Annotated in this window: 49 protein-coding genes (1 of these 49 running past the window's edge); 12 read left to right on the plus strand and 37 right to left on the minus strand. The window is 45.3% G+C overall.

Going from position 1 to position 57,671, the window contains the following annotated elements; all coding sequences use genetic code 11:
* Positions 1 to 319 precede the first annotated feature (319 nt).
* Complete coding sequence (rluC, locus tag TW84_RS08390) at positions 320 to 1,264, minus strand: 23S rRNA pseudouridine(955/2504/2580) synthase RluC (protein ID WP_045975215.1); 945 nt, start codon at positions 1,262 to 1,264, stop codon at positions 320 to 322.
* Positions 1,265 to 1,822: 558 nt separating this feature from the next.
* Here rluC and rne point away from each other — a divergent pair.
* Complete coding sequence (rne, locus tag TW84_RS08395) at positions 1,823 to 4,738, plus strand: ribonuclease E (protein WP_045975216.1); 2,916 nt, start codon at positions 1,823 to 1,825, stop codon at positions 4,736 to 4,738.
* A 298-nt stretch (positions 4,739 to 5,036) separates the two neighbouring features.
* Positions 5,037 to 6,596 carry a SulP family inorganic anion transporter gene (locus TW84_RS08400; RefSeq protein WP_045975217.1) on the plus strand — a complete coding sequence of 520 codons (1,560 nt, stop codon included), beginning with the start codon at positions 5,037 to 5,039 and terminating at the stop codon, positions 6,594 to 6,596.
* A 67-nt stretch (positions 6,597 to 6,663) separates the two neighbouring features.
* Here TW84_RS08400 and rnd read toward each other — a convergent pair whose 3' ends face one another.
* From rnd to TW84_RS08440, 8 genes are all read right to left on the minus strand, one after another.
* Entirely contained in the window at positions 6,664 to 7,779 is a 1,116-nt protein-coding gene (gene rnd, locus TW84_RS08405) for a ribonuclease D (RefSeq protein WP_045975218.1), read from the minus strand.
* Between the two features lie 99 nt (positions 7,780 to 7,878).
* A complete protein-coding gene (gene fadD / locus TW84_RS08410) occupies positions 7,879 to 9,567 on the minus strand; it encodes a long-chain-fatty-acid--CoA ligase FadD (RefSeq protein ID WP_045975219.1) in 1,689 nt (562 codons plus the stop codon).
* A gap of 110 nt (positions 9,568 to 9,677) precedes the next feature.
* A complete protein-coding gene (locus TW84_RS08415; RefSeq protein WP_045975220.1) occupies positions 9,678 to 10,535 on the minus strand; it encodes an alpha/beta fold hydrolase in 858 nt (285 codons plus the stop codon).
* Positions 10,532 to 11,089 (minus strand): Slp family lipoprotein, encoded by a 558-nt coding sequence (locus TW84_RS08420; protein WP_045975221.1) that lies wholly within the window; start codon positions 11,087 to 11,089, stop codon positions 10,532 to 10,534. Before TW84_RS08420 ends, TW84_RS08415 begins: the two co-directional genes overlap by 4 nt.
* 19 nt (positions 11,090 to 11,108) lie before the next feature.
* On the minus strand, positions 11,109 to 11,411 hold the full coding sequence (locus TW84_RS08425) for a hypothetical protein (RefSeq protein ID WP_045975222.1): 303 nt from the start codon (positions 11,409 to 11,411) through the stop codon (positions 11,109 to 11,111).
* A gap of 20 nt (positions 11,412 to 11,431) precedes the next feature.
* A complete protein-coding gene (gene tsaB / locus TW84_RS08430) occupies positions 11,432 to 12,133 on the minus strand; it encodes a tRNA (adenosine(37)-N6)-threonylcarbamoyltransferase complex dimerization subunit type 1 TsaB (RefSeq protein WP_045975223.1) in 702 nt (233 codons plus the stop codon).
* Between the two features lie 12 nt (positions 12,134 to 12,145).
* Positions 12,146 to 14,071 carry a DNA repair helicase YoaA gene (locus tag TW84_RS08435; RefSeq protein ID WP_045975224.1) on the minus strand — a complete coding sequence of 642 codons (1,926 nt, stop codon included), beginning with the start codon at positions 14,069 to 14,071 and terminating at the stop codon, positions 12,146 to 12,148.
* A gap of 122 nt (positions 14,072 to 14,193) precedes the next feature.
* Positions 14,194 to 14,394 (minus strand): hypothetical protein, encoded by a 201-nt coding sequence (locus tag TW84_RS08440; protein ID WP_045975225.1) that lies wholly within the window; start codon positions 14,392 to 14,394, stop codon positions 14,194 to 14,196.
* A 195-nt stretch (positions 14,395 to 14,589) separates the two neighbouring features.
* Here TW84_RS08440 and purU point away from each other — a divergent pair, with 195 nt between their 5' ends.
* Positions 14,590 to 15,423, plus strand: coding sequence for a formyltetrahydrofolate deformylase (gene purU / locus TW84_RS08445; protein WP_045975226.1), 834 nt, complete (start codon positions 14,590 to 14,592; stop codon positions 15,421 to 15,423).
* A gap of 60 nt (positions 15,424 to 15,483) precedes the next feature.
* On the opposite strand, the gene TW84_RS08450 is transcribed toward purU, so the two are convergent.
* On the minus strand, positions 15,484 to 17,487 hold the full coding sequence (locus TW84_RS08450) for an NADPH-dependent 2,4-dienoyl-CoA reductase (RefSeq protein ID WP_045975227.1): 2,004 nt from the start codon (positions 17,485 to 17,487) through the stop codon (positions 15,484 to 15,486).
* A gap of 206 nt (positions 17,488 to 17,693) precedes the next feature.
* Here TW84_RS08450 and sppA point away from each other — a divergent pair, with 206 nt between their 5' ends.
* The 3 genes from sppA (at position 17,694) to TW84_RS08465 (ending at position 21,674) form a co-directional block, all read left to right on the plus strand.
* Entirely contained in the window at positions 17,694 to 19,544 is a 1,851-nt protein-coding gene (gene sppA / locus TW84_RS08455) for a signal peptide peptidase SppA (protein ID WP_045975228.1), read from the plus strand.
* A 134-nt stretch (positions 19,545 to 19,678) separates the two neighbouring features.
* Entirely contained in the window at positions 19,679 to 20,695 is a 1,017-nt protein-coding gene (gene ansA / locus TW84_RS08460) for an asparaginase (RefSeq protein ID WP_045975229.1), read from the plus strand.
* Positions 20,696 to 20,843: 148 nt separating this feature from the next.
* Positions 20,844 to 21,674: a CPBP family intramembrane glutamic endopeptidase gene (locus TW84_RS08465; protein ID WP_045975316.1), complete on the plus strand. Its 831-nt coding sequence runs from the start codon at positions 20,844 to 20,846 to the stop codon at positions 21,672 to 21,674.
* Between the two features lie 57 nt (positions 21,675 to 21,731).
* Here TW84_RS08465 and serS read toward each other — a convergent pair whose 3' ends face one another.
* From serS to TW84_RS08485, 4 genes are all read right to left on the minus strand, one after another.
* On the minus strand, positions 21,732 to 23,039 hold the full coding sequence (gene serS / locus TW84_RS08470; protein ID WP_045975230.1) for a serine--tRNA ligase: 1,308 nt from the start codon (positions 23,037 to 23,039) through the stop codon (positions 21,732 to 21,734).
* Positions 23,040 to 23,135: 96 nt separating this feature from the next.
* Positions 23,136 to 24,482: a replication-associated recombination protein A gene (locus tag TW84_RS08475; protein ID WP_045975231.1), complete on the minus strand. Its 1,347-nt coding sequence runs from the start codon at positions 24,480 to 24,482 to the stop codon at positions 23,136 to 23,138.
* Positions 24,483 to 24,484: 2 nt separating this feature from the next.
* Positions 24,485 to 25,081 carry an outer membrane lipoprotein periplasmic chaperone LolA gene (lolA, locus tag TW84_RS08480; RefSeq protein ID WP_045975232.1) on the minus strand — a complete coding sequence of 199 codons (597 nt, stop codon included), beginning with the start codon at positions 25,079 to 25,081 and terminating at the stop codon, positions 24,485 to 24,487.
* Between the two features lie 82 nt (positions 25,082 to 25,163).
* Complete coding sequence (locus tag TW84_RS08485; protein ID WP_045975233.1) at positions 25,164 to 25,778, minus strand: SEC-C metal-binding domain-containing protein; 615 nt, start codon at positions 25,776 to 25,778, stop codon at positions 25,164 to 25,166.
* A gap of 259 nt (positions 25,779 to 26,037) precedes the next feature.
* On the opposite strand from TW84_RS08485, the gene TW84_RS25310 reads away from it, so the two are divergent.
* Together TW84_RS25310 and dusC are read left to right on the plus strand one after the other, a co-directional pair.
* On the plus strand, positions 26,038 to 26,262 hold the full coding sequence (locus tag TW84_RS25310; protein ID WP_045975234.1) for a prepilin-type N-terminal cleavage/methylation domain-containing protein: 225 nt from the start codon (positions 26,038 to 26,040) through the stop codon (positions 26,260 to 26,262).
* Between the two features lie 30 nt (positions 26,263 to 26,292).
* Positions 26,293 to 27,246: a tRNA dihydrouridine(16) synthase DusC gene (gene dusC, locus TW84_RS08495; RefSeq protein ID WP_045975235.1), complete on the plus strand. Its 954-nt coding sequence runs from the start codon at positions 26,293 to 26,295 to the stop codon at positions 27,244 to 27,246.
* Positions 27,247 to 27,569: 323 nt separating this feature from the next.
* Here the strand turns inward: dusC and TW84_RS08500 are convergent, their stop codons facing one another.
* The 5 genes from TW84_RS08500 to cysB all read right to left on the minus strand — a co-directional run bounded on the left by TW84_RS08500 (position 27,570) and on the right by cysB (position 32,734).
* Positions 27,570 to 28,364, minus strand: coding sequence for an ABC transporter ATP-binding protein (locus tag TW84_RS08500; protein ID WP_045975236.1), 795 nt, complete (start codon positions 28,362 to 28,364; stop codon positions 27,570 to 27,572).
* Positions 28,361 to 29,305 (minus strand): ABC transporter permease, encoded by a 945-nt coding sequence (locus TW84_RS08505; RefSeq protein WP_045975237.1) that lies wholly within the window; start codon positions 29,303 to 29,305, stop codon positions 28,361 to 28,363. The genes TW84_RS08500 and TW84_RS08505 overlap by 4 nt, the downstream gene beginning before the upstream one ends.
* A 68-nt stretch (positions 29,306 to 29,373) precedes the next feature.
* A complete protein-coding gene (locus TW84_RS08510; RefSeq protein WP_045975238.1) occupies positions 29,374 to 30,339 on the minus strand; it encodes an ABC transporter substrate-binding protein in 966 nt (321 codons plus the stop codon).
* 151 nt (positions 30,340 to 30,490) lie between these two features.
* Positions 30,491 to 31,705, minus strand: a complete 1,215-nt coding sequence (locus TW84_RS08515; RefSeq protein WP_045975239.1) for a methyltransferase — start codon at positions 31,703 to 31,705, stop codon at positions 30,491 to 30,493.
* 54 nt (positions 31,706 to 31,759) lie between these two features.
* A complete protein-coding gene (gene cysB / locus TW84_RS08520) occupies positions 31,760 to 32,734 on the minus strand; it encodes an HTH-type transcriptional regulator CysB (RefSeq protein WP_045975240.1) in 975 nt (324 codons plus the stop codon).
* 296 nt (positions 32,735 to 33,030) lie between these two features.
* On the opposite strand from cysB, the gene TW84_RS08525 reads away from it, so the two are divergent.
* Both TW84_RS08525 and miaE read left to right on the plus strand, forming a co-directional pair.
* Entirely contained in the window at positions 33,031 to 33,795 is a 765-nt protein-coding gene (locus TW84_RS08525) for a hypothetical protein (RefSeq protein WP_045975241.1), read from the plus strand.
* Between the two features lie 68 nt (positions 33,796 to 33,863).
* Positions 33,864 to 34,634 carry a tRNA isopentenyl-2-thiomethyl-A-37 hydroxylase MiaE gene (gene miaE, locus TW84_RS08530; protein ID WP_045975242.1) on the plus strand — a complete coding sequence of 257 codons (771 nt, stop codon included), beginning with the start codon at positions 33,864 to 33,866 and terminating at the stop codon, positions 34,632 to 34,634.
* 253 nt (positions 34,635 to 34,887) lie between these two features.
* Here miaE and pyrF read toward each other — a convergent pair whose 3' ends face one another.
* From pyrF to tig, 13 genes are all read right to left on the minus strand, one after another.
* Positions 34,888 to 35,586, minus strand: coding sequence for an orotidine-5'-phosphate decarboxylase (gene pyrF / locus TW84_RS08535; RefSeq protein ID WP_045975243.1), 699 nt, complete (start codon positions 35,584 to 35,586; stop codon positions 34,888 to 34,890).
* 87 nt (positions 35,587 to 35,673) lie between these two features.
* Positions 35,674 to 36,843, minus strand: a complete 1,170-nt coding sequence (gene lapB / locus TW84_RS08540; RefSeq protein ID WP_045975244.1) for a lipopolysaccharide assembly protein LapB — start codon at positions 36,841 to 36,843, stop codon at positions 35,674 to 35,676.
* 25 nt (positions 36,844 to 36,868) lie between these two features.
* A complete protein-coding gene (locus TW84_RS08545; RefSeq protein ID WP_045975245.1) occupies positions 36,869 to 37,150 on the minus strand; it encodes a lipopolysaccharide assembly protein LapA domain-containing protein in 282 nt (93 codons plus the stop codon).
* A gap of 137 nt (positions 37,151 to 37,287) precedes the next feature.
* Positions 37,288 to 37,569 (minus strand): integration host factor subunit beta, encoded by a 282-nt coding sequence (gene ihfB, locus TW84_RS08550; protein ID WP_045975246.1) that lies wholly within the window; start codon positions 37,567 to 37,569, stop codon positions 37,288 to 37,290.
* Positions 37,570 to 37,781: 212 nt separating this feature from the next.
* Positions 37,782 to 39,452, minus strand: a complete 1,671-nt coding sequence (gene rpsA / locus TW84_RS08555; RefSeq protein WP_045975247.1) for a 30S ribosomal protein S1 — start codon at positions 39,450 to 39,452, stop codon at positions 37,782 to 37,784.
* A 103-nt stretch (positions 39,453 to 39,555) separates the two neighbouring features.
* A complete protein-coding gene (gene cmk, locus TW84_RS08560; protein WP_045975248.1) occupies positions 39,556 to 40,236 on the minus strand; it encodes a (d)CMP kinase in 681 nt (226 codons plus the stop codon).
* A 141-nt stretch (positions 40,237 to 40,377) separates the two neighbouring features.
* The gene (locus TW84_RS08565) at positions 40,378 to 40,677 is read right to left on the minus strand and encodes a ComEA family DNA-binding protein (protein ID WP_045975249.1); all 300 of its coding nucleotides are present in this window, start codon (positions 40,675 to 40,677) and stop codon (positions 40,378 to 40,380) included.
* A 139-nt stretch (positions 40,678 to 40,816) separates the two neighbouring features.
* Entirely contained in the window at positions 40,817 to 42,676 is a 1,860-nt protein-coding gene (gene ppiD, locus TW84_RS08570; protein ID WP_045975250.1) for a peptidylprolyl isomerase, read from the minus strand.
* A 173-nt stretch (positions 42,677 to 42,849) separates the two neighbouring features.
* Entirely contained in the window at positions 42,850 to 43,122 is a 273-nt protein-coding gene (locus TW84_RS08575; protein ID WP_045975251.1) for an HU family DNA-binding protein, read from the minus strand.
* Positions 43,123 to 43,314: 192 nt separating this feature from the next.
* The gene (gene lon, locus TW84_RS08580) at positions 43,315 to 45,666 is read right to left on the minus strand and encodes an endopeptidase La (RefSeq protein WP_045975252.1); all 2,352 of its coding nucleotides are present in this window, start codon (positions 45,664 to 45,666) and stop codon (positions 43,315 to 43,317) included.
* Between the two features lie 129 nt (positions 45,667 to 45,795).
* Complete coding sequence (clpX, locus tag TW84_RS08585; RefSeq protein ID WP_045975253.1) at positions 45,796 to 47,079, minus strand: ATP-dependent protease ATP-binding subunit ClpX; 1,284 nt, start codon at positions 47,077 to 47,079, stop codon at positions 45,796 to 45,798.
* Between the two features lie 73 nt (positions 47,080 to 47,152).
* The gene (gene clpP / locus TW84_RS08590; protein ID WP_045975254.1) at positions 47,153 to 47,779 is read right to left on the minus strand and encodes an ATP-dependent Clp endopeptidase proteolytic subunit ClpP; all 627 of its coding nucleotides are present in this window, start codon (positions 47,777 to 47,779) and stop codon (positions 47,153 to 47,155) included.
* Positions 47,780 to 47,884: 105 nt separating this feature from the next.
* A complete protein-coding gene (tig, locus tag TW84_RS08595) occupies positions 47,885 to 49,189 on the minus strand; it encodes a trigger factor (RefSeq protein ID WP_045975255.1) in 1,305 nt (434 codons plus the stop codon).
* A 508-nt stretch (positions 49,190 to 49,697) separates the two neighbouring features.
* Between tig and TW84_RS08600 the strand changes: the two genes are divergently transcribed.
* Both TW84_RS08600 and TW84_RS08605 read left to right on the plus strand, forming a co-directional pair.
* On the plus strand, positions 49,698 to 51,482 hold the full coding sequence (locus TW84_RS08600; RefSeq protein ID WP_045975256.1) for a sensor histidine kinase: 1,785 nt from the start codon (positions 49,698 to 49,700) through the stop codon (positions 51,480 to 51,482).
* 22 nt (positions 51,483 to 51,504) lie between these two features.
* Positions 51,505 to 52,848, plus strand: coding sequence for a sigma-54-dependent transcriptional regulator (locus tag TW84_RS08605; RefSeq protein WP_045975257.1), 1,344 nt, complete (start codon positions 51,505 to 51,507; stop codon positions 52,846 to 52,848).
* Positions 52,849 to 52,891: 43 nt separating this feature from the next.
* On the opposite strand, the gene TW84_RS08610 is transcribed toward TW84_RS08605, so the two are convergent.
* The 5 genes from TW84_RS08610 to TW84_RS08630 all read right to left on the minus strand — a co-directional run.
* Positions 52,892 to 53,125 (minus strand): DUF2789 domain-containing protein, encoded by a 234-nt coding sequence (locus TW84_RS08610; protein ID WP_006959358.1) that lies wholly within the window; start codon positions 53,123 to 53,125, stop codon positions 52,892 to 52,894.
* Positions 53,126 to 53,266: 141 nt separating this feature from the next.
* Positions 53,267 to 54,628 carry a TRAP transporter large permease gene (locus TW84_RS08615; protein ID WP_006959359.1) on the minus strand — a complete coding sequence of 454 codons (1,362 nt, stop codon included), beginning with the start codon at positions 54,626 to 54,628 and terminating at the stop codon, positions 53,267 to 53,269.
* 3 nt (positions 54,629 to 54,631) lie between these two features.
* Complete coding sequence (locus tag TW84_RS08620) at positions 54,632 to 55,303, minus strand: TRAP transporter small permease (RefSeq protein WP_045975258.1); 672 nt, start codon at positions 55,301 to 55,303, stop codon at positions 54,632 to 54,634.
* A 110-nt stretch (positions 55,304 to 55,413) separates the two neighbouring features.
* Complete coding sequence (locus TW84_RS08625) at positions 55,414 to 56,409, minus strand: TRAP transporter substrate-binding protein (RefSeq protein WP_021457148.1); 996 nt, start codon at positions 56,407 to 56,409, stop codon at positions 55,414 to 55,416.
* A gap of 493 nt (positions 56,410 to 56,902) precedes the next feature.
* A protein-coding gene (locus TW84_RS08630; protein ID WP_045975259.1) for an ABC transporter ATP-binding protein crosses the window boundary here: on the minus strand, positions 56,903 to 57,671 show its 3' portion. 347 nt of this gene lie beyond the right edge of the window; the window shows 769 of its 1,116 coding nt (coding positions 348–1,116); its start codon lies beyond the right edge, outside the window — the gene reads right to left on this strand; the stop codon is at positions 56,903 to 56,905.

Below are 57,671 nucleotides of genomic sequence, written 5' to 3' on the forward strand. Positions count from 1 at the left end.
GGATGCGGGATGCGGGAAAATTATGCAGGGTTGGTACATTGTAGCAACCCTTGTCATTTCAATAGATTAAACAGTCAGCCTCGAGAGAGAGGTACGAACGAGTTGGGGATCTCTTAATGCGAGTCGAATGTAATCAGAGATTCCCTACTCGCTCCTTCGTCGCTCTATGGAATGACCAAAAAGAAGCTTTTTCTTTCTATCAGGGCGAAGCCCGATCCAGTTATCCCGCAACGAAGTGTTCCATAGGGCAACGCCCGTTCCATTAGTGAAGCGATCCATAGGACGAAGTCCGTTCCCACTTCTCAGGCAAAGCCTGCCTTTAAAGCTTACGTAAACCCGCTAGCGCCTTCTCCAACTTTACTTCCATTGGCGCACTCACTTCCATCAACTCGTCATTGGATGGGTGTTTGAATTTAATATTAGCGGCATGAAGAAACAGTCGGTCTAACCCAACTTTTCCTGTGTAAGCATCAAAGCGTCGATCACCATAACGGTCGTCCCAAGCAATAGGATGGCCAGTATACTGAGTATGGACACGGATTTGATGTGTACGTCCTGTTATTGGACTGGCCTGAATCAAAGTAGCCTCAGCGAACTTTTCAATAATCTTAAAACGTGTCTCAGAAGGCTTACCCTGAGAGTTGACACGGACGATGCTGTTCACTTCATTTTTCAATAGTGGTGCGTTTACAACCTTACAACTACTCTTCCACTGCCCCATCACTAACGCGAAATAGTATTTCTGCACGGTTTTCTCACGAAACTGAGCTTGTAGATGACGCAGCGCTGAGCGCTTTTTCGCAACCAAAAGGATTCCTGAAGTATCACGATCAATACGATGTACTAGTTCAAGAAAACGAGCTTGCGGCCTCAGTGCTCGTAAAGCTTCAATCGCACCAAATTTAAGCCCGCTTCCTCCGTGAACTGCCGTGCCCGAAGGTTTATTGAGGATAAGCATATGTTCATCTTCATGGATGATCATATGTTCTAGCTCAGCGACTTTAATCAATTTGGTACTCGGTGCGACTTCGTCTTGCTTCTCTTCAATCGTGACTGGAGGAATTCTGACCAAATCCCCCGCCTTCAATTTATATTCAGCTTTAATTCGTTTTTTGTTTACGCGTACTTCTCCCTTGCGCAAGATCCGATAAACCATGCTTTTAGGGATAGTTTTAAGTTGGTTACGTAAGAAGTTATCGATACGCTGACCAGCCATATCTTCGTCGATATCGACAAATTGGACTTTAGTTCTAATTTCGCTCATTTCGATATTCTACCATTCTAGTTCACATTTTCTAGGTGACGATTTGGTAAATCTCTTTCTAAGAATGAGTTTCTGTTACGCTACGAATAAAAATTCACCAACATATTTACAATTCTCAAAAACCATCAAACAAATCTTTTAAATACAGCGCTTTACAAAAATAAAAAATGGGTTTTTTAGCGTTTTATAATAAAGCAGATTGCTGACTTTAATGGGTACTGCTATAGTTCACACCTGCAATGGATGATTAGGTTGCATTTTAAACAAACCTATTCATTTTTGAGCAAGACATTGAGTAGCCGCTAATTTAACAAAATGCAGCACATGGCGTAAGACATTTTCGGAGTTAGTACAACTTGTTGCCCTACTCAAAAATCTTTCATGTTGAGTATTATCCGCCATCATTGCGGCTTACAAGCCAAAATTGTTTGTAAGACTGACGTGCCCAAAGAGCATCCCTCCAGCCGGGAGGCTGCACAAATTTAAGCCATGGGATCAGGCACCGTGAAAGATACATTAAGGCAGCAAGACAACATAGAATGACAACGAGATTTATCAATGAAAAGAATGCTAATCAACGCAACTCAAAAAGAAGAGTTGCGTGTTGCTTTGGTTGATGGTCAGCGCTTATATGATTTAGATATCGAAAGCCCAGGCCACGAATCGAAAAAAGCAAACATCTACAAAGGACGTATTACTCGCATCGAACCAAGTCTGGAAGCAGCTTTTGTCGATTACGGTGCAGAGCGACACGGTTTCCTTCCTCTAAAAGAAATTGCCCGCGAATACTTTCCTGAAGGTTACACTTACCAAGGTCGCCCAAGCATTAAAGAGGTGCTGACTGAAGGTCAAGAAGTAATTGTTCAAGTAGAGAAAGAAGAACGTGGCAGCAAAGGGGCAGCCCTCACGACTTTTGTTTCTCTTGCAGGTAGTTACCTTGTTCTGATGCCAAATAACCCTCGTGCAGGTGGCATTTCTCGCCGAATCGAAGGGGATGAGCGTACGCAACTGAAAGCGGCATTGAGCACTCTAGAACTGCCACAAGGTATGGGGCTTATTGTCCGTACGGCGGGTGTAGGAAAGAGCGCCGAAGAACTTGAATGGGACTTGAATGTTCTCCTCAACCATTGGGGCGCTATCAAACAAGCTTCTGAGGCGAACCCAGCTCCTTTCCTTATCCATCAAGAAAGTAACGTTATCGTTCGTGCTATTCGCGATTACTTACGTCGTGATATCGGTGAAATTCTGATTGATAGCAATACTATCTTTGAACGCGCTCTAGAACACATCCGCCTTGTTCGTCCTGACTTTGTTAACCGAGTCAAGAAACACGACGGTGAGGTGCCCCTATTTAGTCATTACCAAATTGAAAGTCAGATTGAATCGGCTTTCCAACGTGAAGTGCGTCTACCCTCTGGTGGTTCAATTGTCATCGATCCAACAGAAGCTCTGACCTCTATCGATATCAACTCTGCCCGTGCAACGAAAGGCGGCGATATCGAAGAGACGGCATTGAACACCAACCTTGAAGCGGCCGATGAAATTGCTCGCCAACTTCGTCTTCGTGATCTAGGTGGCCTTGTCGTTATCGACTTTATTGATATGACGCCGGTACGCCATCAACGCGAGGTTGAGAATCGTCTGCGTGACGCTGTTCGTCTTGATCGTGCTCGTGTTCAAATCGGTCGTATCTCGCGCTTTGGCCTGTTAGAAATGTCGCGTCAGCGTTTGAGTCCTTCTCTAGCTGAAGCAAGTCACCACATTTGCCCTCGCTGTAGCGGTACTGGTGTCGTTCGCGATAATGAATCTCTTGCCCTCTCTGTTCTTCGTTTGATAGAAGAAGAAGCACTGAAAGACAATACTGCGCAAGTTCTGGCTGTGGTTCCTGTCCCGATTGCATCTTACCTTCTGAATGAAAAACGTCGTTCAATCAACCATATTGAACGTACTCAAGAAGCTAAGATCACTGTGGTTCCTAACTCAGATATGGAAACGCCACATTTTGAAGTGATTCGAGTACGTGAAGGTGAAGAGTTCGATCTGCTTTCTTACCTAGTTCCTAAAAAGCTCGATGCGATGAAGGAAGCAGAAGGTAAAGAGCCAGTAGAGCAAGAAGTCAAAGCGAAGAAGATTGAAGAGCCTGCCCTAAAAGGCTTCGCATCACCTACCCAGTCTGCACCTGCTCCAGCGAAACCTGTCGCTAAAAAAGCGCCTGAGAAGAAAGCGAAAGCTGACACTGAAACGGCTCAACCTGGACTCGTAAACCGCATCTTTAAAGCACTAGGCAGCTTCCTATTTGGTTCAGCTAAAGAAGAAGAGAAGCAAGAAGAACAGAAGCCTAAAGAGCGTAAAGAGGGTAACCGCAACAATCGTAACCGCCGTAACCGTAACGACAACCGTCGTCGTGGCAATCGCGATAATCGAAACGACAACCGTGACGATAAGCGCGATAACAGACGTGATAACAAGCGTGACGAAGCTGCGAATGAAGCGAAGCCTAATGAACGTAAACAGCAAAACCGTAAACCTAAGCAAGATCGCCGTAACAAACGCGATGATGCGAAGCCAAACAAAGTTGCTGAAGAAGGTCTGAAACTAGCGGCTGACGCTCAACAGACTGACAAACCTGAAGCGCGCAAAGAGCGAGCGGAAGAGAAAGCCGCTAAAGTGAAAGAACGTCGTCAACGCCGCAAGCTATCTAAGCAAGTACGAGTCAAAGACCAAGCTGCAAAAGCGAAAGCGGATGAAGATGCGAAGCAAGTTACTACAGAAGCAAAAGCTGAAGCGGTAGAAGAGCATACAGTAGCTACGGATGTGGAAGAGGCTGAACAACCAAAACAACGCCGTAATCGCCGCTCTCCACGTCATCTGCGTGCGAGCGGTCAGCGCCGTCGTCGTGGTCGCGATCGTCGTCCTAACCCATTCCGCTTACGCAAAGGTGGCGTTGCTTCACCTGAAATGGCAATGGGTAAAGTCATGCCGAGCTACGGTATCTCTAAACCAGAGCCGAAGCACAAAGCGAAAGCTGAACAGGCTGCGGCTCCAGAAGTGACTACTTCAGCACTTGGTGGATTTGCTTGTCCTGAAATGGCCATGGGTAAAGTGATTGTTCGTCGACCAGCATCAGTGGTTGAGCCTGTAGTTGAGCAAACCGTACCTGTAGAAGCAACTCAGTTAGCGGAAACGCCTGTTACTGAACAAGTCCAAGCATCGACAGAAACTGCGCAAGAGAAGACTGTTCGAGAAGCGGTTACAGCAACTGAAGTGACTGTAAGCTCTGACATCGTTGTGCCGAAGGCATTTAAAGGTCATGCCTCTGCCCCTATGGCAAAAGCCCCAGGCACCACAGAGATGAAAGATATTACTGTGATTGCTGCGCCTTTCCGAGAAGATCGATACCTGTCAAAAGGAGCAGGTAGCCAAGTCGCTAGCAATAAAGCCAGCGCTGCAATGGCAAAACCTCAAAACTTTTAGCCAGGTTTGATGAAAATAAAAACAGCCCCATGACGGGGCTGTTTTTTTGTGTGTATTCAGTGAAGAGCATGACGACTCTCACTATTTGTCACAAATATTAGCCAATACCTGCTTCATTGTTGAACTTAATCACACTTTTAGGTAGCATTCGCCGACTCGATCTGAATCATTTGTTTGGTTTTCAGTGCTCTTTTACATCGCATTTTGCTTACATGAAAACTAAGCTAGAACCTATACGACAAACTTTCGTTCTCTGATATTCAGAATTACCGTAAACATTTAGCATAACTGAGCAAGCATGTTTGAATTTCCTCAATTTTCAAAACACTCTGTAAAAAATGACGTGTTATCTGGCCTGACCGTTGCTTTAGCCTTGGTTCCTGAAGCCGTTGCTTTTGCGTTCGTTGCAGGTGTTGACCCTATGGTTGGTCTATACGCTGCATTCATTGTTGGCCTTATCACCTCCATCTTTGGCGGGCGTCCAGGTATGATCTCGGGCGCAACAGGTGCAATGGCTGTCGTAATGGTCTCTCTCGTAGCATCACACGGCGTCCAGTATCTTTTTGCCGCCATATTACTGGCCGGTATCTTTCAGGTAACCGCTGGCCTATTTAAGTTAGGTAAATTCATCCGCATCGTGCCACATCCTGTTATGATCGGCTTCGTCAACGGTTTAGCGATTGTTATTTTCCTAGCTCAGCTTGGTCAGTTCAAAGCGCCGGACATTAACGGTATGCTAACTTGGCTACCTCAAGATCAGATGATATTGATGCTGGGTTTAGTCGCACTAACGATGGCGATTATTCACTTCTTACCAAAGTTCACTACCGCAGTTCCTTCTTCCTTAGTAGCGATCGTTACTGTAACCGCTTTGGTTGTAGGCTTAGATCTAGAAACACGTACCGTTGTTGATTTCCTACGCACTATGTCTGGTGATGATGCTGCGACGCTGGCAGGTTCACTACCAACGTTTTCTATCCCAGCAGTCCCGCTAACGCTAGAAACGCTACAAATTATCCTTCCGTACGCTCTCATTCTTGCCGCAATTGGTCTGATTGAGTCTCTGCTTACACTGACAGTTTTAGATGAAATGACGAACACTCGTGGTCAGTCAAACCGTGAATGTATTGGTCAGGGAATGGCAAACATGACATGTTCCGTGTTTGGCGCTATGGGTGGCTGTGCGATGATTGGTCAGTCGATGATCAACGTTAACTCAGGGGGCCGCGGTCGTTTGTCGGGTATTGTAGCAGCCTCTGCACTGCTGATATTTATCCTTTTCGCTTCTTCACTTATCGAAATGATCCCACTAGCGGCACTCGTCGGTGTAATGTTCATGGTGGTGATCGGTACTTTCGAGTGGGCAACATTCAAACTGGCTCGTCGCGTACCAAAGCAAGACTTCTTTGTAATCGTACTAGTAACGGTCGTAACAGTAATGACCGACCTTGCTATTGCCGTCTTTGTTGGTGTTATTGCTTCTGCTCTGATGTTTGCTTGGCAACACGCTAAACACATCTATGCCGATACAAGTATCAACGCAGAAGGTTCTAAAGAGTACAAAATTCACGGCCCTGTATTCTTCGGTTCAGTAGCCAACTTCCTTGAAATTTTCGATGCGCATGAAGATCCAAGTGATGTTATCGTCGATTTCGCAGATTCACGTGTAACCGACCACTCAGCTATCGAAGCTATCGAAACACTGGCCGAGCGTTACTCTGCTCAGGGCAAGACACTTCATTTACGCCACCTAAGCCCAGATTGTCGTAAGCTCCTCGATAAGGCAGGCAGCTTGGTAGAGATTAACGTAAAAGAAGATCCAAGCTACAAAGTCGCCACTGATGTACTTGCGGGTTAATTTGCTTGTGGGTTAAATAAATAAAAAGGGCTTCCATTGGGAAGCCCTTTTTATTTATCATTAATTATTATAGTAATTTGTTGAGTTTGTCACCCATCAGATCCAAACGCCAACTCTGCATCACATCAGGTAAAGTGGATGGATCACGATCTTTCTTCCACACCCAGCTCATCAACTGATTTAATTGTTTCTTGGATGCTAAAAACTCTGTCGCAAGCCCAGACGCCTGAGAGGCTTTTTTCACTTCATCTTTAAGGGTTTTAAATTTCTGCTTGTAGCCTGGCATATCCATCAAACGCTCAATTTTAGCCGGATACTCATCAACAGGCGTCATTTTGGCTGATTTAACAATAGAGATAATACGTGCGCTGTGGCGTTGCACAGAACGAATATCGAGACCTTCCTGTTCCATTCTTTGTTTGTTCTGTAAGCCTAAGCGCGCAACAAGCAGCAGATCATTCTCTTTAAAGATAAAGTTCAGTGCTAGGTCACGGCGAATTGCTTCTTTGAAACGCCAGGTGGCAAGTGGTTTTAATATCGCTAACTCACTCGGTTTTAGCTGCCAAGCACCCTTAATATCCAAATAAGCTTTTTCAGGATCAAGTGATTTGATGCGTTTGGTTGCAAGCAAGTCACTTTCTTGCTGAGCGGCTTCCCACCAGCCAGCTTGAATAATATCTTCAAGTAGTTTTTCATATAAAGGAAATAGGTAGTGGACGTCTGCTGCGGCGTAGTCGAGTTGTTTGTCGGTTAATGGTCTTGCAAGCCAGTCTGTACGCGACTCACTTTTATCCAGTTCTACACCAAGATAAGATTCGACCAAAGAAGCGAAACCCGTTGACAGGCCATGACCTAAAAATGCCGCCATCAATTGAGTGTCTACCATAGGATACGGTAGGCAATCAAAGCTGTTGTTAAACACTTCTAAGTCTTCACCACACGCGTGTAAAACCTTTAACACGGATGTGTCCTTGAGAAGGTGGACAAACGCGGTCATGTCATCAATGACTGTTGGATCAATCAAAGAAAGTGTTTCACCATCAAATAACTGAATAAGACCAAGCTGGGGGTGGTAGGTTCGTGTTCGGACAAACTCAGTGTCAAGCATAACAACATCTGTGCCTCTAGCTTGTTCACACACTTTTTCTAGCTGATCTGGACGGGTAATGATTTGATAATTCACAAAGTTCTCACTGTGACTGATGGGGTCTACAAATAAAAATGCCGACTAGTATTGGTCGGCATTTTAACATTAAACACTTGGCTGTGCTTATTTTTAACTTTAGCTAGCCTTGGCTAACTTTGCATCATTCTCTTCGCGCAGGACACGGCGCAATATTTTACCGACATTAGTTTTAGGTAATTCATCTTTAAATTCAACTAGCTTAGGAACTTTATAGCCCGTCAAGTGCTGACGACAATGGGCTATGAGCTCATCTTTCGTCAAGCTTGGATCACGTTTAACTACATAGATCTTGACCAGTTCACCTGAGACTTCATGAGGTTGGCCAATGGCTGCAACTTCCATTACTTTGCCATGCAGTGCCACCACATCTTCAATCTCATTTGGATATACATTGAAGCCTGACACCAAAATCATGTCCTTCTTACGGTCCACAATGTGAATCAGACCCTGATCATCGAACTTAACGATATCCCCTGTAGACAACCACCCTTCACTATTGATGACTTCTTTGCTGGCTTCGGGCCTTTGCCAGTAACCTTGCATGACCTGAGGGCCACGAACCTGCAGTTCACCGACTTCGGTATTTGGCAACGGCTTCCCTTCGTCATCAACAATACGAACTTCAGTGGAGGGGACAGGCAAACCAATTGCTCCTGTATACTCGATGAGGTCGTAGGGGTTAACTGTCACCAAAGGAGAACATTCGGTGAGACCATAACCTTCTAATAGGTGTACGCCAGTTGTCTTCTTCCACTGCTCAGCAACTGCACGTTGAACGGCCATTCCGCCACCTACCGCCAACTTTAGATTGCTAAAGTCCAGCTCATGGAAATCTTCATTGTTGACCAAGGCATTGAACAGCGTGTTGACACCGGTAATTGCAGTGAACGGACACTTTTGTAGTTCTTTGACAAAACCTGGGATATCTCTCGGGTTAGTAATTAGCAGGTTGCGTCCACCCAGTTCAAGGAACAATAGGCAGTTCACCGTCAAAGCAAATACGTGGTAAAGAGGCAGCGCGGTCACAACCACTTCTCTACCTTCTTTTAGTACCGGCCCGTACATTCCTTTGGCCTGCAAAATGTTTGCTATCATATTGCTATGAGTTAGGATGGCACCTTTCGCAACCCCTGTCGTACCACCTGTGTACTGAAGGAAAGCTATGTCATCGCCAGACATGAAAGGTTTCACGTATTGTAAACGTCGACCTTTATGCAAAGCCTTACGCATTGAAATCGCCCCGGGCAGATCATACTTCGGCACCATACCTTTCACGTACTTAACCACAAAGTCGACCAAGGTGCCCTTTGCGCGCGGAAGCATTTGACCCAAACTGGTCAATACGACATGCTTAACCGGAGTATTGTCTACGATTTGCTCTAATGTGTTAGCAAAGTTAGATACGATCACAATGGCTTTCGCACCAGAATCATTTAGCTGATGTTCAAGTTCGCGCGGTGTGTACAGAGGGTTGACATTGACAGCAATCAATCCTGCGCGCAAAACACCGAACAATGCCACTGGGTATTGAAGAAGATTTGGCATCATCAAAGCGACACGATCGCCCTTTTTCAGCTTAAGTTCGTTTTGCAGGTAAGCGGCAAAAGCACGGCTGCGCTCTTCAAGCTTACGAAATGTCATTACCGAGCCCATATTCATAAAGGCAGGTTGGTCAGCATATTTCTGTACTGACTGTTCAAACATTTCCACCAATGACGGATATTGATCTGGGTTGATATGCTCAGGCACATCACTTGGATAACGTGATAACCAAGGTTTATCCACGGTAATACTCCTCGAATTAAGCTGACTGTTGTCGACGAAACGCCGTGATTTTATTGACGTCCATTACAACACAGGCAAAGAACTTGAGCACGAAAGACTCAAACACTTGTTTAAATTTTGTTAACTAAGCCAAAAATTAGGTCAGATACTCTAGAAGGGACTTGCAGATGACAGTGATGTCCTCCCTCAACCGTAAAAATTTCGGTCGAATTGGGACTATCATTCGGTGTCTTCTGCAAATGGGGAAAACCTTGTTCGCCTAGCACCACAATCTGCGGACAGGAGATCTGCCGCCTGATTGATTGCGCATGCTCAAATGACATTCGATACAAAGACTGGCTTTGCAATTTCTCATCATGACGCCATACCCAGCCATCGTTGGTCTTTACCAACCCTCTCTTGACTATGGGTCTGATAAGTTCACAAGCAATTTGATTCACCTTTGCTCTAACATCAATAGCAATGGTATCTGATTCAAATGCCCTAGTTGGCTTACTGCGTATCCTTTGACGACTCAAAACGCCTTCTCTCAACCGAGAAACCGTTTCGCTCTCTTCTTCCGCCAATGGCCCACGCCCTTCTATCTGAACCAATCCATTGATCTGCTCAGGAAAGGCGGCACTATAGCAACTTGCAATCAAAGCACCAAGAGAATGTCCTACCAGCACGAGTCTGTTTGTCGATAAGTTAGCCAGAAACTGATAAACATCGTCAATGTAGTCATGAAATGAGTAGAAATTACTACCGGACTTGTGACTAGAATGGCCATGACCGGGCAAATCAATCGCGCACAAATGCAGTTCTGGCGCGGATTGATGCAGCTCTTGCATCAAAGATTCAAAGCTAGCAGCGTTGTCCAACCAGCCATGAAGAAAAACAATAGAGCAATCCGCTGCCTGGCTGTATCCGTATTCAATAGCGGCTATGAAGCCATCTGCTAAGGGGTAACGAGTGTCTCTTCGGGTCATTTAACTTCTTGAACCACCTTGCCATGTTTAGTTCCGCGGGTGAGGTCACGACAATATAAACTGCGGCAAGGATACATCGAGGGCCCGAAGTCATTGTGAACAATCACGCGCTCTTCTATCCGCCACAGATGGTAACTCTTGATATCCATAGCAGGGAAGTCATAGCGATAGTCACCCACTTTGGCGATTTCAGTACCACGGCTATCACCGAGTAAAGTAATCAATCGCCCTTTTGAGAGTGTTACCGGATCCGCAAAGCCATTGATATATCCAACGAATCGACCTTGCGGTTCTTGGTCAATATCAGGCTTGCCATTCGAGCCGATTGGTAAATTCACGATCTCCACTCGTGTCTTATCTTTCAGATTAGTCACGCTAGCAATAACCCCCCCCAAACGTAACTCCTGCGCTTGTGATGCTGAAGCTTGCCAGCGAGAGTAGTCCGTTTGTAGAGCTGGATTATCTGACGCAAGATTTTCTGGAAGCGTACTACAGGCTGTAAGTGTAGCCAAAACACTAACCATAGAAAGGAGTTTAAAAACACGTGGTATCATAAGAGCTTAACCAAAAGAATTAGATATAAATATCGACACCTAACAGCTGCGATAGTTCATCACGCTTAGACTGATTCATCACATTCATATACTCTTCCATCGCTTTACGACCCTGTCCTTCAGGCAAATCGTATTGCACTTGAGCTTTATGGATGTCTGACTCGTTTACCTGACGGATAGAATGAGCCACCGCATTGGCGACTTTCGAAGGTCGGCCAACGGATGACTGACCCTGAGATTTTTTTACCTCATTCTTTTTTCCAGTTTTATTGGCCTTATTCGGCCCCGGAACCGAAGGAGGTAATCCATTAATCGAAACCATACTATCCGTCTAATTTCACCTTATTCTCTGCCTGGCAATTTCTTCCATGCAACGGTATCACGCAGATACACAGGACTCGCATCCTCTACCGTCAAAGTGTTACCCTTTTCCCACTCGAGTTTAGCCAATGCCACGATATCTTCCGCATCGGGGAAAAGAACTTCTCCTGCAGAGACTTCAAATTTCAGCTCCGCTAGCGCTTCATGATACGCTTCCCAACCCGTTCCTGCAGTCAGCCAACGTTGCTCGTCACTTTGGCTATTTTCAGACAAAACCGCCGGAGGAATAACACATTCGGCATCAGTAGCAATCCAAATGCCATCTTCTTGACGCACAAAACGACCCCAGTAGACTTCGCTCATTCGCGCGTCAATCGCACACGCCACGTGGCTCACACCATGTTTACGGTAACTACCTTGAGCCATGGCTTGCAATGTTGAAACACCAATCATAGGCAGATCAGCACCAAATGCTAAACCTTGTGCAATACCAATGCCAATGCGGACACCTGTAAAACTGCCCGGTCCACGACCAAACGCGAGCGCGTCAAGTTCAGCCAGAGTGATCCCCGCTTCTTTCAGCACTTCGTCTACCATCGGGAGGATCTTTTTAGTGTGGTCTCGTGGTGCTACTTCACTACGAACATAGATCTGGTCATTAACTAGCAACGCAACAGAGCAGTTCTCTGTTGCCGTGTCTAAGGCAAGAATTTTTGCACTCATTGAATTCTCTGATTATTCGGTTGTTTGTGAAATTTTTTTAAGGAAATCCTGCACTAGCCCCAAGTCCCGTGTTCTGGGAATTGGAGGTAAGCTGGCAAGAAATACGCCGCCATATTCGCGTGTCACTAAACGATTGTCACAAATGATCAACGCACCTTTGTCTTTTTTATCTCGGATTAAGCGACCAACCCCTTGCTTAAGGGTAATCACGGCATCCGGTATCTGGACCTGTGAAAATGGGTCCCCACCTTTAAGCTGGCAATCTTCTATCCGCGCTTTAAGTAGCGGGTCGTCGGGTGCTGTGAAAGGTAATTTATCGATAATAACACAGCTCAGTGTGTCACCTCTAACATCAATACCTTCCCAAAATGCACCTGTCGCCACCAGCAAAGCATTACCCAGTTCCATAAACTCTGCCAGTGTTTTTTGTTTACTGGTTTCACCTTGCATTAGCACTGGAATGCTCAAACGCTCACGGAACCTCTCACCGAGTTCCCGCATCATGCTATGCGAGGTACAAAGGAAAAAACAGCGCCCCTGATTCTGCTCAATCAAAGGGCCGAGCATGCGAACAAGCTTATCCGCCATACCCGGACTATTCGGCTCAGGAAGGTAACGCGGCACACATAACCTTGCCTGACTCTGATAGTCAAATGGACTTGGCAAAGACATTTCCGTCTGAGGTTTTAGACCCAACCGAGAAGTAAAATGACCGAAATCCCCTTTTACACCTAAAGTAGCGGAAGTAAATACCCACGCCCCTTGCTTTAACTCGATCTGTTCCTGAAACTTGTCTGATACCGAAAGCGGGGTGATATGAAGGCTAAAATGACGCGGAGTCGTATCGTACCAGTAAGAGTACCCCGTAATGGAAACCTCACAAACTCGTTCCAGTCTCGCTTGAATTGTGCAGGCTCGTTCATACGCCGTATCCAACAGTTGGCTCCGACCTAATGCTAATTTGAGTACTTCGAGACAAAAATCCAGCGACTCACGTAATCTTTCTAGTTCTCTGGCAATTGAGGGAGATTGAATCGCTTCACGCCAGTTACCTCGGAAACCTGGTTCACCGAGGGCAATTCTTAAGTCCATCGCAGTTTGCAGCAATTTCTCGCTGATCTTCTGCAATTGGCGCATGTCTTTTGCTTCGGTGCGATAACCTATTTCAATATCCTTACAAAGCTCCTGAATCTGACGGCTAGAGAGAGACTGACCAAAGTACTGACTGGCAATATCAGGTAACTGGTGAGCTTCGTCGAAGATAAACACTTCCGCTTCTGGTATCAGCTCCCCAAACCCCGTTTCTTTTATCGCTAAATCGGCCAAAAATAGATGATGATTGACGACCACAACGTCCGCATCCATGGCTTTTTTGCGAGCCTTAAGAACAAAACAGTCTTGATAACTTGGACACTCTTTACCTAAGCAATTGTCGTTGGTTGAAGTAATCGTTGGGATAACTGGGCTGTCTTCTGCGATTTCGTCACAATCGCCTAAATCCCCAGTTTTGGTCTCACTCGCCCATGAGCGGACTTTGATCAGCTGGCTGAGCAGCGCTGGATCCGCATGATGCCCATGACTTTCAACCATTTGTCGACTAAGACGGTCAAGACACAAGTAGTTTGCTCGCCCCTTAAGTAACGCCACTTGACCGTAAAAGCCCAGTGCGTCCGTCATCAAGGGTAAATCACGATGAAACAACTGTTCTTGGAGGTTTTTCGAACCGGTACTAATGATAGTTTTTTTACCACTCAGTAGTGCAGGAACCAGATAAGCGAAGGTTTTCCCTGTGCCGGTTCCGGCTTCAATAACGACTTGCTGGTCACTTTTAATTGCTTTAACTACAGATTCAGCCATATCAAGCTGAGCCTGTCGGGGTTGGAACCCAGGAATCGCTTTACCTAGAGCACCATCTGCTGAGAACGTTTTCGAGATCATCAAGTAGTGTAATTTGAATCGGATTAGGTTACGAACGAGGGATTATGGCAGGTTTAGAGACTGGGCGCGAATGCAAATCGGATCCGCGCCAGTAGGCTACGTTATTGATGTGCAAGTTTGTGTTAGCGACGGTTGAGATAACGTGATAACCACGCTGGGCCAGAAAACTCGTTGTGACTGTCCATCATGACACGAGCGGCTTCACTAGGCGACGCTTTGCTTTCCCACATTTCATTAAGCAGCTCTTCATTCATCTCGTGGTCACCGAGAAGCGCACTGACTCTCTCGGAATACAACTTACGTGCGAGTAGATCTTTATCCATACGAACCACCTGTCTTGCTAAAAGCTGACAATTTTTGAACAAATTCGCCGAGCTAATCGGTTAACTCGGATTAATTGTTGAAACCTTTTTAATATTAGTTTAATTGTAGCTTCCATATTGTGGAGCGCTTCACCGTTCGACGCTCGGCAAAAATTTCAGAATGCGAAAAAAATAAATCACGGAAGTTTTAACCCAATGGAAAAGAAAACACTGCTCACTCATTGTACCGATGCACCAGGCCTGATTTCTAAAATCACCAATATTTGTTACAAGCACCAACTCAACATCATTCATAATAATGAATTTGTCGATAATACCAGCGGCCATTTCTTCATGCGGACCGAACTGGAGGGTTATTTCAATGATCAAACCTTCCTTGCCGACCTAGACCAAGCTCTACCGCAAGGTGCTAAAAGAAAGTTGATTGGCCCAAACCGTAAGCGCGTTGTTATTCTCGTCACCAAAGAAGCACACTGTATTGGTGATATTCTGATGAAAAATTTCGATGGCAGCCTAGACGTTGATATTGCTGCAGTAGTGGGTAACTACGATACGCTTAAAAGTCTGACAGAGAAGTTTGATATTCCATATCATTGCGTCTCTCACGAGGGGCTAAATCGGGAAGAACATGAGCAAAAAATGCTCGACGTCATCGATCAGTACAATGCGGACTATTTGGTCTTGGCTAAGTACATGCGCGTACTAACGCCATCATTTGTCGAAAAATACCACCATAAGATCATTAACATCCATCATAGTTTTCTACCCGCTTTCATTGGTGCAAAGCCTTATCAACAAGCTTACGAGCGCGGCGTTAAAATCATTGGTGCAACCGCACACTTCGTCACCAATGACCTAGACGAAGGACCAATCATCAAGCAAGACGTGATTCCGGTCGACCATAACTTCAGCGCAAAGGATATGGCTCAGGCGGGAAGAGATGTTGAAAAGAATGTTCTGAGTAAAGCACTCAATAAAGTGATAAATGACCACGTATTTGTCTACGGCAACAAGACGGTCATTCTTTAGTCTTCCATCCCAAATGCAAAAAGACCTCTCATCGGAGGTCTTTTTTAATGTTTGGATTTGTTAGAGCTTCGTAGCCAATTCGACACCTTGCCTGATAGCACGTACAGCATCCAACTCGCCGGCATGATCGGCACCGCCTATGATATGTATCTTGTCACCAAATTGCTGCCATTGATCCTCAAACGGTCTCACCGATTCCTGACCAGCACAGATAATGACTTTATCCACTTCAAGCAACTCGGATTTACCCTCATGGCTAATGTGCAAGCCAGTATCATCAATCTTGTCGTAGCTAACGCCTCCCACTAGATTGACTCCTCGTTTCTCTAGCGTACGCTTATGAATCCAACCAGTCGTTTTACCAGGACCTTTGCCCACTTTGCCCTGGCGGCGCTGTAGAACCCAAACGTCTTTTTCGCTCAGAGATTCGGGATAGGGGTACAAACCACCCGGATGAGAGATCTCTTTATCAATCCCCCATTCGTGCAACCAGTCGTCTAAGTTATGACCTGTAGGCTCTGTCAACATGGTGGCAATATCAACACCGATCCCGCCAGCGCCCACAATGGCGACCTTCTGACCGACGTAAGTTTTCTCTTTAATCAACGTCTGGTAATCAATCACCTTCTCTGGATTATCGATACCATCAATCTTGACTTTACGCGGCTCTACGCCAGATGCCATGACCACTTCGTCATACTCGGCCAATAGATCGAAATTTGCGTCCGTTTCAAGATGCAACTTCACGCCTGTCTCATCAATCTGGTTCGCAAAGTAACGGATGGTTTCGCGGAATTCCTCTTTTCCAGGTATTTGCATGGCTAAACGGAATTGACCACCGATCCTATCGTTACGTTCGAACAGGTCGACATGGTGGCCTCGCTTAGACAGAGTCGTCGCACATGAAAGTCCGGCAGGACCAGCACCAACCACTGCAATATTCTTAGGCTTGTCGGTCGGGGTGATCACAAGCTCATCTTCACGACAAGCAAGTGGGTTTACCAGACAACTAGCTCGTTTACCTTTAAAGACATTGTCTAGACACGCTTGGTTGCAACCGATACAAGTATTGATCAAATGTGACTGTTTATTTTCGGCCTTAACGACAAAATGCGGGTCGGCAAGGAAAGGCCTTGCCATAGATACCATGTCAGCGTGACCACCGGAGAGAATACGCTCTGCTTCTTCCGGCGTATTGATACGGTTACAGGTGACAATCGGCACGTTGACATGTGGGCGCACTTTTTCCGTTACCCAAGTAAAGGCTCCTCGTGGCACTTGAGTTGCGATAGTCGGAACCCTTGCTTCATGCCAACCTATACCAGTGTTGATGATGGTCACGCCTGCTTTTTCGAGCTCTTTTGCCAGAGTAATCACTTCGTCAAACGTGCTGCCTTCCTCAACCAAGTCCAACATAGAAAGCCGGAAAATGATGATAAACTCCTCACCCACTTCCTTACGAATGGCACGCACAACCTCTAGCGGCATACGCATGCGATTTTCGTAGCAACCACCCCACTCATCGTAGCGCATATTAGTGCGTTTACAGATGAACTGATTGATCAGATAGCCTTCTGAGCCCATCACTTCAACGCCATCATAGCCCGCAGACTGCGCCAACTTGGCGCTATTGGCAAACGCCCCGATAGTTTTGTGAATCTGACGAGGGCTCATTTCGCTTGGAGAAAATCGCGCAATCGGTGCTTTGATGGAAGAAGCACTTTGCGAAAACGGGTGCATCGCGTAACGCCCGGCATGGAGAAGCTGCAAAGCAATTTTGCCACCATGTTCGTGAACGGCTTCCGTCACGACTTTGTGCGCGCGGGCATGCTTAGGCTTACTGAATTCAGCACTAAACGGGTGTAAACGACCACGTAAGTTAGGCGAGAAACCACCGGTCACAATCAGACCGACACCACCTTTTGCACGCTCTGCATAAAAGGCAGCCAATTTCCCTAGACCTTCTTTATGCTCCTCTAGACCAGTATGCATCGAGCCCATCAAGACTCGGTTTCTAATCTGAGTAAATCCTAGATCCAACGGCTTTAATAAGTTTGGGTACATGGCAGACATCACTTTATTATTTTACTCTGGTCTGACCACAATACGGCGAGTTGTAATAAAAATCAAACAAGCGTTTACATTTTTGTAACACCGATCAATCTTGCAGTTGTTTGGGTATACTAGTTTGAGTAGGATATAACTTATCTGTATTTAGACAGTCTTAGAATATCAAGACCTATACCTGTGCTAAGCGCAGCGGAGCCCTAATGAAAAATTTATTTAAGTTGATCGGTATGATTTTTAAAGGCATATGGAAACTCATTACCTTTATTCGTCTTGCCCTGGTTAATCTTATCTTTCTTGCCACGATTGGCATTATTTACTTCATTTACACAAACGCAGAGTCCGCCATCCCGTCCGTCCCTAAACAGTCTGCGTTAGTGCTCAATCTTTCTGGACCAATCGTTGAGCAATCAAGATATGTGAACCCTGTGGACTCCTTTACTGGCTCGCTATTTGGTCAGGATATGCCAAGAGAAAACGTCTTGTTTGATATTGTTGAGTCAATACGCCATGCCAAAGATGACCCTAAGATCACCGGTATAGTGCTTGCTCTGCGTGACATGCCAGAAACTAATTTAACTAAGTTGCGCTACATAGCTAAAGCACTTAATGAGTTTAAGGCTTCCGGCAAGCCTATTTACGCCGCGGGTGAATTTTACAACCAAAGTCAGTACTACCTAGCCAGTTACGCCGACAAAATTTACCTAGCTCCAGATGGCGCAGTGTTGATTAAAGGCTACAGCGCCTACTCAATGTACTACAAAACACTGTTAGAAAAGATTGATGTCAACACGCATGTTTTCCGTGTTGGTACCTATAAATCAGCCATTGAGCCTTTCGTACGCGATGATATGTCAGACGCAGCTAAAGAGTCTGCGTCACGCTGGCTGGGTCAATTGTGGGGGGCCTATGTCGATGACGTAGCCACTAATCGTCAGGTATCCGCCAAAACGCTGAACCCAAGCATGGAAGAGTTTTTAGCCTTGTTAAAAGAGCAAGATGGCGATTTGGCGGCCTTATCTCTTGAACTAGGTTTAGTGGATGAGCTGGCGACACGACAACAAGTACGTGCCGATTTGAGCGAGATATTTGGTAGCAATGGCGAAGACAGTTACAACTACGTCGATTACTACGAATACCAAACCACAATGAAGCCAACGTTCAATTTGTCGCAGGACGATATCGCGATTGTCGTCGCTAGTGGTACCATCCTGGATGGCTCTCAACCAAGAGGTACAACTGGCGGTGATACTGTCGCTGCACTTCTACGACAAGCACGTAACGATGAAAAAATTAAAGCGGTTGTTTTGCGGGTAGACAGCCCGGGCGGTAGCGCGTTTGCATCCGAAGTGATTCGCAATGAAATCGAAGCACTGAAAGAAGCAGGCAAACCAGTGGTGGCCTCGATGTCGAGCTTAGCCGCTTCAGGAGGCTACTGGATTTCGATGGGAGCAGATCGTATTGTTGCACAACCAACGACGTTAACTGGCTCAATTGGTATCTTTAGTGTTATTACGACATTCGAAAAAGGCTTAAATAGACTCGGTGTATACACTGATGGAGTGGGAACTTCCCCGTTTTCAGGAGTCGGTATCACCACCGGCTTATCTGAAGGTGCCGCAGATGCTTTCCAAATGGGTATTGAGCACGGCTATCATCGTTTTATCGGCTTAGTCAGTGAAAGCAGAAACATCCCATTGAAAGATATGGATAGTATCGCTCAGGGTCGCGTTTGGACGGGCCAAGATGCCGCGAAGTTCGGTCTGGTTGATAAAATGGGTGACTTTGATGACGCTGTTAAGCTGGCAGCGGAGCTGGCAAAAGTCGAAGAATACAACCTGTATTGGGTAGAAGAACCATTGTCGCCTGCAGAGCAGTTTATCCAAGACTTCATGAATCAAGTCAAAGTCAATCTTGGTGTCGATGCCAGCGCATGGTTGCCTACCGCCCTGCAACCTTTAGCAGCACAAGTTGTTCAGGATGCCAGCTTACTGGACAGTTTCAATGATCCGAAAGGCCATTACGCATTCTGTCTAAACTGTCAGGTTCAGTAACGACTGATTCATCAACTTGATTGAGCCTATCTGAGTATCTGGGGTATTCCTGTGCGGGGTACCCCTTTTTATTGCTACTGATTGATATATAATCCCACGCTCTGTTCCCCCTACAATTAACTGGTTTCTAAGCAATGGCAAGAAAACACATTTATATCGCTTACACTGGCGGAACCATCGGCATGAAAAAGTCAGATGATCACGGTTACGTTCCAGTGGCTGGATTCATGGAAAAACAACTGGCTAGCATGCCAGAGTTCCAGCGCCCAGAAATGCCAGAATTTACGATTCACGAATATGATCCGCTGATCGATTCATCCGACATGACACCGAAGGACTGGCAGCAAATCGCGGATGATATTCGCGAGAATTACGATAAATACGATGGTTTCGTTATTCTACATGGCACAGACACAATGGCGTATACTGCCTCGGCATTGTCTTTCATGCTGGAAAACCTCGGCAAACCTGTGATTGTGACGGGCTCACAAATCCCACTTGCGGAGCTGCGCTCAGATGGCCAGGCCAACCTGCTTAACGCTCTGCACATTGCGGCCAATTACCCAATCAATGAAGTCACTCTGTTCTTCAACAACAAATTGATGCGTGGTAACCGCAGTACGAAATCACACGCAGACGGTTTCAATGCCTTTACTTCCCCGAACTTACCACCGCTACTAGAAGCGGGTATCAATATCCAGATCAGCAACGATATTGTGGTGGGTGAAAAACCAGAAGGCGAATTTAAGGTTCATGACATTACACCTCAGCCAATTGGCGTGATCACCATGTACCCGGGTATCTCACATGAGGTGATTCGTAATACACTGCTCCAGCCAGTCAACGCAATGATCCTACTAACCTTTGGCGTGGGCAATGCTCCGCAAAATCCGGAACTGCTCGCACATCTTAAAGATGCTTCCGAGCGTGGCGTCATTGTCGTCAATCTCACTCAATGCTTAGCGGGTAAAGTCAACATGGGTGGTTATGCCACGGGCTGCGCATTGGCAGAAGCTGGCGTCATCAGCGGTTACGACATGACTCCTGAAGCTGCACTGGCCAAACTACACTATCTTTTGAGTCAAAACCTGACTTACGAGCAAGTGAAAGTTCAAATGCAGAAAGTACTGCGCGGTGAAATGTCGATATAACAAACATCTTTTCCAAAAATAATGATAAAAAAGCCGACAAGATGTCGGCTTTTCTCTTTATTTCAGAGCTCTGATGAGACTTGTTCAGCTTGTTCTGGCTTATGATTCAGTTCATCATACGCTTTTCAATAGCAATCAATTCCACCTTATGTACATTGATCATTCTATATGGGTTTGGCTCCTATTCTGCGCTTCCATTCTGGCCGCATTTCTTAAAGCGCCGAAGTCCTCATTGAGTTTGCTTGCCGCAACTCTTCTCGGTGGCTTGATAGCTGGTGTATTATCGCCTCTAGGCTTGATTCTCGTCGTGACCTTTCTAGCAGTGACTTACTACCTCAAAAACAAGTCTTCGCTACCATCAGTGATACTCTCAACAGTTGTCATCATTGGGAGCCTCGCACTCTTTCTACATTTGGTGCCGGGTTTTAGCAATCCGCTAGTCCTTCAAAACGTGCAAGCTGGCGCTCTAAGTGCAGATTTCAGCATGTATTTGAACCTAGACAAACCTCTGGCCTTCTTCGCCCTTCTTTTGGCTTTCCCCACATTGTTAGGAGAAAAGCGCAAGGTAAACTGTCGATCCGTACTATTGATATCAATCTCCTTGTTCGCGTTACTGCCTATTGCATCACTGCTTGGAGCAATCAAACCTGAGCTCTCTATCCCCAGCTGGTGGTGGTTGTTCGCCTTTAACAATCTATTATTCACCTGTGTCGCTGAAGAGGCCCTGTTCCGTGGTTTTATCCAACAAAAGTTAACCAACAAGTATGGTGCCTATATCGGCGTTGTAGCTGCGAGTCTGTTATTTGGATTCGCACACTTTGCAGGTGGCCCACTATTCATTGTTTTCGCGTCACTAGCTGGGCTTGGCTACGGCTTAATCTTCCATACGACTGGAAGATTATGGGCTGCAGTTTTGGTGCATTTTCTATTTAACTTCAGTCACTTGCTCTTTTATACCTACCCAATTCTTCGTGGATAATAAACAGATACAAAAAAGCCAGCTCACTTGAGCTGGCTTTTTGGTGTTTATTTTAGGTTAACCAATGTGCGTTGCGCCGCCCATGTACTTTTGCAGTACAGCAGGGATTGCGATACGGCCATCTGCTTCTTGATTGTTTTCAAGAATCGCAACCATAGTACGACCCACAGCCAACCCTGAACCGTTTAGCGTGTGCACTAGCTCTGGCTTCTTCTCGCCCTTACGACGGAAGCGAGCTTGCATACGACGAGCTTGGAAATCCCACATGTTTGAACATGAAGAAATCTCACGGTACGTCTCTTGCGCAGGGACCCAGACTTCAAGGTCATAAGTCTTACGCGCACCGAAGCCCATATCACCTGTACATAGAATCACTTTACGGTAAGGAAGCTCAAGTAGTTGTAGCACCTTCTCAGCATGACCTGTTAGCTCTTCAAGTGCTGCCATTGACTCTTCTGGCTTAGTGATTTGTACTAGCTCAACTTTGTCGAACTGGTGCATACGAATCAGGCCACGAGTATCACGACCGTAAGAACCTGCTTCAGAACGGAAACACGGTGTGTGCGCCGTCATCTTCAATGGCAGATCGGCTTCATCAGAAATAGTGTCACGCACCATGTTGGTTACCGGTACTTCTGCCGTTGGGATAAGGGAGAGTTTACGTGGCTCTTCATCATTCACTTTTTCAGTCAACGGTTCAGTGTGGAATAGATCTTCACCAAATTTAGGTAACTGACCAGTACCAAACAAACTGTCAGAATTCACTAGATAAGGCATGTACATTTCTGTATAGCCATGCTCATCTGTGTGAAGATCCAGCATAAACTGCGCAATCGCACGGTGCAAACGCGCAAATTGACCTTTCATCACGATAAAGCGAGCACCGGTGATCTTTGTTGCGCTAGCGAAATCTAGGCCATCGCCCATTTCACCTAAATCAACGTGATCTTTTACTTCAAAATCGTAAGATTTAGGCTCACCCCAACGAGAGATTTCAACATTCTCGTTTTCATCTTTGCCATCTGGCACTTCATCGTCTGGCAAGTTTGGTACAGACAAGGTGATGTCTTCCAATTTGTTCTGGATTTCCACCAGCTCAGCTTTTTTCGCTTCCAGATCGCTACCTAAGGTACCAATCTGTTTTTTAATCTCTTCAGCACCTTCTTTATCTCCAGCCGCCATTTTCTGACCAATTTGCTTGGAGATGGAGTTACGCGTGGATTGTAAATTTTCAACTTCTACTTGAATGGACTTACGTTGTTCTTCAAGTGTACGGATTGTCTCTACGTCTAGCTTAAAGCCACGACGCGCCAGTTTAGCAGCTGTTTCATCCAGCTCTGTACGAAGTAATTTAGAATCCAGCATTGTTAATCCTATGCTTTTTTGGTTGTGAAAGTGCGTCCAAACTTCATGCTCAAACGCTTTTATAATTAACCGAACAAATGTATCCAAAAAAGACGCTTATTCATAGCGCTTTTGTGGGCTTTTTGCATCTAAACTAGCCAAGTAATCTAACTTTTCGCCAATTTTCGCCTCTAAGCCTCGGTTTGTAGGAGAATAGTAACGAGTCTCTGCCATTTCTGGTGGTAGGTATTCCTCTCCAGCCGCATAAGCACCGGGTTCGTCATGGGCGTAACGATATTCCGCTCCATAACCGAGATCTTTCATTAAACTTGTTGGTGCATTGCGAAGATGAGGCGGTACTTCGTACTCAGGTTGATTGTGGGCATCACGCAAGGCTTGTTTCCAAGCGGTATAAACCGCATTACTTTTAGGTGCACATGCAAGATATACAATCGCTTGGGCAATGGCTCTTTCACCCTCTGCTGGTCCCACTCTGGTAAAGCAGTCCCACGCTGACAACGCGACCTGCATTGCGCGCGGATCCGCATTGCCGATATCCTCAGATGCAATAGCTAACAATCGGCGTGCGATATACAGAGGGTCACAACCTGCGGCAATCATACGTGCTGACCAGTAGAGTGCCGCATCTGGATTCGAACCACGAATCGATTTATGCACTGCTGAGATCAAGTCGTACCAAATGTCTCCTTTGTTATCAAAGCGCGACACTTTTTCGCCAGCCACTTCAGCAAGGAGCTCTAACGTGATTTGCTTAGCGCCCTTATCATCCTCTTGCGCCATGTCATACAGCAGTTCAAGATAGTTAAGTGACATACGAGCATCACCATTCACTAACTCAGATAAGCGATCCAACACGTTATCGGCGAAATGGGCTTCAAACTGACCTAAACCACGCTCGGCATCATTAATGGCTTGTTCTAGGGCCAGACGGATATCTTTCTGAGCCAAAGAGGTAAGCTTGTAGACCCGAGCCCGTGACAACAAAGCGTTGTTAAGCTCAAAAGATGGGTTCTCCGTCGTCGCACCAATAAAAGTCACGGTGCCATCTTCAATATGAGGGAGAAACGCATCTTGTTGGGATTTGTTAAAGCGATGAACCTCATCAACAAACAAAATCGTTCTTCGACCAGTTAGTTTATTTTCACGCGCTTTGTCTATTGCGGCCCGAATGTCTTTGACCCCAGACGTCACCGCAGAGACACGCTCGACTTCTGCATTGGCGTAGTTGGCTGCCACTTCCGCCAGCGTCGTTTTCCCCGTGCCAGGCGGCCCCCAAAGGATCATTGAATGAATATGCCCCGCTTCCAACGCACGGCGCAGAGGTTTACCCAGTCCAAGAATATGTTGCTGACCTATGTATTGCTCCAGCGTTTCTGGGCGCATTCTTGCAGCAAGGGGACGAAAGTCTTCGTCCCCTGAAAAATCCAATGAATAGTTGCTCACTATTAATTCCTTTGGTCGTCGACCTCTACCCCTTCTGGAATAGTAAAGGTAAAGCGATCAGCACTCGGCTTAACCAATTTGATGTTATTGAACTTGAAGGTACTTTTCTGACCGTCTTGCTCTATGACACTAAAGCCTTGCACAGCGCCTTTGCGATCAATCTCTAGCTTAAACTGGCCCTGATTGGTGTCGACAGCAGTAGGAACCAAGGTAAACACATCACCCTGTTGTGACACTGTGTAGTTGGCCCAGTCACTAGCGCGGTTGCGAGTAAGCAGAACAAAAGGGGTTTGTTCCGTGGCTTGCTCCTGCCAATAAATACTGACCTGTTCTATGAAAGGACTGTAATACCACAGAGATTCACCATCAGAAACTAAGACATTCTCATCTGGTGACGTCGTTGTCCAACGGAAAAGGCTTGGACGCGCAATTTCGACTTTACCTTCACCCTCTGTCAACATTTCCCCTTCAGGGCTGATCAACTGCTGTGAAAAGTCCGCACTAAACCCGTCAGTCAGTTGCAGTCGCTGGCTCAATTCATCCTTGGGAGCTGCAATAACGGAGAAGCTAAGGAAAAACAACGCGGCTAATTTCTTCATTCTTTATCATCCTATTGCGTCGTGAGTACGACGTTATACCTCGGTTTCGATACCATTTTGACCGGGTAAAGTTAACTTTGTTCTACTGAGCGCAACACTGTTTGAATTTTTTACCACTACCACACGGGCAAATGTCGTTACGCCCGATATCTTTAAATGGGTTTACACTTTGTGCTTTGGCACCAACCATGGCTTCATCGGCCGCTTGCGCAACTTCGTTAATCATCAAATCCAGCTGATCAAGAAAGTCATTCAGAGTTGGAGGCGTTTCAATACCTGCCTCTTTCATTTGTGCTTGAGTCTGCTCTTCATCGATTGCCAACATCATTGTGGTTAGCAAAGCTTGTAGCATGCGTAATGTCCCATCGCCGATAGACGTTTCCGCCCATTGCTCTTCGATGGTGGGCCAGAGCATCATAAACCCTTCAGCAAAATCTGCGAGCTGTTCGTCACGCTGCTCTTCATCCAACAAGGACAGCAAAGAATATTCATTACGTTTTAAATAGCTGTATTGCTGATTTATATGACCTTCAACTCCCGCTTTAATAGCCTGTGCTTGCTCAGAGAAAAGGCTAGGCAACCAACTTTCTGGCGCAAGCGGCTTTGTCGCCAAATTTGCCGCCAAAGTGACGCCTTCAAGATACAGTGCAGATTCTTCAGTTTGGGATGGTTCAAGTGTCAGTAGTTGATAAGTCATTATCTGATTCAGTGTTGCAAGATTCTAGCGCCATTATAACCCTATGCATCGCTGCGGGTCACTCAAGTCTTGATAAAGTACGTAGACGGCTCTATTGGCTCATTTTTTGAGAAGATGTTCATTCCGCTGAACAGTCTTAGGCCTAAATGGAGTAAGGATTCAAATCAATGACTTATTTCACTTTGAGATTTAGAGTGATGAGTGAAAAATACCGTCGATGATAGTTTTAGTAACCGATTTGAACACAGTCGGGTAAACCATGAAAAAACACAAACCCAGCGGCTTGACGCTGATCGAACTGGTGGTCGTGCTAGTTTTTCTTGGCGTGCTTGCCGTCACCGCCGCCTCCAGATTTTTGACTTACCAACGCGATGCGCATGTTTCAAGGGCCGATGCTGCGCTACTCCCCTTGACCGGAATCGTTGAGGAGGCGATTGATATAAATCATGCTGAGTTGTTAGACATCTTGTCATTAAGCCTCTAAAATCACGCCTCCGAATTTGGAGGCGTTGTTATGCGAGTTGTTCTGGGCCCTATGGAGGGCGTTTTAGACCATTTGATGCGAGAGATATTAACTGACATCAATGACTATGATCTATGTGTCACTGAATTCGTTCGCGTGGTCGATCAGTTGTTGCCTGAACATGTATTCTATCGCCTCTGCCCAGAGCTAAAGCAAGGCTCACACACCAAATCCGGTGTCCCGGTTCATATCCAACTGTTGGGACAAGACCCACATTGGATGGCTGAAAATGCCGTTCGTGCTGCCGAGCTTGGAGCGAAAGGCGTAGATATCAACTTCGGCTGCCCAGCAAAGCTAGTAAACAAAAGTAAAGGCGGAGCGGCACTACTGCAACACCCTGAGCTTATTCATCGGGTAGTCAAGGCGTGTCGTGAAGCTGTTCCAGAAAGCACACCACTGACAGCGAAAATTCGCCTTGGTTGGGATAACCCAGAAGACTGCTTCGAGATCGTAGATGCGATTCAAAGCGCTGGGGCAGACGAACTCACCGTTCACGCACGCACAAAAACGGGTGGTTATAAGGCTAGCGAAATTAAGTGGGACTATATTAACCAGATTCGTCAACGTTTTACTATTCCATTGATTGCGAATGGCGAGATTTGGAACTATGAAGATGGCCAAGCCTGCATCGAAACCACTGGGGTCGATTCTTTGATGGTATGCCGTGGTGCGTTCAATGTGCCTAATTTGGGCAATGTAGTTAAGCACAATCACACCGTGATGCCATGGACAGATGTGGTCAAACTGCTGTTGCTTTACTCGCAATACGAAATGAAAGGCGATAAAGGCCTCTACTACCCAAATCGAGTCAAGCAATGGTTCTCCTACTTACGTCATGAGTACCCAGAGGCCAACGAGCTCTTTCGTGAAATTCGTACCTTTAATAAGGCTGAGCCGATTGTAGAACGTATTACGGAATATCAAACTCAGTTATGTGTGGCCTAAAACACCAACCTGTTTTTGCCTCTATCTTTGACCCTATAAAACTTTTCTTCCGCGACTTTGATTAAACGTTCAAAGTCGCAGTTTTCTTCCGAACTGACTATCTCTCCCCCCACTGACACCGTAAATCCGCCTTAGATAACGTTTACACAATACCAACCAATTTCCTCGTGTACGCGATCCATCGTCATTCGCATCTTTTCAACATTTCGACTAGTAAGATAAACCACTAAGCCCATCCATAGGATAATCTGCAAAATGGGCTTTAGATAGAAACTTGATAGAACTCAAAGCAGTAAGGTTAAGGTATCGTTAACTTCCACTTATCAGTTAAGGAGAAGGCTATCGTCTGCCAGTTCCTCTCCTCTTACTTTAGAGAACATTTCTAATAAGTCTGGCACTTGCATATTCGCTCTTTGCTCACCTGCCACATCAAGCACAATCTCCCCCTGATGGAGCATCACGGTGCGATCACCACACGCTAACGCATCCTTCATTGAGTGCGTGACCATCATCACGGTCAAATTAAATTCAGTCACAATTTTGTTTGTCAAATCAATGATAAATGCCGCCATTCTTGGATCAAGCGCTGCAGTATGCTCATCAAGTAAAAGCAGCTTACTATCAGATAGGGTTGCCATCACTAGGCTTACAGCCTGACGCTGACCACCCGAGAGCAGGCCGATGCTGTCACCCAAACGATCTTCTAGACCTAGCCCAAGAATGCTGATACGGTCTTGAAACAATTTGCGACGCTTACTTGATAAAGACAGACTCCAGCCGCGCTTTTTTCCTCGCATATAAGCCAGGGCCATATTTTCTTCTATTGTGAGATCACCACAAGTTCCTGCCAGTGGATCTTGGAACACTCGAGCACATTGGCGCGCTCTTTGATCGACGGTTTGCCGAGTCACATCCAGATCGTTGATAACCACTCGACCACCAACCATGGGCGTTTCACCGGTCACAGCCCCTAACAATGTTGACTTACCGGCGCCATTAGAGCCAATCACGGTTAGAAATTGGTGCTCAGGGACTTGCAGTGAAACGCTTTTGAGTGCTGGATTTTCAAGAATAGTTCCAGGATTAAAAGTGACTTGAATGTTCTCGAGCTGAATCATACTGCACCTCCTGATTTTTCATCCTGATCAGAGACGACTTTACTCTCAACAGGTGAACTAGGCTTTTTTGATTTGAAGTTTCCTTTTAGCTTCGGCGCAATCAGCGCAATTGCTACCAGAATCGCTGTAACCAAGTTAAGATCAGAGGCTTGTAGACCAAACATTCCTGTACTTAGTGCAAATGCCACAGCAAGTCGATACAGCACAGAGCCAACAATAACTGCCAGCACAGTCACCCATATCTTTCTTCCGGGAATGAGTGTCTGCCCTAAAATAACGGCAGCCAGACCAACAACAATAGTCCCCACACCAGAGGTCACATCTGCAAAGCTGTTAGTTTGGGCAAATAGAGCACCGGCAAAGCCAACAAAGCCGTTCGACAGTGCTAGACCAAAATAGGTATAAAAGGATGTGCTGCCACCTTGCGCTGACACCATACGTGCATTCACACCCGTTGCACGTAAACCTAAACCAAAGTCACTGTTAAGCAACCTAACGACAAACCATGCCGAAACGAGCACGAGTATCCCAACCAACAATGGCCGCATTAACATTGGATCACCAATTGCTTCAAAGGGAGTCAGAATCGTTTCCTCCCCCAGCAAGGCTATATTCGGGCGCCCCATAATGCGAATGTTGATCGAGAATGCAGCAATCATGGTGAGAATAGAGGCGAGAAGGTGAAGGATCCCACACCTAACTGCTAGAAAAGCCGTCAACCAACCGGTTGCCGCTCCCGCTAAGATGGCCATTGCGGTCGCGACCCAAGGGTTAATGCCCGCAACAATTGCCGTCGCAGCCACGGCCGCTCCCATAGGGAAACTGCCGTCAACACTGAGATCGGGAAAGTCCAATACCCGAAAAGTCAGATAGACGCCCAGAGCAACAAGACCATACAGCAAGCCAATTTCTAGCGCGCCAAAAAATGCAAACGCAGACATACCAACTCCCTTTTCTGCTAGAGATCAAAACGCCTCAAGCATGTGTTGCACACACTTGAGGTTGAGGTTTATTTCACGCTTGTTGCACGATCTAGAACAGATTGAGGAATAGAAATGCCTAGCTTAGTTGCTGCGCTCTTGTTGATCACAAGATCAGAACCCTTAGCGACTTTTACATCCAGCGAACCTGGGTTCGAACCTTCTATAATAGCAGCGACATAATCTGCGGTTTGTACACCCACTTGGTAGTAGTCAAAGCCTAAGCTTGCAATCGCACCTTTATCAACATAAGAAGTCGCACCACCAAGCACAGGGGTCTTGGCTTGGTTCGCCGCAACAATCATACCTTCGATGGCACTCGCAACTGTGTTATCTGTTGGCGCGTAAATCACGTCTGACTTTTCGGCAATCGCTTGAGTGGCTGACTGAACATCAGCGCTCTTTAGTGCCGTAGCTTCAACAACCTCAATACCTTGCGCTTTTGCACTCTCTTTGAGTAGTGCCACCAACGTGACGGCGTTCGCTTCGCCAGGGTTAAATACTACGCCGATAGATTTCACGTCTGGCATGATTTCTTTGATCAGTTCGACATGCTGACTGACTGGAGAGAGATCTGACAAACCTGTCACGTTCTTCCCGGGTTTTTCCATACTTCTTACCAGTTTAGCGCCCACCGGATCGGTTACTGCGGTAAACACAACTGGAATTGTACGCGTTGCTGAGACTAAGGCTTGAGCCGTCGGCGTAGCAATACCCACTAACACATCCGGCTTTTCACCGACAAACTGGCGAGCAATCTGCACAGCGATCGCAGGATTGCCTTGGGCCGTTTTATAGTCAAAGTCGAGATTTTTACCTTGTTCGTAGCCCTTTGATTTCAGGCCATCAATCAGCCCCTGACGAGCAGCATCAAGTGCCGGGTGCTCGACGATCTGTGATACCGCCACTTTCGCTGTTTTCGCCATGATGCTTGCTGATGACAGTAGCGCGGCTCCTGCCAATACAGCAGTAGCAATAACTTTTCCTGCTTTCATCTCAACTCCTTGATTACAGCATTATTGATGTGATGTTGTGTTTGGTGTTTATATAATTATTGATTGAGTTGCACATTTTATGTGCACCTCATTCATTATTACCAATAACTTAGAAAAATGGGAAGAGAGTTTTAACAATTAGTCAACAAACTTAGACGTGTGTATGCTGCCCGTTTTTAGTCGCCTGAATTAAGATATTTCTCGGTGTGATGCTTTTAGCACAAAAAGTTTCAATCGATACCTGATAACCATGTTCGCTGAGATATAAAGCCTTATCAAGTACCAGCCACATTTCGAGGCTACGACGAAACTGCTGCTGAACAAGGCTGAGCCTCTCCATTTGCCAATAGCGTTGTTCACCTTTCGCTTCAAATTCGGCAAACGACACATTGGTTGGTAAATCCAGCTGTTTCTGAGCGGCTGCCCATTGGCAAAAAGCGCCAAAACCATCAGCCAACAACGACTTTTTAATGCTTGGTACCGTTACGTAACCTTGATGCCCACCAACCTGTCGCAAAAGCAGATCAAGCCCGAGACGATAGCTCATTTCGAGAAAACGATGCCGCTTAACTCGATCTCCCCCTGTCACTGTTTCTTGAAGTGGTATCCTCAGCTCTGATTTGGATAGCTTAAGGGCAGAAACACGAGCGGGTTTTGACAATGGACGATAATGATTACCTTGGATAAGGTGATAACAACAAGGCGAAATACTTAATGCTGGTAATCCTACCAACACAGCATTTTCAATCAGAGCAACATGCAAATCTCCACATGCGTGCAAAGCCACGGCGTGTTGTTTAGGATTAAGAACTTGCATCGCGTTAGCGGATAACGCATCCCCTTGAACAAACGTCATGGGTAAATTCTGCTTGTCTGCTTCCTGTTGGCCAGAATCACACAACATTTGTTGAAATTCAAAACTGGTGACTGGTTGCTGGCTTTTGCTGGCAAGTATACGACCCAAGAAGCCTTTACCTGAACACCATTCAAGCCATTCACTGCCTTGATGAGAGCTTAACGCTGCTTCACCCATAGATACAATCTGTTCAAGCTTTCTGCCCGGAACCCCTGTTTCAAGACCTCGCTCCAATTGCAAGCCATATAAAGTAGAGCCAATGAGTTGGGTGAGTTCATCAACAACAGATAGAGAGGGGATAAATTGCTCAAGAACTTTATGGAATCGCTTGGGGTTAGTCTTAAATTCTTCAATTTGTTCAGGGCTCAGAGAAGCAAGCCATTGACATAACTGCGGGTGCTCAACTTGCCATGGTAATCGATCTTCAAAGCTCGAGAAAAAGGGCTCAAAGCGCCAGAATAGCTCATGTGATAACAGAAATGAGTCGAGTTTTTGAAATGTGTCTTGCATGCTTCCCCCTGGCAAGGTTTTATTCTAGAGGGAAGCATGATGAGATGAAAGTTTTTAGCGGACTGGTAACTCGATATCCTTAAACATTTCTTCAATTTCTGCACTTGATTTCAGAGACAGAGCTTGTTCCACAACAGGTCGTGTGAGGTGCGGAGCAAATCGCTCCATAAAGTCGAACATATAGGAACGAAGGAAAGTTCCGCGGCGGAAGCCTATGCTGGTTGTACTTGCACCGAAAATGTGGCTCGCATCAATAGCCACTAAATCTTCATCTTGATCTTTATCGATCGCCATGCTGGCAATCACCCCCACCCCTATTCCCATCCGAACATAGGTTTTAATCACGTCAGCATCCGTCGCGGTGAAAACGACTCGGGGCGTCAAGCCTACTTTATTAAAAGCTGTATCCAATTCTGAGCGTCCGGTAAAGCCGAATACATACGTGACCAAAGGATAAGAGGCAAGGTCTTCGATTGAAATCTTCTCTTTTTGAGCCAAAGGGTGCTCTTTGGAGACAACAATTGAGCGGTTCCAGTGGTAGCAAGGCAGCATGATAGCATCTTGGTAAAGATGCAAAGCTTCCGTCGCAATCGCGAAATTTGCCGTCCCTTTTGCAATCGCTTCGGACATCTGAGTTGGCGTTCCCTGATGCATATGCAGGGATACTTTTGGATATCGAGCCGTGAATCCTTTGATTACATCGGGTAAAGCATAGCGGGCCTGAGTATGAGTCGTAGAAATGTTGAGAGTACCCATTTCAGGGTGAGTATGCTCCCCAGCTACCGCTTTAATACTTTCAACCCGTGCGAGGATCTCTTGAGAGATTCGAATAATATCTTCGCCCGCTGAAGTCACTTGGGTCAGGTGCTTACCACTTCGCTCAAAAATCTGAATACCCAGCTCATCTTCAAGCAATCTGACTTGTTTACTAATACCTGGTTGCGAGGTGTATAAACTCTCCGCAGTAGCAGAAACATTCAGGTTGTGGTTAACTACCTCAACAATATACCTTAGTTGTTGTAACTTCATTCTTAACCCCGCAATCCCTTACTCGACGCCCCATTGTGAGCAAATATAGTTTATAATATTTAGTTATAACGTCTCTTGGTTAAAATTGATAGCAGATTTGCCTTTTTGGGTTGGATGAACAGAGTAAATTCTGATTTAGATGACTTTTTTGTAAGCAATAACGCAAAAATTACCCACAGATCAGAGTTTTCGTTAATAATTAGCCATGGAAACGTAATAATACAAAATAGGTGCAGTGGTTGATAAGAATCGTGTATCCTTACTCGCTAGCCAACAAAACATAAGATACGGAATTTATGAATATTGGGTTAATCATAGCTTTAGTTGCCATCTTACTGGTGTTAGTGCTTGGCTATAACATCATGCTTCAGTACAAAGTGAAAGTCGAAGCGGCTAAAAAACAGGAAGGGGCTCGATACCTCGCCATCATTGATGCGACGGAAGAACTCATCGGCCACGCACATCACATGCCATACAGCAAAGATTTATTGGTTTGCTTGAACAATCGTATTTTAGATTCGGTGGAAAGTATGTTTGAGCTTGATCCCAAGAACAAGCAACTCGAACAACGCGTTGAGCATGTTAAACAACAGATAAAACAGCTTAAAGAAGACAAAAAAGGTGGGGAAAGCACATCCTTTAAAACGCCAGGCAGTGACAAACAAGCAATCGTGATGCTCAAACTGGTCAAACGCCTGCGAGACACTATCCGCAGCGAGCACAACAAAGGTCGATTTGAAACTCAAGCCTATGTGGCAGAAAATGCTCGCCTAGAGACGATCCAAATTCGAATAAATATTGAAAACGTTCTTAAACGTGCAAATGATTCCATTGTTCGTGGTCAGCCCGGTACCGCTCTTCAACTTCTGCGTAAAGGGCTTGACGCACTGAGCACCAAAAACGACAACTATTCCAATCAAGCCAGAGAGAAACTTCAGGGCATGCTCGATGACCTTGAGCAGAAACGTCAGTCTAAAAACGCTGAGGAGCTTCACCAAATCGAAGAAGACCAGCGTAAAAATGATATGGATGAGCTCTTTGGTGAAAAGAAAAAATGGTAATATAATCCTTGGATCCCAATTTCGAAAGGTCGCCTTGGCGGCCTTTTCTATTTGTTTAAATACTCAGCATGATCGATTTAGAAAACTACAACTCCTTACTCGAACCTATCAATAATTTTCTCCAATGCTCGACACCTAATGAGTGGATTGCAGAGGCACGAAAACCCGAAAACCTCAAAACAATTCTAATCGATCATTTGTTGTGTGAGCTCAAAGCGGGTCAATCGGCAATGTATCTTATCCGTAAGTATGCTGTCGATAAGGATAGCGCATATAACCTATTAGATTGGTTTAAACCCTATGAAGACTTTGCTTATAGAAAGAAAGGGAGCCTTGATACGTTAAAAGGCAAAAGTAACATATCCAAAGCGATTATGGCTAAATCGAATTCACCCTATAGCCAGGATTTAATCGATAAGATGGTGCTTCTGATAAAAGAAGAGCTGCATCACTTTTATCAAGTTCTGGAAATAATGGAAAATCGAGGGTTCGATTATGAGCCAGTTCAAGCGAGTCGCTATGCTAAAGGCCTTTTAAGTCAAATGGCAACTCATGAGCCACAGACACTGATCGATAAATTGATCATTGGCGCATATATTGAGGCCCGATCATGCGAACGTTTCGCTATGCTCGCACCACATATGGATGACGACCTCGCCAAATTTTATACATCACTGTTACGCTCTGAAGCTCGTCACTATCAAGATTACCTAAGCTTAGCTAAAGACATCGCCGGAGAAGATATTTCACAACGCGTTGCTTTTTTCGGTCAATTAGAAGCTGATCTTATTATCAGTCCCGATAAAGACTTTAAATTCCACAGTGGCACACCGATATAAAATCAATCTAAGTTATCCTTCCTATCAAAAAGGTGCCATACGGCACCTTTTTTGTCACATCACCTACATCCTCAAACTAGGCCAGAAAAAGCATTATCGAGCCCTTTACGGCACTATTTCTGGGCTATAGGTCTCAATGGTTCTGCTTCACAACAACCTAACCAATAACCAATAATCAATACGAACAATTGCCATTTCGGTAGGTTGTACCTCTAACAAAAAACTTGCCTACTTTGCGAACCATTTTAGAGAGTTAGATAACGAGAGTTTGGTTGATGTCTGCCAACGTTTGAGCTGGTTCCAGAGCCTGAGTTATTGGGCGACCAATCACCAAATAATCCGATCCGGCCTGGACTGCATCGAAAGGGGTCATAATACGTTTCTGATCTCCGACAGCAGCCCCTGCTGGACGAATGCCGGGAGTCACAAGTTTAAAGTTTTTACCTAGCTCACTTTTAAGCATAGAAGACTCTTGTGCGGAGCAGACGACCCCATCTAGGCCTGAGTTTTTTGTCAACCTAGCCAAACGAATAACCTGATCTTTCGGCTCAACATCAAGGCCAATACCAACCAAGTCATTTTGCTCCATACTCGTCAGTACGGTAACACCAATTAATAATGGGCGATCTTTGCCATAAGACTCCAGGATCTCACGAGATGCGGCCATCATACGTTCTCCACCACTAGCATGAACGTTAACCATCCACACACCTAGCTCAGCTGCAGCGCGTACCGCTTTTGAACAAGTGTTAGGAATATCGTGGAACTTGAGATCCAGGAATACAGAAAAACCACGCTTATGTAGCTCTTTAACGAAATTAGGACCAAACAGCGTGAACATTTCTTTGCCCACTTTTAGTCGACAAGAATTTGGGTCAATTCTATCAACAAAAGCCAATGCATCCGCTTGATTGTCGTAATCCAGTGCAACAATAACTCTTTGGTCAATCATTTCATCTCCTACTTAATACTTACATGCCTAAAAAAAGCAGCGGGATCACCGCTGCTATTTTTTTGATTGGAATACCAATCGAATCTCTTACTCACCATCAAGGCCTCGAATAGGTTTGATGGTCCCCCAACCTTTGCATGAGGGACAATGCCAATACATGGAATGGGTAGAGAAGCCACATTTGCGGCATCGATAGTGCGGCTTCACCTTAAGCTGTTCGCCAACTAGTCTCTGAAGTGTTTGCAAACTGGCCTTCGCCCGACCTTCCTCTGCATCTGCCAAGTGATAGTCCATCAAGCGGTAGAAACCTTTCATTGTGGGATTTTTCACTAACTGACGAGTCAAAAGTTCTTGTGCTGTGCCTGAGCCTTCATGCTGTGCTACCAATTGCGCCAACATCAGTTCTGCCGATACACCAGCCTTAGCGACTATACATTGGCGTAAGAAATCTAGCAGCTCATCTTCTTGACCAAGATGGTGATAACAATCTGCAAGAATGGGCAACACTTCACTGATGAAGTCTTTGTCTTGCTCAAGCACCATTTCCAAATACTTTATCGTTTTAGCATAATCTTCAACATCCAAGTACAACTTGCCTAGGGCAATACTTGCTCTGACACACTTAGGATCTTCTGATAACGCTCGTTTGAAATGCTGAATAGCGCGATGGCTCTCACCGTCAGCTTTGTCTTGCATTGCAAGCTCACACCAGAAATGCGCGATACTGGTGCGCATCCTCTTTCGACCCAATTTAACCAACTGCGAAGCATATTGAATCGCTTTACCCCATTCGCGAGTCTGTTGATAAATCGAAACCAGCTGTTGCAATGCGGCTTCTCGATGATCAGGTTCCTCGACAAGTTGCTCGAAAATCTTCTCTGCTCGGTCAAGAAACCCTGAAGCCATATAGTCTTTGGCTAATTGCTGAAGCGCAATATTTTTTTGGTCGATCGTTAGGCCTGAACGTGAAATCAAATTCTGGTGAATACGAATCGCACGATCAACTTCACCGCGAGAGCGGAAGAGGTTTCCCAATGCCAAATGGGTATCAATCGTTTCGTTGTCGACCTGAAGAAGTTCAATGAAATGGTCTACCGCCTTGTCTGATTGATCAGACAATAGCAGGTTTAGACCCGTCACATACTGGCGGGAAATTTGATTGGATTGCTTCTGCTTGTCTTGCTGGGCACTTCGATTACCCATATACCAACCGTATGCAGCAGCGATTGGTAGTAACAAGAAGAGTATTTCTAGCATCGAGTAAAAAGCCTATCTATACAACTTATTGGGCTTTAACCTGTTGAGGTTCGCTTTCTGGAGGAGAAAGTTTTTTCACTTGTTTTCTTAGCTTTCGTACTTGTTGTTGAGAACGTAGATGCAAACTACCGAAGATAATCCAAGCTAAAACGAAGCCAGTTACAAATACAACACCAACTAATGTTGATAGGTGAAACTCACTTTGTGCCAACAAGTAATTAAATTTAACTACTTCTTGATTCTGAGAGCCTAAAGCCAGTGCGATTAAAAACAGGGCCAGCACGATAACAATTTTTATAATTTTCATGTTCTATCACCTAAGTCGATATCTGCCGATACGATTATGCAGTAAAACCCCTGAACAAACCATGCCTATCTCTGAATTTCATCTCATAAAAAAGCGGCATACGAAAGTATGCCGCTTTTTCAAATGAATAACAGGAATTAATCGAGGTTGACACGCTCACGTAATTCCTTGCCTGGCTTAAAGTGAGGGACGTATTTTCCATCAAGCTCGACTTTTTCACCAGTTTTCGGGTTGCGACCTACACGAGGTTCGCGATAATGCAAAGAGAAACTACCAAATCCGCGAATTTCAATTCTATCGCCGGTTTCTAGTGTCGAAGCCATATGCTCTAGAATGTCTTTCACAGCATCTTCAATCTCTTTCGCTGAAAGGTGGGTTTGCTCAGCGCAGAGTCTCTCAATCAGTTCAGACTTAGTCATAGTTTCCCTCGTAGAGTAGTTTATCACTTATTATAGTAAGTAATACCAATTCCAACAAACACTTGCTATCAATTCTAGACACAAAACCAATAAATTGCGCAATTTTCAAATCGCGTTTTATCAGAGTTACTTGCTGAGATTGGTATTAGGACTCGTTTAGCTCAATCCATAAAAAAGGAGCCTTTCGGCTCCTTTTTCAGTAAAGCGATGTATTATTCGCCTTTAGCTGCTTTGAAAGCGTCAGCCATTGCGTTACCGAACGAAGCATCATCTGCTTTGTTCAGAGAAGCCATTGCTTCTTGCTCTTCTGCTTCATCTTTAGCTTTAACAGATAGGTTGATTACGCGATTCTTACGGTCTACACCAGTAAACTTCGCTTCAACACTGTCGCCAACGCTTAGGATTAGAGAAGCATCTTCTACGCGGTCGCGAGCAACTTCAGAAGCGCGGATGTAACCCTCTACGCCTTCTTCTAGTTCGATAGTTGCACCTTTAGCATCTACTGCAGTAACAGTACCGTTAACTAGTGCACCTTTCTTGTTCTCAGAAACGTAAGCATTGAATGGGTCATTTTCCATTTGCTTAACACCTAGAGAAATGCGCTCACGCTCTGCGTCAACTGCTAGAACAACTGCAGAGATCTCGTCACCTTTCTTGTACTCACGTACTGCTTCTTCACCAGCAACATTCCAAGAAATGTCAGATAGGTGAACAAGACCGTCGATGCCGCCATCTAGGCCGATGAAGATACCAAAGTCAGTGATAGACTTGATCTTACCAGTTACCTTGTCGCCTTTAGCTTGCGCTTCAGCGAAAGATTGCCATGGGTTAGCTTTACACTGTTTCAGGCCTAGAGAGATACGACGACGTTCTTCGTCGATTTCAAGAACCATAACCTCAACTTCGTCGCCAACATTAACAACTTTAGATGGGTGGATGTTCTTGTTAGTCCAATCCATTTCAGAAACGTGTACTAGACCTTCAACGCCTTCTTCAATTTCAACGAAACAGCCGTAGTCAGTTAGGTTAGTAACGCGACCAGACAGTTTGTGACCTTCTGGGTAACGTTTAGCGATTGCTACCCATGGATCTTCACCTAGTTGCTTAAGACCTAGTGATACACGTGTGCGCTCACGGTCGAACTTAAGAACTTTAACTTGGATCTCGTCACCAACGTTCACGATCTCAGAAGGGTGCTTAACGCGCTTCCAAGCCATATCTGTGATGTGTAGAAGACCGTCAACACCACCTAGATCTACGAATGCACCGTAGTCTGTTAGGTTCTTAACGATACCTTTAACTTCTGCGCCTTCTTGTAGAGACTCAAGAAGCTCATCACGCTCAACGCTGTTCTCAGACTCGATTACCGCACGGCGAGAAACAACTACGTTGTTACGCTTCTGGTCAAGTTTGATAACTTTGAACTCTAGCTCTTTGTTTTCTAGGTGAGCAGTGTCGCGGATTGGACGTACGTCTACTAGAGAACCTGGAAGGAAAGCACGGATACCGTTTAGTTCAACAGTGAAACCGCCTTTAACTTTACCGTTGATGATACCAACAACAGTTTCAGCTTCTTCGTAAGCTTTCTCAAGAACGATCCAAGCTTCGTGACGCTTCGCTTTCTCACGAGAAAGTTGAGTCTCACCGAAACCGTCTTCAACAGCGTCTAGCGCTACGTCTACTTCAGAACCAACTTCAACTTCAAGTTCGCCAGCCGCGTTCTTGAACTGTTCAGCAGGGATTGCAGACTCAGACTTAAGACCAGCGTCAACAAGAACGAAACCGTTCTCGATAGCGACTACAGTACCTTTAACGATAGTACCTTGTTGGAATTCAGTCTCGTTTAGAAACTCTTCAAAGAGTTGAGCAAAAGATTCAGTCATTTATTTAATCTTCAATAAATTAAACGTCCACGGGTGTCCTACCACGTGGGGTTATTAGCTTCGCCGATCATCATCCATGCGATCAACGTTCTTACCTAGCCGCCTAAACGACTAGCTTAGATTCGATATATTGTAGTGCCTTTTCTACCACTTCGTCGATGTTCATTGTAGTAGAGTCAAGCAACAGCGAGTCCTCTGCGGGGCGTAATGGTGCCACCGAGCGGTTACGATCTCGGTCGTCACGCTCTTGGATCTCGCTCAAAAGGTCGTCAAATTTAACATTTAACCCCTTGCCTTGCAACTGTTTAAGGCGGCGGTTCGCTCGCTCTTCTGCACTAGCATCGAGGAAAATTTTCACTTCAGCTTGAGGGAAAACAACTGTGCCCATATCACGACCGTCTGCAACTAGCCCCTTACCTTCGGCAAACGCACGTTGACGTCGAAGTAGGGCTTCACGCACTCGCGGAAACGCAGCAACTTTTGAAGCCGCCATTCCAGTCTCTTCTTTGCGGAGCTCACCTGAAACGTCTTCCCCTTCCAGAATGACTTTGACTAAGTCACCTTCGGCAATGAACTGAACATCAAGATGTGTTGCTAATGGTACAAGCGCATCTTCAGAGTCCAGATCGACACCATGGTGAATTGCAGCCAAAGCCAAGACACGATAAATCGCACCGGAATCCAATAAGTGAAAGCCAAACTTCTTCGCTAGAAGCATACAGAGAGTGCCTTTACCTGCACCACTTGGTCCATCAACGGTTACAACCGGCGTATGAGACGACATGTTTTACTCCACATTAGTTGAAAATAATAGCCATTGAGCTGACCAATATTCGGCGTGAATTATAGTGGGATTCACCTCTCTGCACCAGAGAGTATTGAAAGGAAAAAGCTAAAAAAATAGAGCGCTAAGCGCTCTACCTATTTACAACTTTATGCGGCTAAGGTTTTTGTCGATTAAAGCAGGACCAATACCTTTAACCAAAGCCAAATCACTCACCTTCAAGAATGGACCGTTTTCTTCTCTATACCGAACAATCGCTTGGGCTTTTTGGGCACCAACCCCAATCAGGAGCGCTGCCAATTCAGCCGCTTCAGCGGTGTTAACATTCACTGTAATTTCAATTCCAGCGTATTCTGCGTTGTTGACTTTTTCAGCCGAGATGCTGATCGGACTATAGGCCACTATCACCATTAAAAGGCTCATCCAGAGTGTGCGTAACATTTGCTCTCCTCGTCTAAGTAACATGATGGAAAAGGTACCGTAAAGGAACCTGCCGACAGAAAGGGAGAAAACTGCTCAAAATAAAACGGGCTGCAGATGCAGCCCGTTATTAGTGGTTTATCAGTTACATCCATTCAGATTACTGAGTCACAACATAATATTCGATATCTATGGTTTTACGAAGGATATTGATTAAACCGGAAAGGTCTTGCTGAGCGTTCATCTGGGTTAACTGAGTACTAATCTGTTCATTGTACTGAGTATTATCATCAGATTTCACTTTGGTAAGTTCAACCACAACAACATCGCCATTAAAATCTTTTGCCTGTGCAAATTCGACTTCACCTTCGTTGGGTTTTTTCATAGAGAACACTACGTCAGCCAACGGAGAGCTACGATCAATGTTTTCCAAGTCACTAAAAGCAAGACCATTTTTAGTCATTAGGTCTTTGTTGCCCTTCTTCAACTCTGCAACCAAATTGTCAGCAAGCTCAATTGCGCTTTGTTCACCTTTCACTTTCGCCAGCGCCGTTGTCACTTGCTCGCGAACGTCCTCTAGTGGAAGTACTGTTTCGTCACGCGTATCTTCTACACGAACAACAATCACGTGTTCAGGTGCCACTTCTATCACTTCTGAGTTCAACCCATCTTCTTTCACTTCAGGGCTTAAAATGGCCTGCATTACAGCGGGGGTTTTTAACAACTCCGGCGCATCAGCTTGAGAAATGAAGTCTGTCGCTTGAATTTTAGCTTTGACTGCCCTAGCCGCATCATCCAAAGAATCTGGATATTCAAATGCAACTTTTTCTAGCTCACTCTGCAGCCCATAGAATTGATCAATGGCTTGTTGGTCTTTCAGTTCCTGTTTTATTTCAGCAGCCACTTCATCATAAGGCTTAACCACAGAACCTTTCAGCTCATCAAGCTTAATGATGTGATAGCCAAAATCAGATTTCACCAAACCTGTCACGTCACCAGCCTTCTTAAGAGCAAACGCTGCCTCTTCAAATGCTGGGTCCATAACATCACGCTCAATCCAACCAAGAGAACCGCCTTCAGAAGCACTTCCAAAATCATCAGACTTTTCTTCAGCTAAAGCAGCAAAATCAGCACCAGCGTTTAATTGGTCCAGAATAGACTGAGCTTTAGCTTTGTTATCGCCTTGAATCAAGATATGGCTAACACGACGCTGTTCTTGTGAAGAATATTTATCAAGATGATCTTGGTAATATTGCTTAGCTTGCTCATCAGAAATTTGTACTGCCTCTTTCAACTGCTGTGCAGACAGCTCGATATAAGCTACTTTAACTTGTTCAGGACGAGTATAACGATCTGAGTTTTGAGTGTAGTAGTCGTTAATTTCAGACTCAGATAGCTCGGCCTTCGAAGCAAATTCAGACAAAGAAAGCGTCACTTTCTTAATTTCACGAGTCTGGGTCAAAAGCTTGCTTTGCGCGTCCACTTCACCTTCTAGTGAGAAGTCACTCGATTGGATAGCAGTGAGCAGTTGATTGCGTACAAGGTCTCTACGCAGATATTCTGCAAAGCTATCAGGCGTAAAGCCAGCACGACGAAGAGATGCTTGATATATCTCTTGATCAAACTTGCCATCCACTTGAAATTGAGGCATGTCCACGATCATGCTTCTTACCTGATTATCACTAACACGTAAGCCCAGAGCCTCAGCATGTTGTTCAAGCAACAAATCGTTGATCATTCGGTCAAGCACTGACTTACGGAAAGATTCAACGTAGCTTGGGTCCGCCAGCAGATTAGAGAAATAATCGCCAAGCTGAGCTTGCATGCGATTGCGCTCGTTCTGGTAAGCTTGTTCAAACTCACCACGACCAATATCTACATTACCAACCTTTGCTGCTGAGTTGTTGCTACCGCCAACAATGTAGCTGCCAACACCAGCAAAGACGAAAGATAGGATGATTAATCCAAGGATAATTTTAACCGCGATGCTATTAACGCCTTCGCGTAATCGATCCATCATATGTAAAACACTCTCCGCGTATGGTCCGCACTAGCTCTTATCGCTGCTAACACGGCGTACGTTATAATTAAAATCAGATAGCGCGATAATATCAGAAAAAGAAATGCGCATCAGTATGATGCGCATAATTAAAAAAGGTTCGATAAAAACTGCCGCTATCGGCAATTTCAAGACTAGTTACAAGAGTCTTTCAGAGCTTTACCAGCTTTGAATGCTGGAACTTTTGCTTCTGCGATTTGGATTTCTTCACCCGTTTTTGGGTTACGCCCCGTACGAGCTGCACGAGTACGCACACTAAATGTACCAAAGCCTACTAACGCAACTTGATCACCTGACTGAAGAGTGTCACCTACTGCTTCAATAAATGCGTCAAGAGCACGTCCCGCTGATGCCTTTGACAGGTCAGCGCTTTCTGCAATTTTTTCTACTAATTGTGTTTTATTCACTGTGATTCCCCTTTGCGCCACCTGTTGTTATTTTTAAAGGCAGCATTCGTTCCATTTCAATTTAAAACTAACTTCAACCCCTTGTACAATAAGGCCTGAAGCTATGTGAGTAACGTTAGCGCCCAAAAAAAACGCTGACAAGCCTTTTTATGCCAATCAGCGTAATCTTTTACTTATTTTTGCTGCACATCACTATTTTACAGCAGCAATTTCGACACCTGACGGGTCTTTTTCTAGCGCTACTTTCAGAACATCGTCAATCCAACGAACTGGAATTACCTTCAGATCAGCAATAACGTTTTCTGGAATCTCTTCTAAATCACGCTCGTTATCTTTTGGAATTAAGACCGTTTTGATGCCACCACGATGCGCTGCCAGTAGTTTCTCTTTCAAACCACCGATAGGTAAAACTTCACCACGAAGGGTAATTTCACCTGTCATCGCGACTTCCGCTTTGACTGGGTTACCTGTGAGGCTTGAGACAAGCGCTGTACACATTGCAATACCCGCACTAGGGCCATCTTTCGGTGTCGCACCTTCAGGAACGTGGACATGGATATCACGTTTCTCATAGAAGTCCGAGTTGATGCCCAACTTAACAGCACGAGAACGAACCACTGTCATCGCAGCTTGAATCGACTCTTGCATCACATCGCCAAGAGAGCCAGTTTGAGTCAGCTTACCCTTACCCGGCATCGCTTCTGTTTCAATCGTGAGAAGATCGCCACCGACTTCCGTCCACGCTAAGCCAGTTACCTGACCAATGCGGTTACTGTCATCCGCCTTACCGTAATCATGACGTTGAACACCTAAGTACTCTTTTAGGTTATCCATGTTCACAATGACCGTTTTAAGGCTACTGTCGAGCAGGATATTTTTCACCGCTTTACGGCAGATCTTGGAGATTTCACGCTCTAGGCTACGCACACCTGCTTCACGTGTGTAGTAACGAATAATGCCTATGATTGCAGAGTCTTCAATCTCTATTTCACCCAGCTTCAAACCATTACGTTTGATCTGTTTCTCAACTAAGTGACGTTTTGCAATGTTGAGCTTCTCATCTTCTGTGTAACCCGATAAACGAATGACTTCCATACGATCCAATAACGGACCTGGAATATTCATTGAGTTAGACGTTGCAACAAACATCACGTCAGATAGGTCATAATCAACCTCTAAATAGTGATCGTTAAAGGCGTTGTTTTGCTCTGGATCCAGTACTTCCAGTAGAGCTGACGAAGGATCACCACGCATGTCAGAAGACATTTTGTCGATCTCATCCAAAAGAAATAGTGGGTTTTTAACACCAACTTTAGACATCTTCTGAATCAGCTTACCTGGCATAGAGCCTATATAGGTACGACGGTGACCACGGATTTCAGCTTCATCACGTACACCACCCAGTGCCATGCGGGTGTATTTGCGACCTGTTGCAGCAGCAATTGAGCGACCTAGTGAGGTTTTACCTACACCTGGAGGCCCGACAAGACACAGGATCGGTCCCTTGAGCTTATTGATTCGGTTTTGCACCGCGAGATATTCAAGAATACGCTCTTTAACACGCTCAAGACCATAATGGTCTTCGTTAAGCACTTCTTCTGCTTTCGCCAAGTTTTTCTTAACTTTCGAACGCTTATGCCATGGTACACCCAGCATCCAATCAATATAACCACGCACTACAGTCGCTTCAGCCGACATTGGCGACATCATTTTCAACTTCTGCAGTTCTTGCTCTGTCTTTTCTCGCGCTTCTTGAGGCATTTTTGAGTCGATGATTTTTTGTTTCAGAGCTTCAAACTCGTCCACACCATCTTCCGTCTCACCGAGCTCTTTCTGAATCGCTTTCATCTGCTCGTTCAGATAATACTCACGCTGAGATTTCTCCATCTGCTTTTTGACACGGGTACGAATGCGTTTTTCAACCTGCAGCAGGTCAATCTCGGATTCCATTTGTCCCATCAAAAATTCTAGACGTTCAGTCACACCCAGAGTTTCAAGCACAATTTGCTTGTCCGCTAACTTCAAGGGCATGTGGGCTGCGATCGTATCCGCTAAACGTGCTGCTTCATCGATACCGTTTAGAGAAGTCAGTACTTCAGGTGGTATTTTCTTGTTTAGCTTAATAAAACCTTCGAACTGATTAATCGCACTACGAACAATCACTTCTTCTTCGCGCTCGTCGAGCTGCTCAGTGTTCAAATACTCGGCATCAGCAGTGAAGAATTCTTCTTCAGTAAACTTGTGAATTTTTGCACGTTGCTGGCCTTCAACTAGCACTTTCACCGTCCCATCAGGCAGCTTAAGTAATTGAAGAATAGTTGCCACTGTACCAACATCGAACAAATCGTCTTTTGTTGGTTCATCTGTTTCCGCTTTTTTCTGCGCAACTAACAATATTTGCTTGTTGTTGTCCATTGCTGCTTCAAGGCAAGCAATTGACTTTTCACGACCAACAAACAAAGGAATTACCATGTGCGGGTAAACGACTACATCTCTTAGAGGTAGTACGGGGATCTCGATACGTTCGGAACGTTCCAAGTTCATATTCTTCTCTCTTCCGCTTAGTCCTATGAGCAGTATATGGGGGCTAATTGGTTGGATTCAATGAAAGAATAAAAAAAAGGAGGTAAATGATTACCTCCTTAAATTATTCATTAATTTATGTGAATCTGATTAGGATTCAGCACCAGCAGCCTGGTTATCTGAGTTGCTGTAAATGAGCAATGGCTCAGACTCACCATTGATTACAGACTCATCGATCACAACTTTACTCACATCATTCATAGACGGCAGTTCGTACATAGTTTCAAGCAGAACACCCTCTAAAATTGAACGCAATCCACGTGCGCCCGTTTTACGTTCCATCGCTTTCTTCGCAATAGCACGCAAAGCGTCTTCACGGAATTCAAGTTCTGAGTCTTCAAGTTCAAAGAGCGCTGCATATTGCTTCGTTAGTGCATTCTTTGGTTCACATAGAATTTGGATAAGCGCTTCTTCATCCAGCTCTGTCAATGTTGTCGTCACAGGAAGACGACCAATGAACTCTGGAATCAAACCATACTTCACCAAATCTTCTGGTTCTACTTGTGTAAACAACTCACCGACAGTTTTGGTTTCATCTTTAGAACGCACTTCCGCGCCAAAGCCAATGCCCGTACCAGTTGCTACGCGTTGCTCAATCACCTTGTCTAGACCAGCAAATGCACCACCACAGATAAACAAAATCTTGGAAGTATCGACTTGAAGGAACTCTTGTTGTGGATGTTTACGACCACCTTGAGGTGGCACAGAAGCTACTGTGCCTTCAATCAGTTTAAGTAGCGCCTGCTGAACACCTTCACCAGACACATCACGTGTGATAGATGGGTTTTCAGCTTTACGTGAAATCTTATCGATCTCATCGATGTACACGATGCCACGTTCTGCTTTTGCTACGTCATAGTCACATTTCTGCAGCAATTTTTGAATGATGTTCTCGACATCTTCACCCACGTAACCAGCTTCAGTTAACGTAGTCGCGTCTGCCATGGTGAATGGTACATCGAGGAAACGCGCAAGCGTCTCGGCAAGCAGCGTTTTACCACTACCTGTAGGTCCGATAAGAAGGATGTTACTTTTACCAAGCTCCACTCCTTCACTTGTCGTATCTCCATTACGTAAACGCTTATAGTGGTTATAAACGGCTACCGCTAGCACTTTCTTAGCGTAATCTTGCCCTATCACGTAATCATCTAGGTGTTCCCGAATCTCTCTTGGCACTGGTAGTGCTTCAGATTGCTTCTTAGGCAGAACATCTTTGATCTCTTCACGAATAATGTCGTTACACAAATCGACACATTCGTCACAAATATAAACGGATGGACCTGCAATTAGCTTGCGAACTTCGTGCTGGCTTTTGCCGCAGAAAGAGCAGTAAAGAAGCTTACTACTACCGCTCTCTTTGCTTTTGTCTGTCATTCGCTAACCTCTTAGCCTTTACTCTTTATGTTCTGAGTGTATATCAATTATAGCCAAAATGCTCTGGCAATTATTACTCACCGCGATGAGTCAGTACAGCATCGACCAAACCATATTCTACCGCCTGTTCTGCGGCCATAAAGTTATCACGGTCAGTATCACGCTCAATAACTTCAAGAGGTTGGCCTGTGTGTTCTGCAAGCAACTTATTCAGCTTCTGCTTGATAGTCAGGATTTCCTGAGCGTGGATTTGGATGTCAGATGCCTGTCCTTGGAAGCCGCCTAGTGGCTGGTGAATCATAACGCGAGAATTTGGCAGTACATAACGCTTGCCTGGAGCACCACCAGCAAGAAGGAAAGCCCCCATAGAGCAAGCTTGCCCCATACACACAGTGCTCACATTGGGTTTGATAAACTGCATAGTGTCATAAATAGACATACCCGCAGTCACGCTACCGCCTGGTGAGTTAATGTATAGGAAAATATCTTTATCAGGATTTTCGGATTCTAAGAAAAGCAGCTGTGCCACGACAAGATTTGCCATGTGGTCTTCCACTTGACCTGTTAAGAAAATCACTCGCTCTTTTAAAAGACGAGAGTAAATATCGTAAGAACGTTCACCGCGGGAAGTTTGTTCAACCACCATTGGTACTAGCGCGTCTAAAATTGGTGACATTGCATTTTTTTCTTGGTAGCTCATATTCTTATGTCCCTAAAATAAATGGCCCGAATGATAAACATCATACGGACCATTGTTAGCAGAATAGTTAACGTTCCGTCAACCTTCTACGCAAGATATTGCTTATTAAGCTGGCTGCTGTTGGTTCATTAGCTCGTTGAAGCTAACTTCTTTCTCAGAAACCTGTGCTTTAGCGATGATAGCATCAATGGCTTGCTCTTCTAGAGCAACATTACGCATGTTGTCCATCATCTGAGTGTTTTGCTCGTAGTAAGCAATTACTTCTGATGGATCTTCGTATGCTGTAGCCATATCTTCGATCAGTGCTTTCACTTTCTCATCGTCAGCTTTTAGCTCTTCAGACTTGATTACCTCACCTAGAAGAAGACCCACCACTACGCGACGCTTAGCTTGCTCTTCGAACAGCTCACGTGGAAGTTGCTCTGCAGCTTCTGGGTTGCCACCAAAACGCTGTGCAGCTTGCTGACGTAGTGTACCGATCTCTTGATCGATAAGTGCAGATGGTACGTCGATTTCATTTTCGTTCACTAGACCATCAAGCGCTTGCTCTTTGATGCGGTTTTTAACGGCTTGCTTAAGCTCACGCTCCATGTTCTTACGAACTTCAGCTTTAAGAGCGTCAACGCCACCTTCAGCTACACCAAACTTAGAAACGAACTCATCGTTGATTTCTGGAAGCTCACGAGCTTCAACTTTGTTCACTTTGATCGCGAACTTAGCGGCTTTACCTTTTAGGTTTTCAGCGTGGTAATCTTCAGGGAATGTTACGTCGATATCGAATTCCATACCCGCTGTTTTACCCGTGATACCGTCTTCGAAACCTGGGATCATGCGACCTGCGCCCATTTCTAGTGGGAAGTTCTCAGCTTTACCACCTTCGAACTCTTCGCCGTCGATAGAACCAACGAAATCGATAGTTGCACGAGTACCTTCTTCAGCAGCTGAATCAACTTCTGCCCAAGTCGCTTGTTGCTTACGTAGAGTTTCGATCATCTCTTCAACGTCAGCGTCTTGCACTTCAGTTGTTGGCTTTTCAACAGTGATGTTCTCTAGACCTTTCAACTCAACTTCTGGGTAAACTTCGAAAGTTGCTTTGAATACTAGATCTTCACCTTCTTTGCTCTCTACTGGAGCAAAAGTTGGTGCGCCTGCTGGGTTGATTTTTTCTTTAACGATCGCTTCGATGAAGTGGCGTTGCATTACTTCACCCATTACGTCTTGACGTACTGCTTTGCCGTACATCTTCGCAACCATTTTTAGAGGCACTTTGCCTTTACGGAAACCATCGAAACGACGGTTTTTAGCGATGTTGCGTAGTTCAGCTGTTACAGCATCTTCGATGTTAGCAGCAGGAACAGTAATGTTTAGACGGCGCTCTAGGCCCTCTAGCGTTTCAACAGTAACTTGCATTATTCATTAACCTCAAAACTGGCTCAGACTGAGCTGAGCGTATGTGCCCTAAAACCATAAAAAGTTCAGGACCCATCCTTGTTTGCGCTCTAAGAGCACTCTTCGTAAATCGAGTATCGGTAACCAAACGAGTCAGTTACCGGACTAATTAGCGATATCTTTCCAACCAAGTTGATGAAAGGTATCTCCGATTAGCCTCAGGATAAAAATTTAGACGCAGCATTCTACCGACCTGATCGGTCACTGTCGAGCCGATCCCTAACATAGGTCAGGCTTTACCCTAAAAACTCAGTTAACTGCTAAAAAAATCGTCAATCAAGCAGCCAACGTTTCCAGAAATGGGGACGTTAATCGGTTTTTCAAGAGAAACTAGTCTTTTTTCTGAATTAAACGATAAAACTAGATCCAAGTCCGGTTTTGCTACTCATTTTCGTTACACAAACCAACACACCCGTAACAAAAAACATTACCCTAGTTTATCAGTAGTACCTCAATTACAGGGAACATGATGTCATTTTTTCGTCGAGCCAATGCCTACCTGTTTATTCTCTACCTGTTCTGCCTAATTGTCGGCTCGCGGTGGGTATGGAATTACCACTATCACTTACTACTCGACGAACATCAGGCACAACTCGATCGCTTTGCTAGCCATATTGCTTCAAGACTCGATAAATACGCTCATCTCCCTCAATTGCTAGCTAAAGACACTGAGCTAATTTCTGCCTTGATGCGGCCGGACAACCCAGCCCAACTCGACATTACAAACCGCTATTTAGCAAACGTTAACAACATTATTCAAGCGTCAGATACTTACTTGATAGATCGGGTCGGCAACACAATTGCGGCCAGCAACTGGAATTTGGAGCGATCATTTATTGGCAAAAACTTTTCGTGGCGTCCCTATTTTTCAGAAGCGGTAAAAGGCAACTCCAGCCAGTATTTCGCGCTCGGTTCCACCTCTGGGCAAAGAGGTTATTACTACTCATTCCCTGTCGTGTACGCAGGTGAAATAGCTGGCGTTATAGTGGTCAAGATGGACCTCTCTGCAATCGAAGAGAACTGGAAAAGTAAGCAAAATACTTTTGTTGCTACTGACAGCTACGGCGTGATTTTCATGTCGAGCAACCCGCAATGGTTATTTAAAAGCCTGCTCACTCTGGCAGAAGCGGAACGTAATCAGATTTCCAACAGCCGACAATACCTAGATAAAGACATAAAATCTCTCGGGCTGGTTGGGCAACTCGATAAGGCCCAGTCTGAGCTTGAAAACCATTTGCTCGGCTGGATACAAGGCGACTACATTGTCTCCAGTCGCACACTTTCCTTGCTCGATCTTACCATTCGTGTTTTGACTGAAAAGATAACGGTTTTTTGGTCTACGCTAAGTTTCGCCCTGATACTGACTCTGCTGTTTGTGATTGCATTTTTAACACTGCAACTGACCTATCAAAGACATCTCAAAAAGCGTCAGTTTGAACAATTGCAGTCTGAAGCAAAGCAAAAGCTGGAATTTCTAGTATTGGAACGGACCTCAGAGTTGCAAGCTGAAGTCATGGAAAGATCTCGTACCGAACAGGTTTTAAGGCAGACACAAGATGAACTTGTTCAAGCGGCAAAACTTGCCGTTCTTGGCCAAATGTCTGCCAGTATTAGTCATGAACTAAATAATCCGCTCGCCGCTATACGAAGCTTTGCCGACAACGGGCGTCGCTTTCTGGATAATAACAAACTTGATCGCGTTGATGACAATCTAGCGCGTATTTCAGCCTTGACCGACCGGGTGGCAAAAATCAGCAATCAGCTAAAATCCTTTGCGCGCAAATCAGATACGAGCGACAAAAGCGTTCTCGATATCGAACCTATCCTACTCTCAGCGAAGGAACTGGTTGCACCTCAGATAAAGTCTTATCGGGTAGAATTAGCCACACAGTTTAATCACACCACAGGTTCCGCCGAGGTAAATGCGATTCAGCTTGAACAGGTTTTGATTAATCTGATCACTAACGCTGCACAAGCTGTGAAAGAGCAGGACGAACGCATTGTCGAACTCCTCACTGAACAAACAGAGGCATCGATCATGATCTATATCGATGACAACGGCCCAGGAATTAAAAAAGATCAAGCTAAGCACCTATTTGAGCCATTCTTTACTACGAAGCAGAATGGTCTGGGCCTTGGCCTATCGATTTCCCAACAGATCATTAAAGCGATGGATGGCCAGTTAACCGTCGAGACCTCGCCATATGGCGGAGCAAGGTTTGCCATACAGTTACCATTTCATGTTTCGACTTAAGAGATAACTCAAAGGATTCTTGATGTACGACGTCTTTTTTATCGATGACGAAAGCGATATTCGCTTAGCCATAGAGCAGAGCTTCGAGTTAGAAGAAATATCCGCACAATTTTTTTCCAGTGCCGAAGATGCACTTCTTGCCATTAAGCAGGACGGTTTGCCAAAAGTGGTTATTTCCGATATCTGCTTACCCGGTCTTTCCGGTGAAAATCTGCTTTCAACGGTACTGCATCAGGACAAAGATGTTCCCGTCATTCTCATTACGGGCCATGGAGATATCTCCATGGCTGTTAACGCCCTCAGAAATGGCGCTTATGACTTTATCGAGAAGCCTTTCCCCATCGACCGGCTCATCGATACCACACGACGCGGATTGGAAAAGCGTGACCTCACTCTCGAGAATCAGGAACTCAAGCGCAGTCTCAAAGCGAGCCAGACCCTCGGCCCTAGAATCATAGGTGACACACCGTCTATCCAAATGCTGAGAGAAACCATTTCACATATTGCCGATACCGACGCCGATATTCTCTTATTTGGTGAAACAGGGACAGGCAAAGAGCTGGTTGCTCGTTCAATTCACGAACAAAGTTCAAGACGCGACGCGAACTTTGTCGCCATCAACTGTGGCGCAGTGCCTGAGAACCTCATCGAGAGTGAGCTCTATGGCCACGAGAAAGGCGCATTTACTGGTGCAGAAACTAAGCGTATCGGTAAGTTTGAGCATGCTCAGGGCGGAACCTTATTCCTTGATGAGATTGAATCCATGCCGATGCAGGCACAAATTCGACTGTTACGCGTCCTTCAGGAACGCGTAATTGAAAGAGTGGGTTCGAATGAGCTGTTACCACTGGATATAAGAGTCATTGCCGCTACGAAAATGGATCTTAAAAAAGCCGCAGAGGCAGGGGAATTTCGTCAAGATCTCTACTACCGCCTTAACATCGTCACGCTAGATTTGCCTGCACTGAGAGAACGCAAAGAAGACATTACGGCTCTGTTCCATCACTTCCTGTTGGTTGCCGCTTCACGCTATGGAAAAAGTGCCCCTGCGCTTCCAAACAGCGCACTGAGTCAGCTTTTAAGCCATGATTGGCCCGGTAATGTCCGCGAGCTAAGAAACGCCGCCGAACGTTTCGTCTTGCTGGGTAAGCTGACTCAATTTGGAGAAAACACAGAGCAAAGTACTCAACCACTCTCACTGGCGACACAAGTGGCAGAGTTCGAGAGAAGTGCGATCGAGCAAGCGTTACTTGAGTCTGGAGGCAGTATCAAACAAACCATGGATAAACTCAGCCTTGCGAGAAAAACGCTCTACGACAAAATGCAACGTTACAGGCTAGACAAAGCCAACTACAAAACCGATTAATCACAGTAATAATAAAGCCAGCACCAGATGCTGGCTTTTGACTTTAGGTCCTCAACATCACATCGAGCTGATCGACCAGTTCTGCCCAGTCAGCATCTTCTTCTATCGCTTCTTTCAGAAACGCGGCCTGTGAAGGCGACCAGAAAAAGGCTTCATGCAATGCAGTGCCGACCACCAGCCCACTGTGGTGATTAACAAATTCCCGAATGCTGTCGTCGGAGCTCGCCAATCCAAGTTGCTGAAACAAATCACGCATTGAGTGTTGGTGCATTTCCATAATGTCCTCACTCGATTCTCAGAACAAACAACTAAGCCACAATTACAGTAACTATTCCTCTTTAACTATAGACCCAATCACTCCGAGCAAAAAAAACCTCACATCGACAGTGAGGCTTTTTAATTAGAACTCAGGAAGCACTTACTTGGTTATGATTTCAGGCCCCATTAGTGTCGTTGGAAGCCAAGTCGATACCCATGGTACGTAAGTAACGATAATGAGGAACAAGAACATGACCGCCACCCAAGGGAGCGCAGCCTTGACAACTTGCATCATCGACATCTTAGCGACCCCGGCCGTTACAAACAGGTTGAGCCCAACAGGCGGTGTGATCATCCCTATTTCCATGTTCACGACCATCATGATACCAAGGTGAATAGGGTCGATGCCCAGTGCAATCGCAATTGGGAACACCAACGGAGCAACAATGATCAGCAGACCCGACGGCTCCATAAACTGACCACCAATCAGAAGCAAGACATTAACCACGATAAGGAAGGTGATCGGCCCAAGGCCAGCAGATAGCATCGACTCAGTAATCATCTGCGGGATGCGCTCTTCTGTTAGTACGTGCTTAAGAATCAAGGCATTTGCAATGATAAATAGCAACATAATAGTCAGCTTGCCCGCTTCATACAGCGTATGCTTAGTGTCTTTATGGACAAATGCTTGGAAGATCTTGACGATGGCTGGCTTGCCATTTTCTTTCTCTGCGAAAGGCCCCATGTCTTTGTAGACGAAGTTCGCAATAAAGAAAGAATAGACCGCTGCAACCGCTGCGGCTTCAGTCGGCGTGAAAATACCACCGTATATACCGCCTAGAATGATCACAACCAGTAGTAGCCCCCAGCTTGCGTCTTTCGCGGCATCAAACATTTCACCCCAGCCAACGAATGGCTGTTTTGGCAGATTTTTCACGCGCGCTGCAATATAGATAGCAATCATCAGCATCACACCCGCCAGAAGACCTGGAATCACACCACCGAGGAACATACGACCAACTGACACGTCCGTCGCAGCGGCGTATACAACCATAACGATTGACGGTGGAATTAAGATACCTAACGTACCCGCGTTACAGATCACTCCAGCAGCAAAGTCTTTGGAGTAACCGTTTTTGATCATACCAGCGATAACGATACTACCGATGGCGACAACCGTGGCTGGAGATGAACCAGATAACGCGGCGAACATCATACACGCGACGACAGAAGCCATCGCCAATCCGCCACGAAACCAACCGACCATGGCAATAGCAAAACGAATAATTCGCTTAGCGACACCACCTGTCGACATAAAGCTTGATGCCAAAATAAAGAATGGAATCGCGAGCAAGGTGTAGTGGCCTGCGAACGCGTTGAACAGGGTTTGGGCTACTGAGGCTAAAGAAGCGTCAGAGTGCATCATCAAAAACAGGATGCTCGATAGACCAAGCGATACAGCGATTGGCACACCAATCAGCATAAAGCCAACCACCATTACGAATAAAAACAAAATATCCATGGCTTAGCTCTCCTTGCTCTTATCGTCGGCTTTTTTCGGCTCCATCGCTTCACCAGCGTCTTTGAGCTCTTCTTTCAGCGCCTCAAGTTCTTCTTCCGCTTCATGACCTGCAATCAAGCGGTCTAATTTACCTGTTGCGATTTCTACGGTGATTTGAATAAAACGGAATGTCATCAGCGCCATGCCAATCGGTAGCGCCATATAAGGAATAAAGCGTGGAAGCTTTTCGTAGCGCTCACCTTCATTCAGCCAGTCAGCTAGGAACTGCAATATTTCTGGCATCGGAATATCGTCGGTTTCATACCAAGCACGTTCAGTGACAAACGGATACCAATAGTTCCAAGAACCAACCAGAAGAAGAATTGAGAATGCTAAACAGCAAGCCGCTGCAAGTAACGCGTAGACTTTACGCAGTTGGTCTGGTGCCATGTTGATGATGACATCGACACCAATGTGAAAATGTTTTTTTACGCCATATGACGCGCCGACCAGAACCATCCAGGCAAAAAGGAAAACGGTGAGCTCAAGAGCCCAAAGAATATTGTCATTAAAGACATATCGAAAAATTACATTAGCAAAGGTCAGCAGTGTCATTGCTCCCAAGAAAAACGCAATCAGCGTTTCCTCGATAGCATCTGTCACCTTTCCTATTCTGGCAAAAATTGACTGTTCCATAGTTACATCGCTTTGATCACCCGTTGGCCGCGCCTAACAGGTATTGCAGGGTAAAAAGGCCCTCCTCCCGATTCGGAGGGCCAATAGTCAGGGATGTTTTTATTATCGTGTTACTGATTTGAAGCCAGTGCAGCTTCGATTAGGTCAGAGCCGATGTCTTTTTCAAATTTCTTCCAAACAGGTTGCAGCGCAGTAACCCACTGTTGACGCTGCTCAGGCGTCAATGTACGTACTTCACCACCCGCTTCGATGATGTTGTTCTTATTCGCTAGGTTCACTTTAGCTGACTCGGCATTACGCTGTGCAGTGACTTCCTGAATAATGGTATTCAGTTGCTCACGCTGATCCGCTGGTAGTTTCTTCCAGAAGTCGTTCGAGGTAACCACTAGGTAATCTAGGATACCGTGGTTGGTTTCTGTAATACCGTCCTGAACTTCAAAGAATTTCTTACCGTAGATGTTTGACCAAGTGTTTTCTTGACCATCAATAACCTTAGTTTGTAGGCCGCCGTACACTTCTTTAAAAGACATTTTCTGCGGGTTCGCGCCTAGTTGCTCGAACTGCGCCACCAATACATCAGAAGCCTGAACACGGAATTTAAGACCTTTCGCATCTTCAGGTGACAATAACGGTTTGTTTGCCGACATTTGCTTCATGCCATTGTGCCAAAAAGCCAAACCTTGCAGACCACGACGCTTCATTGCATTTTTCAGCTTCTCACCAGACTCTGAGTTCTGGAAACGGTCAACGGCGTCAACATCTTCAAACAGGAATGGCAAATCGAAAATACGGTATTTCTTGGTGAACTTTTCAAACTTAGAAAGAGAAGGGGCAGCAAGTTGCACGTCACCGTTTAGCAGCGCTTCCAGTACCTTGTTGTCATCATAAAGCGTCGAGTTCGGGAAAACCTGCATACACACTTTTCCGTTCATCTCTTCGTTAACACGTTTTTCCAGCAGTGAAGCCGCAATACCTTTAGGGTGTTTATCTGTATTCGTCACGTGGCTGAACTTAATCACAGTCTCACCTGGGTCACAGTTAGCGGCCGCATTAAAACTGGTTACAGCAAGAATCGAAGCCGATAGTAGGGTCAAAGGCTTTAGCATTGTTTTTCTCCTTGTTAATAGAACAACCCCATCACTGGGTGTTGATATATTTATAAGGGCAATATCCAAGCCAACTTATGAAAATAAATTTAATCTTTATATTTCAATAAATTAGATTCATACCTATGCGAGAAAACAATGACAAACAGATTTGTTAGATAGAAATGGGTGGAAAGTGACACATCGAAACTTCTCGAATGTGTCATTTTACACATATTTAACATTAACTAAACGTTAGACAAACAAATGGCAGCGTCAGGCTGCCATTTTTATTACATGAGATTTGAGAGTCAGCAAGGAGACTGACTGGCTCCCCTCTCAAGACAAACACGAATTTCATATTCATGATGATGCTATAAGCATAGTCGCTATTGATTGTTTTATTAAATAAAGGTTTTTTTAATTAGCCGAATTAAGGGCGAACACGCTCCCAACTCGGACAGCAAGCCAGTCCGATTCTCCCCCGTACTGGTTGGGAGCGTGTTCAATCTTATTAATGAAACTCAATTCTTTGTTCTGTTTGTGCATCAAAGAATACCGCTTTTGACAGGTCAAAATGCAGAGGGGCAACCTGACCAACACGAGCGTCAAACTCCGGAGACAGTCGACATGCCACCTCCTGACCATTGACCTTAATCATCGCGATAGTATCCGGCCCAGTGGGTTCCAGAACCTCAAGTTGCAAATCAAGTTGAGTGGTAGCATTCGATTCCTGATTTTGTTTCTCAGTAATGTGCTCTGGACGCAAACCAATCACCACTTCCTTACCATCTTGCTCACGCATTGAGTTAGGCAAACGGATATGGTGCTCCTGATCGTTACCACCTTTCACTTTAATCACTGGCTTCTGCTCATCATCAAGATCAACCATGGTCTTAATGAAGTTCATCGATGGAGAGCCCATAAAACTGGCAACAAACATATTGCTGGGCGTATTGTAGATTTCCTGAGGTGTGCCCAGTTGCTGCAATTCACCATCTTTCATCACGGCAATGCGATCAGCCAAGGTCATGGCTTCAATCTGATCATGAGTAACATAAACAATGGTGGTATTGAGTTGTTGATGAAGGCGTTTGATCTGATGACGCATTTCGACACGCAGTTTTGCGTCCAAATTCGATAACGGTTCATCAAACAGATATAACTTAGGTCGGCGCGCTAAGGCTCGTCCCATCGCAACACGCTGACGCTGACCACCTGATAGCTGTGATGGCTTACGGTCAAGCAGATGGTCGATTTGTAGCACCTCTGCCACACGCTGC

The organism is Vibrio neptunius (assembly GCF_000967495.1).
GTDB lineage: Bacteria > Pseudomonadota > Gammaproteobacteria > Enterobacterales > Vibrionaceae > Vibrio > Vibrio neptunius.

What these genes read in the sequence shown, in the direction of transcription:
- TW84_RS08605 (WP_045975257.1), top strand. Translation starts at nt 51,505, where the DNA reads ATGTACGACGTCTTTTTTATCGATGACGAAAGCGATATTCGCTTAGCC.
- ihfB (WP_045975246.1), bottom strand. Translation starts at nt 37,569, where the DNA reads ATGACTAAGTCTGAACTGATTGAGAGACTCTGCGCTGAGCAAACCCAC.
- rluC (WP_045975215.1), bottom strand. Translation starts at nt 1,264, where the DNA reads ATGAGCGAAATTAGAACTAAAGTCCAATTTGTCGATATCGACGAAGAT.
- clpX (WP_045975253.1), bottom strand. Translation starts at nt 47,079, where the DNA reads ATGACAGACAAAAGCAAAGAGAGCGGTAGTAGTAAGCTTCTTTACTGC.
- TW84_RS08525 (WP_045975241.1), top strand. Translation starts at nt 33,031, where the DNA reads ATGAATATTGGGTTAATCATAGCTTTAGTTGCCATCTTACTGGTGTTA.
- TW84_RS08435 (WP_045975224.1), bottom strand. Translation starts at nt 14,071, where the DNA reads ATGATCTCGAAAACGTTCTCAGCAGATGGTGCTCTAGGTAAAGCGATT.
- TW84_RS08465 (WP_045975316.1), top strand. Translation starts at nt 20,844, where the DNA reads ATGTACATTGATCATTCTATATGGGTTTGGCTCCTATTCTGCGCTTCC.
- TW84_RS08510 (WP_045975238.1), bottom strand. Translation starts at nt 30,339, where the DNA reads ATGAAAGCAGGAAAAGTTATTGCTACTGCTGTATTGGCAGGAGCCGCG.
- TW84_RS08515 (WP_045975239.1), bottom strand. Translation starts at nt 31,705, where the DNA reads ATGCAAGACACATTTCAAAAACTCGACTCATTTCTGTTATCACATGAG.
- sppA (WP_045975228.1), top strand. Translation starts at nt 17,694, where the DNA reads ATGAAAAATTTATTTAAGTTGATCGGTATGATTTTTAAAGGCATATGG.
- TW84_RS08415 (WP_045975220.1), bottom strand. Translation starts at nt 10,535, where the DNA reads ATGACCCGAAGAGACACTCGTTACCCCTTAGCAGATGGCTTCATAGCC.
- ansA (WP_045975229.1), top strand. Translation starts at nt 19,679, where the DNA reads ATGGCAAGAAAACACATTTATATCGCTTACACTGGCGGAACCATCGGC.
- miaE (WP_045975242.1), top strand. Translation starts at nt 33,864, where the DNA reads ATGATCGATTTAGAAAACTACAACTCCTTACTCGAACCTATCAATAAT.
- cmk (WP_045975248.1), bottom strand. Translation starts at nt 40,236, where the DNA reads ATGTCGTCTCATACGCCGGTTGTAACCGTTGATGGACCAAGTGGTGCA.
- TW84_RS08425 (WP_045975222.1), bottom strand. Translation starts at nt 11,411, where the DNA reads ATGGTTTCGATTAATGGATTACCTCCTTCGGTTCCGGGGCCGAATAAG.
- TW84_RS08440 (WP_045975225.1), bottom strand. Translation starts at nt 14,394, where the DNA reads ATGGATAAAGATCTACTCGCACGTAAGTTGTATTCCGAGAGAGTCAGT.
- TW84_RS08615 (WP_006959359.1), bottom strand. Translation starts at nt 54,628, where the DNA reads ATGGATATTTTGTTTTTATTCGTAATGGTGGTTGGCTTTATGCTGATT.
- lon (WP_045975252.1), bottom strand. Translation starts at nt 45,666, where the DNA reads ATGAACTTGGAACGTTCCGAACGTATCGAGATCCCCGTACTACCTCTA.
- TW84_RS08500 (WP_045975236.1), bottom strand. Translation starts at nt 28,364, where the DNA reads ATGATTCAGCTCGAGAACATTCAAGTCACTTTTAATCCTGGAACTATT.
- TW84_RS08625 (WP_021457148.1), bottom strand. Translation starts at nt 56,409, where the DNA reads ATGCTAAAGCCTTTGACCCTACTATCGGCTTCGATTCTTGCTGTAACC.
- TW84_RS08485 (WP_045975233.1), bottom strand. Translation starts at nt 25,778, where the DNA reads ATGACTTATCAACTACTGACACTTGAACCATCCCAAACTGAAGAATCT.
- cysB (WP_045975240.1), bottom strand. Translation starts at nt 32,734, where the DNA reads ATGAAGTTACAACAACTAAGGTATATTGTTGAGGTAGTTAACCACAAC.
- TW84_RS08600 (WP_045975256.1), top strand. Translation starts at nt 49,698, where the DNA reads ATGTCATTTTTTCGTCGAGCCAATGCCTACCTGTTTATTCTCTACCTG.
- lolA (WP_045975232.1), bottom strand. Translation starts at nt 25,081, where the DNA reads ATGAAGAAATTAGCCGCGTTGTTTTTCCTTAGCTTCTCCGTTATTGCA.
- TW84_RS08450 (WP_045975227.1), bottom strand. Translation starts at nt 17,487, where the DNA reads ATGTACCCAAACTTATTAAAGCCGTTGGATCTAGGATTTACTCAGATT.
- purU (WP_045975226.1), top strand. Translation starts at nt 14,590, where the DNA reads ATGGAAAAGAAAACACTGCTCACTCATTGTACCGATGCACCAGGCCTG.
- TW84_RS08565 (WP_045975249.1), bottom strand. Translation starts at nt 40,677, where the DNA reads ATGTTACGCACACTCTGGATGAGCCTTTTAATGGTGATAGTGGCCTAT.
- TW84_RS08505 (WP_045975237.1), bottom strand. Translation starts at nt 29,305, where the DNA reads ATGTCTGCGTTTGCATTTTTTGGCGCGCTAGAAATTGGCTTGCTGTAT.
- TW84_RS08620 (WP_045975258.1), bottom strand. Translation starts at nt 55,303, where the DNA reads ATGGAACAGTCAATTTTTGCCAGAATAGGAAAGGTGACAGATGCTATC.
- TW84_RS08420 (WP_045975221.1), bottom strand. Translation starts at nt 11,089, where the DNA reads ATGATACCACGTGTTTTTAAACTCCTTTCTATGGTTAGTGTTTTGGCT.
- dusC (WP_045975235.1), top strand. Translation starts at nt 26,293, where the DNA reads ATGCGAGTTGTTCTGGGCCCTATGGAGGGCGTTTTAGACCATTTGATG.
- tig (WP_045975255.1), bottom strand. Translation starts at nt 49,189, where the DNA reads ATGCAAGTTACTGTTGAAACGCTAGAGGGCCTAGAGCGCCGTCTAAAC.
- TW84_RS08545 (WP_045975245.1), bottom strand. Translation starts at nt 37,150, where the DNA reads ATGAAAATTATAAAAATTGTTATCGTGCTGGCCCTGTTTTTAATCGCA.
- lapB (WP_045975244.1), bottom strand. Translation starts at nt 36,843, where the DNA reads ATGCTAGAAATACTCTTCTTGTTACTACCAATCGCTGCTGCATACGGT.
- TW84_RS08610 (WP_006959358.1), bottom strand. Translation starts at nt 53,125, where the DNA reads ATGGAAATGCACCAACACTCAATGCGTGATTTGTTTCAGCAACTTGGA.
- serS (WP_045975230.1), bottom strand. Translation starts at nt 23,039, where the DNA reads ATGCTGGATTCTAAATTACTTCGTACAGAGCTGGATGAAACAGCTGCT.
- ppiD (WP_045975250.1), bottom strand. Translation starts at nt 42,676, where the DNA reads ATGATGGATCGATTACGCGAAGGCGTTAATAGCATCGCGGTTAAAATT.
- rpsA (WP_045975247.1), bottom strand. Translation starts at nt 39,452, where the DNA reads ATGACTGAATCTTTTGCTCAACTCTTTGAAGAGTTTCTAAACGAGACT.
- TW84_RS08400 (WP_045975217.1), top strand. Translation starts at nt 5,037, where the DNA reads ATGTTTGAATTTCCTCAATTTTCAAAACACTCTGTAAAAAATGACGTG.
- rne (WP_045975216.1), top strand. Translation starts at nt 1,823, where the DNA reads ATGAAAAGAATGCTAATCAACGCAACTCAAAAAGAAGAGTTGCGTGTT.
- TW84_RS25310 (WP_045975234.1), top strand. Translation starts at nt 26,038, where the DNA reads ATGAAAAAACACAAACCCAGCGGCTTGACGCTGATCGAACTGGTGGTC.
- clpP (WP_045975254.1), bottom strand. Translation starts at nt 47,779, where the DNA reads ATGAGCTACCAAGAAAAAAATGCAATGTCACCAATTTTAGACGCGCTA.
- tsaB (WP_045975223.1), bottom strand. Translation starts at nt 12,133, where the DNA reads ATGAGTGCAAAAATTCTTGCCTTAGACACGGCAACAGAGAACTGCTCT.
- pyrF (WP_045975243.1), bottom strand. Translation starts at nt 35,586, where the DNA reads ATGATTGACCAAAGAGTTATTGTTGCACTGGATTACGACAATCAAGCG.